Consider the following 56333-nt stretch of genomic DNA (forward strand, 5'->3'; position numbering starts at 1 on the left):
GTTCGTACCGCTTTGCATGGGGAGCGGCCGCTCAGCCATGCGCTGACGGCTGGGGGTGGCTACGCGGTCGCGACTCTGGAGGCGTTGCACCTGCCTGGTGGGCTCCGAGTGCCCTGGTATGAGGTGGACCGGGCCGTCTGGGATCAGGAGGGGGTGACGGTCGTCATGACCGGGGGCAGGCAGCATCGGGTGGACCTGCCGGAGCCCGGGCTGCTGCCGGAGACGATCAGAGAGCGGGTCACCAACTCGATTCTGGCGAGCAGGTATGTGCGGCTCAGCGAGCGCGGAGGCGTGCGGTTGGTGGCACGGCGCATCGCGGGCCGGGACACGGTCGAGTGGGAGTTCGTGTACGACCCTGAACTCGACCCCACCGACCCGGGCGTCCGCGCGGCCGTAGAGCAGGCACTGGAAGAGGTCAGACGCGCCCTGGGCGTCTGACGGGCGCTACCGGCGGAGCTGGACGCTGACAGCTTGCCTTTGCGGTCGAAAGATGGCTGCGAGGCGCTGACGACTCGCCATCCTGCGGGCGGAAAGACGGTCGCGAGGCGCGGACGGCTTGCCACTCGGCGGCGGAAACATGCTCGTGAGATGTTCACGGCTCGCCACTCCGCGGGCGGAAAAGTTGGTCGGGAGGCGCTCGCCATCCTGCGGGCGGAATCATGGTCGCGAAACGCGGACGGCTCGCCACTCGGCGGGCGGAAAGACGGTCGCGAGGTCCTCACGGCTCGCCACTCCGCGGGCGCAACGTTGGTCGGGAGGTGTTGACGGCTCGCCACTGGGCAGGCGGAAAGATGGTCGGGAGGTGCGAAGGCGTGCCATCCTGCCCCGGGCTGGAGATGGTCGGGAGTGCGAGGGCTCGCCATCCTGGCCAGCGGGCAAGTCGGGAAATATCGGGGTCAGGTAACGCGGGGCGTGTCGGATTCGGGCCAGCCGGTCGGGCTGGTCACCGTCTCCCGTTCGTGGCGCTCGGACTTGCCGCGAAAGGGAACGTGGCCGCCGAACTTGTCGTCGGCCATGTCCTTCGCGGCGTTCGCGGCCCTGGACACCCGAGCCCCCAGCAACCCCGCCGCCTCCTGAACGCGCGGATTGTCGGCCACCCGCTGCGCCGCACCCTTGATCTGCTCGTAGCGCTCGCGACCCGCCCGGGTGCCGAGGACATAACCCACACCCAGCCCAGCGGCGAACATCAGCTTGTTCCGCATCTTCCACCTCCCGGCTCATGTCTAACCGGTCCCTACCCCCAGGAACAGCATCTATCCAACCTCAGCCGATGTCCCCAAATGGATGTGACAGACCACCCCCCGAGTGCGCTAATCTAGTTCCGCGCCGCAAGGAAGGCCGAAAGGCCGGATCGCAAGGCGGCGGCAATCCCGTGTAGCTCAATCGGCAGAGCAGCCGGCTGTTAACCGGCAGGTTATAGGTTCGAGTCCTATCGCGGGAGCTCGAAGTCGAAGGTCTGTGGTCGCAAGCGGAGCTTGCTCCCGCAGGCCTTCTCGCGTTTACACGGGGGGCGACCCCCCGAACCCCCCGTGTGGGGGGCACGGCCCCCCACGCCCCCTGAGGTTGCTAGCGCGTTGCCGTTATTGAGTGAGCGGTTGCTGGTTTCGTTGGATCTCGCTGGCTGGCCTTCTAGCCCCGTTTTCCGCACGTCACCACGCTTGATCAGCTCTGATTACGGCCGGTGCCGGATCGGCTATAGCGGCTGACCTGCGATGAAGCGCCGTGTGCGGAAAACGGGTCTAGCGAAGTTCGCTCGCTTGGGCATCCTCTTGTTGTTACACAGGGTGGCCCTCCGAGCCCTCGATGTGAGGCGCAGCCCGTTACGCTCGACCGTTCACACTCCTGACAGCACCGGCCGCCAGTTCCACATCCAGCCTGCGCTTGGGTTCTCGTCTCGCTATCAACACGCCCCTTGGGTCACGCGCCGGCATCCCGAAGCACCGGCGAAACGGATCGACATCGTCGGACGCAACCGCGATGCCGTCGGCCGTCAGCGTCCGGACCGGCTCCCTGCGCGGATCCTCCGCACCGAACCAGTCGTCTCCTGCTCCGTGATCAGGTGCGTTGCGAAGAGCACTTGAACCCAGGCGCCTCCCAGGGGGAGTTTTGCAGCGCTGTCGGCGGTGGTTGCTAGCGCGTTGTCGTTTTTGGGTAAGTGGTCGCTAGTTTCGTTGGATCTCACTGGTCGTCCTGGTTGCGAGGTTTTCGTTTGACGCCTGTCTAGGGCGAAGGGGAACTGTCGGGCATTGCTAGGCGGAGGACCCAGAGGGATTTTTCGGGGAGTGCGGTTAGGCGGTAGTGGATGCCGTTGATGGTGGTGCGGTGGTAGCGGGGCCAGTTGGGGGTGGGGAGGACGGTTGCGGGTTGGTTGGGGAAGGGGAGGCTGGCGCAGGCGCGGAGGAAGTCGGTGGCTGTTGCTGGGGGGCTGCCGTAGGCCTGGCAGGAGATTGTTCGGACTTGGCCGGGGATGCGGCCGGCGAGGATGGCGGATAGGCGGCCGCCCGAGGGTTGGTTGACGCTGCCGTGACGGGTGGTTTGGTGGGGGCTGTGGCCTTCGTCGAACTGGAGTCCCCACTGCTGGGTCAGGTGGTGCTGGACGGTGGCGAGGTGGAGGCTGTTCGGGGCCAGGCGCTCGATTGAGATCGTTTCGCATCCGGCGGTGAGGACCAGGGTGGGCCCGAGGATGGCGATCATGGGGTTCATCGGGCCTCCTGTGGCTACTTAGTGTGTCTGCCGGGATTCTCGCAGTAGTGGGATGGAAAGGCTCGCAACGTTCCGTCGTCATTCGTGCACAGATTTGGATGACAAATCGTCGGACAGTGGCAGAAAATGTGATCTGCTGCGCCTGGAGGCGTGGCTGCCGCGGATCGACATGCGCAGTGGTGGGGGAGGGCCACCGCTAGAGGGTCACAGCGCCGCCCGGAATCGGCGTGGGGGCCCGCGAGTGGAATGTGGCGGTTTTTCAACGTGGGCACGTGGTGGAAGAGGGTCGCGAAAGCCGTACAGAACGAGGATGAGGGGGTGGATAAGGCAGCGGCGGAGGAGTTCATCCGGCTTTATCATGCGGAGAATCCGTCTGCGGGGTCGGTACGGCCCAGGCTGCGGGATGTTCTCACCGAGATCGATCGGACCGGGAGTTACACGCATACGCCGGGCGAGCTGGCGTTCGGGGCGCGGGTGGCGTGGCGGAACAGCAGCCGGTGCATCGGGAGGCTGTACTGGAAGTCGCTGCGGATCAGGGATCGGCGGCATGTGGACACCGCCGACGGGATCACCGATGAGTGCGTGGAGCATCTGCGCGTCGCGGGGAACAAGGGGAGGATTCGTCCGACGATCACCGTGTTCGCCCCTGACCGTCCGGGGCGTCGGGCGGCCAGGATCAGGAACGAACAGCTCATCCGGTATGCGGGTCATCGCCAGCCGGACGGCTCGATCGTGGGGGATCCGCTCTACGCCGACTTCACGGATCAGGCGCGGGTGCTCGGCTGGCAGCCTCCCGGCGGCCGGTTCGACGTGCTCCCGCTGCTGATCGACGTCAAAGGGGTCACCGAGCTCCGTACCCTGCCCGCTGAGGTGATCATGGAAGTGCCGATCACCCATCCGCATTATCCGTGGTTCGGGCAGCTCGGCCTGCGCTGGCATGCTGTGCCCGCGATCTCCAACATGTGCCTGGAGATCGGGGGACTCTGTTACCCCGCGGCGCCTTTCAACGGCTGGTACATGGGCACCGAGATCGGCGCGCGTAACCTCGCCGACACCGACCGATACGACCAGTTGCCGCTGATCGCCCGCCATCTGGGCATGGACACCAGTAACGAGCGCACGCTCTGGCGTGACCACGCCCTGGTCGAACTCAACGTCGCCGTGCTGCACTCCTTCGCCGAAGCGGGGGTTACCATGACCGACCATCACACCGAAGCGCGACGTTTCATGACCCACCTGGAGAAAGAGGAACGTTCCGGCCGGGTCTGCCCGGCCGACTGGTCCTGGATCGTGCCGCCGCTCTCGGGCGCGCTCACGCCGGTCTTCCATCGCTATTACGACGATGTACGGCTGACGCCCGCCTTCGCCCACCACCCCGCTGTTGCCGCTCCGACAACAGATAGAACATAATTCGGTCCTGAGAGGGGATCCCATGACCGAGGAACTGGTGCTGACCGACCTGGCCGACGGCGTGCTCGTGCTCACGTTCAACCGGCCGGAACGGCTGAACGCGTGGACCGACGAGATGGGACGCCGCTACTTCGACCTGCTGGAGGAAGCCGAGCAGGACCCCGACGTGCGGGTCATCGTGGTGACCGGCGCGGGCAAGGGCTTCTGCGCGGGCGCGGACTTCCAGACGCTCACCGCCATCCAGACCGGCGAGTACACCGGAGAACCCGACAAACGACCGAACACCCATCCGGTGTCGATCAACAAGCCGATCATCGCGGCCGTCAACGGCGCCTGCGCGGGGCTCGGCATGGTGCACGCGCTCGTCTGCGACCTCGTCTTCACAGCGGCCGACGCCAAGTGGACCACGGCGTTCACCCGCCGCGGCCTCATCGCGGAGTACGGCATGGCGTGGGTGCTGCCCAAGCTCATCGGGCAGGCCCGGGCCCTGGACGTGCTGATGTCGGGCCGGACGTTCACCGGCGTCGAGGCGGCGCACATGGGGCTCGCGCTGCGCGCCATACCGGGCGAGCAGCTACTGGCTGAGACCCTCGCCTATGCGCGGGACCTGGCCACGAACTGTTCGCCCGCGTCGATGGCGGTGATCAAGCGCCAGGTGTGGGGCGACTGGGACAAGGGCCTGGAGGACTCCCGCGATGCCGCCGAACGCCTGATGCTCGAATCGTTCAGCCGCCCCGACTTCACCGAAGGCGTCGCCAGCTTCCTGGAACGCCGCCCACCGGAATTCCCCCCGCTCACGGCACCGTGATCAGTGCGGGTTCAGGTCGGGCCGTGAGGGCTGAGGTTCGTAGCCGGTAGGTGGCCATGGCGACCGCGGGGCGGCAGCCCGGTAGGAAGCAAGGGTGGGCGGCAACGGCCACGGCGACCGTGGGGGCGGGGCGGCAGCCCCGGTAAGAAGCAAAGGGTGGGTGGGTGGGAGTTCCACCGCAACCAATCGGTCTGCGTCTCCGCCCGCCCACCCGCAAACTGACCCGCTTCGCGTCGGTCCTCTAGCTGAGGCGGTGGGCGCCTGCGGCTGGGGTTGCGGTGAGGATGGTTGGGGGGTGCCAGGAGCGGTCGGCGTATGCGGCTTTGACGGTGGCTTCGACGGATTCGGTGCGGTCGGCGGAGACTAGGGCGATGGCGGAGCCGCCGAAGCCGCCGCCGGTCATGCGGGCGCCGCGGGCGCCGCCGCGGAGGGCGGACTCGACGGCGACGTCGAGTTCGGGGCAGGAGACCTCGAACTGGTCGCGGAGTGATAGGTGGGAGGCGTTGAGGAGGGCGCCGATCTCGGTGACCGCGTTGGCTCTGAGCAGGCCGATCAGGGCTTCTACCCGGTGGTTTTCGGTGACTACGTGCTGGGTGCGCTTGCGTTCGTCGCCTTTGAGGAGGGCGAGGGCGCCGGCCAGGTCGGTGACGTCGCGGAGAGCGGGTACGCCGAGGTGTTTTGCGGCGTTTTCGCATTCCTGGCGGCGGCGGGCGTACTGGCCGTCGGCGAGGGCGTGTCTGACGTTGGTGTTGATGATCAGCAGGCGCAGGCCGTGTGCGGGAAGGTCGAAGGGGATGTGGCGGCTGGCCAGGGAGCGGCAGTCGAGGAGGAGGGCGTGGCCCTCCTTGGCCAGGGCGGAGGTGGCCTGGTCCATGATGCCGCAGGGCATGCCGGCGAAGTCGTTCTCGGCGAGCTGGCTGATCCTGGCGAGCGCGAGCGGGGATTGGGCCAGGGCGTAAAGGTCGTTGAGGGCGAAGGCGGTGGCGACTTCGAGGGCGGCGCTGGAGGAGAGGCCGGCGCCTTCGGGGATGTCGCCGTCGATGACGATGTCGGCGCCGCGGACCGGGAGGCCCTCGCGGCGGAGGGCCCAGAAGACGCCGGTGGGGTAGCGGGCCCAGCCGTGGGCGTCTTCGAGGGAGTCGATGGTCTGGGTGCCCGCTTGCAGGGAGATCAGGCGGATCGTGTCGTCCTGGCGGGGGCTGGCGGCGAGGGTGACGCCCCAGGGAACGGCGAAGGGGAGGACGAGGCCGTCGTTGTAGTCGGTGTGTTCGCCGATCAGGTTGACCCGGCCTGGGGCGTACCAGATGCCTTCTGGGGACTTGTCGTACGCTTCCGAAAAAGCATCAAGAACGCGCATAAGCGAACACTCCTCAACAACGGGCTCACCGTAGGGTAGCGAGTCTTGGGGGATATGCCAGCCTTGGGGGGTGGGTGAGGTGGTGTCGCCGGTCGTTCCGCTGGAGGACGATCGGGTGCATGGAGTACGGGTGCTGCTCAAGCGCGATGACTTGATATGGGGCGAAATTTCGGGAAATAAGTGGAGGAAGTTGAAGTACAACGTCGGGGCGTTGGAGCCGGTGCTGACGTTTGGCGGGGCGTACTCGAACCACATTCGGGCGGTGGCGGCCGCGGGGGAGAGGTATGGGTTCGCGACCGTTGGGGTGATCCGGGGGGAGGAGCGGCTGCCGTTGAATCCGGTGCTCGCGTACGCGGCGGGGCGCGGGATGCGGCTCAGGTACCTGGATCGTTCGACATATCGGCTTAAGCGCACCCCTGAGGTTCTTGATTGGTTGCGCGGCGAGTATCCGGGTTACCGGATCCTCCCCGAGGGCGGTTCCAACCCGGCGGCCGTCCGCGGATGTATGGAACTACCAGGCGAAATTTCGTCCGATACCCCTTTTGACGTGATCTGTTGCCCGGTCGGCACCGGCGGCACCCTCGCCGGAATCGCCGCCGGACTCTCCCCCGGCCAGCGAGCCATCGGCTTCTCCGCGTTACGCGGCGGCACCTTCCTCACCGACGAGATCACCCGCCTCCAACACGAAACCCTCGGCCACGCGACAACAAACTGGCACCTCGAAACCACATACCATTTCGGCGGCTACGCCCGTACAACCCCAGAACTGTCCACGTTCATCGAAGACTTCGACAATCGTCACGGCATCCGCCTCGACCGCATCTACGTAGCCAAGATGATGTACGGAATCCTCGACCTGATCGCCTCCGGGAGCATCCCCCCGGGGACAACCGTGGTCGCGGTCATCACCGGCGGCGAAACATGAGCCAGATCAAAGCACTGCTGCTCACCGGTGGCCTGGCAAGCGCCAAGACCGCCGTAGCCATGAGATCCTCCACGAGACCGACGTTCCTACGCCGTGATCGATCTCGACTGGTGCTGTCGCTGGTCGGCTAGGCGTCAGCGCTCCGCCGCGTGCTGCGTCGACGTCTGGGGCGGTGGTCCGCTCGCGGGCCGAGCCGGGGCCAGGCTCGTGGATCGATCTCGGCGAGCTTCCACAGCGCCGGCAGCGCGGCCGCGAGTGCGACTCGTTCGTCCTCCGGCAGTGCGGCTACGCGAATGGCGAGCCACTCGTTCCTGAGGCGCTGGCTTCCGGCGAGGGCGTCGCGGCCCGCGTCGGTGATGCTCACCAGGACCTGTCGCAGGTCCTCGGTCCCATTGTGCTTGCGGACGAGGCCGGCCTTGGCCAACCTGCCGACGATCTCTGTCATCGTCGAGACAGCACGGCCGTCCGCCGCCGCGAGCTCGGTGATCGGCAAGGCGTCCGTACTGGTGAGCTGACTCAGAACCAGGCTTTGCGGAGCGGTGAGCGGGGTTCCGGCGTTCGTCTCGCGCAGCCTGCTTCCGATCAACGTCAGTGGAATCCTGGCCACGGATCCGATCTCCTCGGCGGTGAGCGCGGCCGGATTACGCTCAAGGACTGCCGCGATCACCGTTCCGCTGTCGTCGCCGTTTTGCGGACTCATTACTTCAGTCTATTCACGCGGCGTCGACCGCGGCTACGTGGAACACCCCCTCGGGGACCATCTCGCGGTCCGAGGACCCGGCCCGTGTCGGGCCCTCGTTGACCGTGCCGCCACCCCTGTGCCCGACAGATTGGCTGGTCCGCCCACTCTTGACATTTGGTTCGGGGCACGTAACAGTTGCACATGGTTCGGGTACCGAAGCACATCGGCGCCGACGCCGCAGGCCTGGCGGTCAACACGATTCGCCGGTGAATGGGGCCATCAAGTTCCCACGCCACGATCAGTCAGTCTCGGGGGATTTGGCGCTCTTGGAGAAAAACAGTGAAGACGCTTCAGCACAATGGATTTACGCGCGCGGGCGGCGCATTCGCGGCGATGATGGCAGCACTGGTGGTCGCCGGTGCATGCTCGGCAGCCCCCGAGGCCGACAGCAGTACGGCGGTCACCGTAGGCATCAGCGGCGCGGTGAGCGACGCGCCGTTCTATCTGGCTGACGCGCTCGGCTACTTCAAGCAAGAAAACCTGGATGTCGAACTCAAGAACTTCGCCTCGTCCAGCGACATGATCGCGCCGCTGGGCACCGGCGACCTTCAGGTCGGGGCCTCGGGGCCGACAGCGGCGCTGTACAACGCCATCGAGCGGGGCGTCAAGGTCAGAATCGTCGCCGACAAAGGCAGAGTTCTTCCCAAAACCAGCTTCGAGGCGATCCTCGTCGATAAGCGACTGTTCGACAGTGGCACGGTCAAATCGATGAAGGACCTGAAAGGAAAAGTCGTCGCGGATTACGCGGAGAGTTCGACGACGTCCGCGTTCCTCAATGCCGGCCTCGAGGGTGCGGGTCTCACGCTCAAGGACATCAAACGGACCTACCTCACGGGTTCCCAGCACCTCGCGGCCCTGCAGAACGGCAGCGTGGTGGCCAGCGTGACACCGGAGCCGTTCGCCACCGCCGCGGTGGACAGCGGTTTCGCGGTCCGGCTCCCCGAGTCGGACACGATCTATCCCGACCAGCAGACCAGCGTGGTCCTGTTCGGGGAACGTTTCGGACAGGAGTCCGCGGCCCAGCGCTTCATGAAGGCGTACCTGCAGGGAGCACGCGCCTTCAACGACGCGATCGGGGCGGACGGCAAGCTGACCGGCCCCAAGGCGGACGAGGTGATCCGGATCTTGTCGGAGCGGGCGTCGACCCCGGCGGAGACGCTGCGCAAGATCGTCGTGAACGGCGTGAGCCCCGACGGTGAGCTCAACATGTCGAGCCTGCAGCGAGACCTGGACTTCTTCAAAGCGGGCGGTTGGCTGACGAACCCGTCGATGACGCTGCAGGACTCGGTCAATCCTTCCTTCGCTCAGCGCGCCGCCCAGGAGCTTGGCCCCTACCAGGGCTGACCTCCGGCATAGCGCCCACGACGACTCGATTCTCCCGGTTTATCCGGTTGAGGAGGTATTAGGTAGTGCGCAGATCCCTCTTCGAGCAGGACCACGAGGACTTCCGCGGTCTGGTTCATTCCTTCCTCGAAAAGGAGTTCGCCCCCAACGCCGCGGCCTGGACGGCCGCCGGGCTCATCCCGAAGAACGCCTATCGCCGCGCCGGCGAGCAGGGGCTGCTCGGCACGGCCGTCCCGGTCGAGCACGGCGGCGGAGGCGTCGACGACATCCGTTTCCCCTACGTCCTCATGGAGGAGGCCGCGAAGCTGGGCGCCCCCCTCGGGGGCATCCCGGTGCACCTGTTCGTGACGACCCCCTACTACCTGTCACTCTGTACGCCGGAGCAGGCGGCACGCTGGCTGCCGGGAATCGCCTCGGGCGCGCTGATGACATCCATCGCCATGTCCGAACCAGGCACCGGTTCAGATCTCGCCGGAATCCAGACCACGGCCGTGCGCGACGGTGACCACTACATCCTCAACGGCGCGAAGACCTTCATCACCGGCGGGATCAACGCCGATCTCGTGATCGTCGTCGCCCGGACGTCGGCGGATCCGGAAAATCGCCGGCACGGGCTGACCCTGCTCGTCGTCGAGGACGCGATGCCGGGCTTCACCCGCGGCCGCAAACTGGAGAAGCTCGGGTTCCGCGCGACGGACACCGCCGAACTCTTCTTCGACGAGGTCCGCGTTCCGGTGGCCAATCGGCTGGGCGAGGAAGGGCGGGCGTTCGAGTACCTCACCTCGAACCTCGGGGTCGAACGACTGCAGATCGCGGTCGCCGCCGTGACCCAGGCCCGGGCCGCCATCGACACCACGATCGAGTACGTGCGCAATCGCGAGGTCTTCGGCGGGAAGCTGTCGCGGTTCCAGAACACCAAGTTCGTCCTCGCGGAATGTGAGACCGAGTTCGAAGCCGCGCAGGTGCTGCTCGATCGCGGCATCGAAGAGCTCCTGGCCGGACGGCTGGACGCCGCCGACGCAGCCAAGATCAAGCTGTTCTGCACCGAGGTGCAGGGGCGCGTCGTCGATCGCTGCGTGCAACTGCACGGCGGCTACGGCTACATGCTCGAATACGACATCACCCGCCTGTACGCCGATGCCCGGGTGACCAGAATCTACGGCGGCTCCAGCGAGATCATGAAGCTGATCATCGCGAAGTCCCTCGCCCTTTGAGGAGATGACAATCATGTCGCAGGATCGACCGGCCAGGGTGGCCGTGGTCACCGGCGCGGGGCGGGGGATCGGCCGCAGCCACGCGCTCGAGCTGGCACGCCGCGGAATCGCGGTCGTGGTGAACGACGTCGGCAGGGCCGAGGACGGCCACGCACTGGCCGAGGAGGTCGTCGAGGAGATCCGCGCCTCCGGCGGCCTGGCGTCGAGCGACACCGGCGACGTGTCCGACTGGGACGCGGCCGGGCAGATCGTCGACGGAGCGATCTCGACGTTCGGGCGGCTGGACGTCGTCGTGAACAACGCGGGCAACCTGCGCGACCGGATGTTCGTCAACCTCTCGCCCGAGGATTGGGACGCCGTCATCGCCGTGCACCTGCGCGGCACCTTCTGCGTCTCCCGGCGGGCCGCCGAGCACTGGCGGGGACTGCACAAGGCGGGCCGGCCGGGGTCGTGGCGTCTGATCAACACGACCAGCGGAGCGGGGTTGTTCGGCAACATCGGACAGGCGAACTACGTCGCCGCCAAGGCCGGGATCGCCGGGCTGACCTTGGCCTTGGCCGCGGAGCTCGCCCGGTACGGCGTCACGGTCAACGCGATCGCCCCGATCGCCCGGTCCAGGATGACAGAGACGCTCTTCGCGAGCCAGATGACCGACGGCGATGACTTCGACCGCTACGACCCCCGGCACGTATCCAGGCTCGTCGCATGGCTGGCCGGCGAGACATCTCAGGATGTCACCGGCCGGGTCTTCTCGGTCACCGGCGGCCGGATGGCCCTGCTCGGCGGCTGGACGTTCGACGTCACCGTGGAGCAGGAACGGGAGTGGGAAGGCGCCGAGCTGGACGAGCTGATTCATGGGCTGCTGGAGCAGGCCCCCGAGCCGGTACCGGTGCGCGGCACGGAGAAGGCCGAGCTGAAGGTGGAACGCGCGAATGCCTGATACCCGAAGAGAACCGGTGATCGTCGGGATCGGCGAGTCCGAACTCGGCAAGGTGCCCCACCTGAGCCAGCGCCAGCACCATGCCCTCGCCGCCGCCCGGGCGCTCGACGACGCGGGCCTGACCATGGCCGACGTCGACGGATACATCTGCGCCAACGAGCGGCTTCCTGACATCGCCGAGTATCTGGGTGTTCAGTACCGCTACCTCTCCGGGGCGTGGACCGGCGGCTCGTCCTTCGAATACCACGTCCAGCACGCGGCGGCCGCCATCCGGGCCGGATACACGGACACCGTTCTCGTGACGTACGGGTCCGACCTGCTGAGCCGGTCCGGGCGCAGCCTGGGCACCGGCCCCGCCACCGCGGGCGAGCCCGCCACCTGGGGCCAGTACGAAGCCGCGTACGGCAACACCACGGTCGGCTCCTACGCATTGATCGCACAGCGGCACCAGCACGTCTACGGGACATCCCCGGCGGCGATGGCGCAGGTGGCGGTGGACATGCGGCACCACGCCGGGTCCAATCCCGACGCCATGTACCGGGACCCCATCACCGTGGACGACGTGCTGGGATCCCGGATGATCGCCGACCCGCTGCACAAGCTGGACTGCTGCGTGATCAGCGATGGCGGCGGAGCCATCGTGATGACGACCCGTGAACGGGCCGCCGACCTGCCCGCCCAGCCGATTCACATTCTCGGCACCGGCACGGCGCAGACCCACTGGAATCCCATGCAGATGCCCGACTTCACCAGTTCGGGCGCGGTGCGCGCGGCACGTGACGCCTTCGGCGAAGCCCGCCTGACCCCGGCTGACGTGGACATGGCGATGCTCTATGACAGCTTCACCATCACGGTGCTGATGCTGCTTGAGGGAATCGGCTTCTGCGCGCCCGGCGAGGCCGGCTCCTTCGTCCAAGAAGGCAACATCCGCCACGGTGGCCGGCTCCCGGTGAACACCGACGGTGGCGGGCTTTCCTCCTGCCACCCCGGCCTGCGGGGGATCTTCCTGCTGACCGAGGCCGTGCGACAGCTCCGCGGGAAGGCCCGGCTCCAGGTGCCGGACTGCTCGGTGGCGCTGGCCGCCGGGTCGGGCGGCTGGCTGTCCTGTATCGGAGTCACACTGCTCGGAAGGGAACCCATCCGATGATCGACGTCGTCGACGCGATCGGCTCAGGCCTGCCCGTGCCCGAGGTCGACGCGGTATCGCGACCGTTCTTCGAGGCCCTGGACCGCGGCGAGTTCGTACTGCAGCGCTTCCCGGACGGCCGCTGGCAGCACTATCCGCGGCCGCCCGAGCTGTACCCGGTCGATGGGCGGCCGGACTTCCAGGCGGCGTCCGGCCACGGTGAGGTGCACACTTTCACGATCATCCGGCAGTCCGGTGTGCCGTACCACAAGGCACGACTGCCGTACGTCGTCGCGATCATCGAGACCGCTGAAGGGGTCCGCTTGATGGGCAACGTCACGGATGTGCCGGTCGACGATGTGACCATCGGCATGCCGGTGCAGGTCTACGGCGTGCGTGTCGCGGAAGGTCTGGCCCTGCCGTTCTGGAGGCGTCGTGGCTGAGGTCGTGGCCGAGGGAGTCCGGCCTGGGCTGGCGGCCCTGCTGAACCCCGCGTCGGTCCTGCTGGTCGGGGTGAGCAGGCCGGGCGCGGGAAAGAGCAGGGTCGGCGGATACGCGGTGCTGCAGAACCTGCGCCGAGGAGGGTTCACCGGGCGGATCTCGCTTGTGCACCCCGCCGGTGAGCCTATTGACGGGATGCCGGTGGTACCCACGATCGGCGAGCTGCCCGAGCCGCACGACCTGGCGGTGATCTCGCTGCCCGCTGCCCGGGTCAGCGGCACGGTGGCGGAATGCGCCGCCGCCGGCATCCGCGCCTTCGTCATCCTGAGTTCCGGATTCGGCGAAACCGGCACCGTCGAAGGCCGGCGACACGAAGCCGAGTTGCGTGAGCTCGCCGCGGCCCACGGCCTGACGATCTGCGGGCCGAACAGCCTCGGGATGGTGAACCTCGGAAGCGGGGCCTGGGTGGGGAACTTCGCCTCGCTCGAGTCCGCGGACCTCGTTCCGGGCGGGCTCGCCCTGGTCAGCCAGAGCGGTGCCATCGCCGGCAGCCTGGCCGCGCGGGCGGCGGACCGGGGGGTCGGACTGTCGCATATCATCTCGACCGGAAATGAGACGGTCACGACCGCCGCGGATGTGGTCTCGGCCCTCGTGCACGACGACGCCGTACGCGTCATCTCGCTCTATCTCGAAGGCGCCCACGACGGGCGGGCCCTGGTCGAGGCGTGCCGGGCGGCGCGCGAAGCCGGCAAGCCGGTCGTCGTCTACAAGGTCGGCGAGACCGACGTGGGGGCCAGGGCGGCCATGAGCCACACCGCGAAGCTGGCCGGCTTGCCCGCGCTCTACCGCGGCGCTCTGGAGCAGGCCGGCGCGGTGCAGGCGGTTTCCCTGGACGACCTGATCGAGACGCCGATCGCTTTCCTGTCCTGGCCGGGTCCGATCGAGACGCCGGTGCGCCGGGTGTGCGTGATCAGCATCTCGGGTGGACTCGGTGCGGTGACAGCGGACGCCTTGGTGAAGGCTGGTCTCGACGTCCCCCTGCTCGCGGAGTCGACGCAGGAGGGCCTGCGGGCGCTGGAACTGCCGCTCGGCGCGATGACGAACCCGGTGGACACCGCGGGCGCGACCCAACGCCGCCAGGACGTGTTCGAGCAGGTCGCCAAGGTCGTCGCCGCCGACCCTTCGGTCGACGCCATCGTCGTCCCCCTCGCGTCCCGGTTCCGGGCCGCCGCCGAGACCACGACGGACGACCTGCTCGCCGCCGCGTCCGCCGCCGGCATCCCGCTCCTGGTCGCGTGGTACAGCGGTTCGGACAACGCGGAGTTCGTCGGCCGGCTCCGTGCGGCGGGGACCGTTCCGTGCTTCGACAGCATCGATTCCTGCGTGCGGGCGCTGCACGGATGGAACCGGGTCGCCCAACCGCCTCCCCGTCCTGAGACCGGCGCCGGATCCACCGGCCGGGTCGAACTCGACACGGCGCTGACCGGTGTGCTGGACGAGGCGGACTCCAAGGCCCTCCTCGCGGAGCACGGCCTGCCGCTGCCACGTGAGGGCCGGGCCCGAACGCCCGGGGAGGCCCGCCGGGTGGCCGAAGAGATCGGCTACCCGGTCGCGGTCAAGATCGTCTCCGCGGACGTGCCGCACAAGGCGGCCGCCGGCGGCGTCCGGCTCGGTGTGGCCGGACCGGACGAGCTCGACCGTGCGTTCCGCGAAATCCTCGAATCTGTACGGACTGCCGTCCCCGGCGCCGACCTCGACGGGGTCCTGGTGTCCGAAATGGTGGCACCGGAGCGCGAGCTGCTCGTCGGCGTCCACGGGGACGACACCTTCGGGCTCGTCCTGGCGCTCGGAACCGGCGGCTCGCGTGTCGAAGAGCTCGCCGACGTCCGGTTCCGGCTCCTGCCACTCGGCCGGGCCGAGATCGACGCGCTCTGCCGTTCGGTCCTCGGGCACGCTCAGCCGCAGGTGGTACGTGACGTCGCCGAGGTCGTCGCCAGCGTGGCGGCCTTCGCCTGGGGCGCGCGCGAACGGCTGCGGGAACTCGACGTCAACCCCTTGGTCGTCACCACCTCCGGGGCTGTCCGCGCATTGGACGCGGTCGTGCGCCTCGACCCGGAGAGAAAGGAATCAGGATGAGCGCGGATGGCACGGTCCCGAAGCCGATCGTCGCGAAAGGCGTCCAGGGGGCGCTGGATCTCGCCGGCAGGGACCTCGGCTGGTCGGAGTGGATGCTGGTGGACCAGGACCGCGTCGACCGGTTCGCCGAGGCGACCGGTGACCATCAGTGGATCCACGTCGACCCGCAGCGGGCCGCGAACGGCCCGTACGGCGGCACCATCGCCCACGGTTACCTGACCCTGTCCCTCATGCCGATCTTCATGGGCCGGCTCCTCGCGTTCGAGGGCTTCTCGATGGGGGTCAACTACGGCACCGAGAAGGTGCGGTTCCCGGCGCCGGTACGCGTCGGCAGCCGGGTCCGAGGTGGCGCGGTGGTCGGCACGGTGAAGGAGGTGCCGGGCGGCGTCCACCTGGAGACGACCCTCACCGTGCAGGTCGAGGACGAACCCAAGCCCGCCTGCGTCGCCGTCCTCCTGTCCCGGCGTTATGTCTGACCCGCTCGTGGTCACATGTCCCTGCCGCCGGTGACCTCGAGCACCGCGCCGGTGATGAACGAGGAGAGATCGGAAGCCAGGAAGAGCACGGCGTTCGCCAGTTCCCTGGGCTCGCCGGCCCTCCCGAGCGGGGTCTCGTCGACGCGCTTCCGCCACGCTTCCGGCGACATGGCGGCCGCCCCCGGGGTGCGGAAGAGGCCGGGCCGCACGGCGTTCACCCGGATTCCGAAGGGAGCCCACTCCTTCGCCGCGGATTTCGTCAGGCCGATGATCCCGGCCTTGGCGGCGGCGTAGTGCGCCTGGGCGACGCCGCCGGTCTTGGCGACGATCGAGGAGATGTTGACGATCGCGCCCCTCCGCTGTTCCCGGAAAGGCCCGGCGACCTCGCGCATCATCAGCCAGGCTCCCCTGAGATGGACGTCCAGGACGCTGTCCCACTGGTCCGGCGTCATCTTCCGGAGGGCGCCGTGCGCGGCGAACTCCTCGGCGATCGCCTGGCCCAGCCCCTGGGCGGCGCCCGTCACGATGACGCCGCGATGCTCGAACGACGTACCGACGGTCATGACGCCACCTCCGGACTGAGCTCGGTGGATTCCGGCGCCGCGTCGACGATGTCGATGTCGCCCGCCTTCTGCCACGTCGCCAGGAGCTCTGCCTTGCGGACCTTGCCCTGGGGGTTGGTGGGGAGGAGTTCGGTGCGGATCCACCAGCGGGTGGGGACCTGGAACCTGGCGAGATCCCCGGACACCTGGGAGCGGAGGTCCTCGGCGGTGACGGTCGCGCCGTTCCTGATCACCACCACGGCGCCGACCTGTTCGCCCAGCTCCGGGTGGGGCAGCGGAAGAGCGGCGGCTTCGACGACGGCCGGCAGGGCCACCAGCGCCTCCTCCACCCGCGCGGAGGCGATGTTCTCCCCGCCTCGGATGATGATGTCCTTGCTCCGGCCGGACAGGTAGAGGTGCCCGTCGTCGTCGAGGCGGCCGAGGTCGCCGGTGTGCAACCAGCCGTCCGCGTCGACCGGGGATTCCTCCTCGGGCAGGAATCCGCTCATCAGTCCCGGGCTGCGGGCCAGGATCTCGCCCACCCCGTCCTCGTCCGGGTTCGCGATACGGATCTGGGCGACCGGCATGAGCCTGCCGACGGAGCCGGGACGCGCGGCCAGCTCTTTCGCGGTTCCCATCGCCAGGAGCCCGCCGGTCTCGGTCATGCCGTACAGGGAGTTGGCGCCGCCGCCCTTGAGGTCGGGGAACGCCTCCCGCACCCGCTCGTTGAAGCCGGCCGGCGCGGCCGAGCCGCCGAGCCCGATGGAGCGCAGGCTGGAGGTGTCGTGGCGGGCGAAGTCCGCGTGCTCCAGCACGCGCACCACCATGGCCGGGACCGCTCCCCAGGTCTGCACCCGCTCCTGTTCGATGAGGCGGAGCACCTCTCCGGCGTCGAAACGTCCCGGCTGGTAGACGAGCCGGCCTCCGGTGAGGAGCGGGCTCATCAGCACCTGGATGCCCGCCAGGTGGAACAGGGGGACGGTCATCAGGCTCACCGTGCTGGGGTGGTCCTCGGGGAGGTCGGTGGGCAGCCGCCTGCTCCTGCCGAGGAGGTTCTGCAGGTTGTTCACGACCGAGCGCTGGGACAGCACGGTGCCCTTGGGGGTTCCGGTGCTGCCGGAGGTGAAGAGCACCAGGGCCGGGGCGTCCTCGTCGAGACAGGGCAGCGGGAACTCCGGCGCCGGCCCGCCGTCGAGCAGGGGAGTGACCTCGTCGAGGCCGGCGGACGGAACCCCGCCGGGAACCCGGTCAGCCGTCGCCTGATCGGTGATCACCAGCTGGGGTGCGATCTTCTCGATCAACGCGGACGCCTCGGGGACGCTCCACCAGGCGTTGCCCAGCACCACGACCGCGCCGAGCAGGTGACAGGCCCAGTAGCAGACGCCCAGCTCAAGCCTGTTGCGGGCCAGCAGCATCACCCGGTCGCCGGGGCCGATCCCCTGATCCCGCAGCCATGCGGCCACCCGGACGACGGTCTGCTCGTGTTCGGCGAAGGTCAGCCGGTGCCGGCTCTGGACGAGGTGGATCCGGTCCGGCCATCGGCGGCTGTCGAGCAGCAGCTCCGCCACGGACCGCCGCCGGTCCCGGTACACCGGGGACGGCCGGCCGCGGACCTCCTCGGTCACGACCTCCCGCCCCCAAACGGGCCGGCGGGGCACCCCGACGATGGGGCCCTGTGCGGTGAAGCCGGACTCGGCTGAATGCGCGCTCATCGCGAATACTCCCCGTACGCTTGTCAGTTCGAGGGCGTCGGCTCGGTGAACCAGGCGTCCCTGTTCCGGTAGGCCTGCTTGGTCCCGGCGTCACGACGCTCGCGGAAGAAGTTGAACTCGTCCTTCTCGAACGACAGGTTCGTGCCGAGGGTGTGCCCGACATAGCCGCGAGTGAACTGCTGGGTCGCGCCCAGGGAGTCGAGCGCCATCTGGTGGATCGCCTTACCGGTGATGAGCGCGTCCTTCGGGTTCCTGGCGACCCGCAGGGCCCACTCCTCGGCTGTCGGTTCCAGGTCCTCCTCGGGCACCGAGATGTTGGCCAGGCCGATCCTCGCCGCCTCGATCCCATCGAACTCCGAGCCGAACAGCATCATCTCCCTGACCTTCTTCGGGCCGTACTGCAGGAGCAGCGTGTTGAGATGCCAGGTGTTGCCGGCGAAGCCCAGGCGCTGCTCGGCGTGGCTGAACCGGGCCGTGTCGGCGCAGACGACGAGGTCCACGAGCTCCGCCAGGTAGATGCCGAAGCCCACGCAGTTCCCCTGCACCTGGGCGATGACGGGCTTCATGGCGTACTGGAAGGCCATATAGCCTTCGGCCAGGCGCCGGTCGATCTGGAGCCGGGCCCGCTGGCTCAGCCGTACGTGCCTTCCGTTCGCGTCCTTCTTGTCCAGCTGGTAGACCTTCACCACGTCGTCGTAGTCGTGCCCCACGCAGAAGGAACGGCCGCGGCCCTGGAGAATGATGACCTTCACGTCGTCGTCGTCCTCGGCCTCGTGCAGCAGGTCCGTCAGGAGTTCGGCGTCGGCGAAGGTCAGCGCGTTGCCCTTCGCCGGCCGGTTGAGAATCAACCGCGCGATGGGACCGTGCTTTTCGAGCAGGACCGGGTCGTCGTGCATCGGGGTGCCTCCAGTGGTTCTCGTGGGCGTCTCAGTCATGGGCGGATTCGGGTGCCGCGACGGTCAGCGCGTCGACGAGGCCGGCTTGGTGTTCGCGGAACACCCGCGATCCGGAGGCCCAGGGGCGGCCCGGGATGCGAAGGGCCTCGCCGCTGCTGGTGATCAGGTGGTCGAAGAAGTCGCGGTGGCGCCGCAGCTGCGCGTCGTCCAGCACCTCCTCGACGGCGCGTACCGGCGCGACCGGGACGGCGTACTCCTGGGCGAGCCGTTGTAACTCGTCCCTGGTCCTGCCGAGCAGCCACGGGCTGATCAGCTCGTCGACCTCGTCCGGGTACTCGATGGCGATCGCGTAGAGGTCCTGGTAGCGCTCCTGCCGCGACCACTCGGGGTTGCCCATCATCGCCAGGAGGCTGTCCCACTCCCGCGCGCTCCGGCAGATCATGGCGACGTAGCCGTCCTTGCAGGGGAAGAGACCGAAGGGGAAGCGGCCACCCGAGCCGGGGGCGCGGCGGCCCTCGCGGCGCAGCGGGATCCCGTAGTACGCGGCGACCGCGCCGTAGATCCGCACATAGGACGCGAGCACGTTCGTACCGGCGATCTCTATCAGCCGTCCTTCGCCCGACTCGGCCACCGCGTTGAGCGCGGCGGCGGCCGCGGCGGCGCCGTGCAGGCCGAGCTGGGTGGCTCCGATCCCGTAGGGGAGGGACAGCGGCTCACGCCGGGGATCGCCGACCATGTACATCAGACCGCTGAGGGCCTGCATGCTCATCTCTCCGGCCGCGCCCGTCCTGTCGCCGTCGTCCCAGCCGACGGCGGAGAGCCGGACGTAGCACAGTCTCGGCGCGCGCCGGTGCAGCGTGGGCCAGTCCAGGCCTCTTCGCTCGAGTTCGCCCGGCGGCAGGTCGGTGACGAACACCGACGCGTAGGGGAGGAGCTCCCGCAGCAGGATCGCGTCGCTGCCGGTCTTGCGTGTGATGACGTCCTTCCCGGCGTCCAGGTAGAGGCGGGCCGCCCTGGGCAGTTCTGCGCGGCGTGCCTCGTCCTGCACCGCGACGACGTCGCCCCCGGCGTCGGCCAGCAGCCTGCCCGCGAAGGCGGCGGCCCTGGTGCGCCCGACCTCGATCGTCAGCGTGCCGTCGAGCATCGCGCCCATCAGTGGAACACCCCTTTCTCCCGATAGCCGGCGTACGTGCCCTCCGGCAGGTACCGGCTGTAGACCTCGTCGTTGTGCTGTCCGAGGCACGGCGCGGGCCCGGACACCCGCGCCACGACGTGGTCGAGATGCCACGGCACACTCGTGACGCGCAGCTCTCCGATCAGCGGATGCGGGTGCTCGACCCGCTGGAGGAAGCCCAGCTCGGCGAAACGCGCGTCCCCGGCGACCTCGTCGGGGGTGAGGACCGGAGCGCATTCCAGGCCGCGCTCGCGCAGCCTCCGCAGCAGCGTCTCGCGGTCCGGCCGGCCGTGCGGTGTCCGCTCCTCCTCACCGGCGTCGCCCGCGGCGGCCACCCAGGAGTCCTCGCCGTCCGCCCGCAGGAGCGACCAGCGCTCTCCGGACGGACCGACGTTCCCCCGGGGCGACGGCGTGCCCAGGTCGAGTTGCCGCTCGACGAAGGCCTCCCCGATGAGGGCCACGCACGCCTCCGTCTGCGAGATGTCGACATGTTGCCCGCGGCCGGTGTTCCGCCGGCCGTAGAGGGCGGACAGGGCCAGGAAGACGCCGTTGAACGTGCAGTTCAGGTCGGCGAGCGCCAGCGCGGACGCGCCCATCACCTCGCCGTCGTCGTAGCCGATCAAGCCTTCGATGCCCGCGAGCGAGGTCATGACCGGCGCGTAGGCCCGCTGGGTCCGCAGCGGTCCGGTCTGCCCGTAGCCGCTGGCGGATACCACGACGAGCCGGGGGAACTCCGCCAGGATGTCCGCCACGGGCATGCCGAGCCGCTCCAGCCAGCCGGGGGCGAAGTTCTCGATGAACAGGTCCGCGTCGCCCAGGAGACGGCGGAGCAGGTCCTTCCCCTCCGGTGTCTTGAGGTTGAGCGTGATGCTCCGTTTGCCCGCGTTCGCCTCGTGGAGGAGCTGGAAGGCCTCGTGGGCGGGATACCCCTCCGGATCGGTGGGCCGGGGGACTCGCGCCCTGTTCACGTCCGGCTTGGCCCGGGACTCCACCTTCACGACATCGGCGCCCAGTTCCGCCAGCACTCGCCCGATGAGCGGCGCGGCCACGCCCGTCGTCACCTCGACCACCCGCAGGCCGTGCAGCCAGCCGAGTTCCTCGAAGACGCCGTTCTCCCGCCCTCGCTGCTCAGACATCGGCCGCCGCCCGCGCCGTCTCGGCATCGATCTCGTCGAGGAGGTCCTGCGAGCGCGCTATCCGGCCGCTCATTCTGGCGGGATCGGCGCTGCACAGGGCGAGCGCCGCCCGGGCCATGACGTCCGGGCTCTCGGATCGGGGATCGCCCGCACTGGTGACGCCGTGGAAGATGGTTCCCGGGGTCGGGACGACCCTGGCCGGTCCGAGGGCGTTCACGGCGATGCCGCTGTGGTAGACCTCGGCCGCGAGGCCGGTGGAGAGGCGTTCCAGGGCGGCCTTGCACATGCCGTAGACCGTGCTGGTTCCCATCGCGCCCCAGCGGCTCGGCGGTATGCGCGGATGGCGGGCGACATCCGAGGTGATGTTGCAGATCCAGCCTCGGCCGCGCGCCTTCATACCGGGCAGCACGAGCCTGCTCAGGTGCAGGGGAGCGTGGACACCGATGGCGAACATCAACTCGGCCTGCTGCGACCCGAAGTCCGCGACGGGGGTGAAGTAGGTGACGGCGGCGTTGTTCACGAGGATGTCGACCTCGCCGAACTCGCGCTCGGCCTCGCGGACCAGTCGTTCCCGCTGTTCCGGCCGCGCCAGGTCGGTCGCCACGGCGATCGCCCGGCCGCCCGCGTCATTGATGGCGGCCACGGTCTCGTCCAGCGTGCCGGCCAGCCGGCCGGGGCTCTCGCTGGTCGATCGTGCCGCGGCCACGACGGCGGCGCCCTCGGCGGCGAACACCTTGGCGATCTCCGCGCCGATGCCTCGGCTGGCCCCGGTCACGATCGCGACAGACCCGTTCAACTTTCCACTCAAAAAACTCTCCTTGGTGAACGATGGTTCGTCAGCCACCCGGTCAACGCCGCAGCACGCCCGTCCGGTCGATCACGGTCCTGAGCAACCTCAGCTCCGCCTCCGTCGGAGCCGGGGACTCGCCGACCTCGTCGTGGACGAGGAGGTCGAAACCGGTGCGCTCCCTGATCTCCGCCAAGGAGGACCAGGGGTGCACGGTCCGCACCCGCATCGAGTGGTCGTCCGCCGCGAAGTCGAATGTGCCGAGCGGGCTGATCAGCAGGCTGGGACCGCGCCCGGGCAGGCCCAGCCGCTCACGTTCCCGTCCGGTACGGCCGAAGCCGACGGCGGAGACGAAATCGACGACGGGCCGGAAGCTCCTGGTGGTGTGCTCGTGCATGACGATGAAGAACTCCCGCGCGTGCGCGGCGAGCACACTCGCGCCGATCGCACCCGGCCCGCGTACCTTCGGCTTCGCCCAGTCGCCGGCGGCGACGGTGTTGAGATTGCCGAACCGGTCCACCTGGATGCCGCCCAGGACCGCGAAGTCGAAGGTCCGGCGGCTCCAGTCGATGAGATCGACGTTGTCGGTCAGGTCCAGCAGCGCTTCCGCGTCCTCGATCAGCGCCTCGTCCGCGATCGGCTTCAGGTCGTGCGGGCGCGGATTGACCACCCCCGAAGGGCCGGACATGAACCAGAGCCCGGGAGCCGTGGTGAGCCGCGCGAGCGCGCATGCCGCCGCCGCCACCTCCGAGCGCGTCCCGAGGATGCCGACCGCCTCGTCGCTGAGCCGGCGGGCGAGCAGCACGGCGAAGAACTCCTGAGTGGACACCGCGCTGATCCCGGTCGTTCCCATCTCACCTCACCTCGGCTTCGACACGGCCGTGGACATGGCGGTCCAGATATTCGGCCCGGCCCCGTTCCGTCGTGGCCAGACGCGCGTACTCGGCCAGGTGGGCGAGGTCCGGCCCGTAGAGACCCTGGCTTCCGCACGGATGCGCCGCCCTGGCCACCGGCACCACGACGTCGACCATGAACCCGGGGATCTTCGTGAGCTTCGGGTTCCGCCGCAGCTCTTCATCGCCGACCAGGTCGTCGACGGTGGCGATCACGGTGCGGGCCGCTCGCGCGATCAGCTGGTCGAAGAACGTGGCGCCGAGGAACTGGAGGTTGCCGTACTCGTCCCCCCGCTGCGCGTGGACCAGGGCCACGTCCGGTGTCGCGGCCGGAACCGCGAAAAGCCGCTGACCCTCGTTGAAGGGGTGGTCGAAGGGCCGGTACCACTCCGGGTTGACGCTGGGCAGGTCCGTGCCGAGGTCGTGGATGAGGCCGAAGGGCAGGTCGTCGGCCGCGGCGCGCAGCGACGCCGCGAGGCCCGGCCCGTCGATCTCCGACACGTGGAGGGTGCCGTCCTGGACGGCGGCGCGGAAGGCCGGGGCGAACCCGAACTGCTCCATCGTGATGAAGGGGGTGGCGATGCGGTCGACGCACCCCGCCGCGATCAGCACGTCGGGTCCGATGGCTCCGGGGCTGCTCACCAGGTGGAGCCCACGGGTTCCGCCGCGGATGACGGCCCGCAGCACGGCCATGGGGGTGTTGTAGAAGGTCCAGCCGCCCAGCGCCACCACGCTGCCGGACTTCACCAGCGCGGCGGCCTGCTCGGGCGAGGCCACTTTCGAACGGCGCGGACTCTCAGCCATGCGCACCTTCCACCCCGTTCGCGTTTCCCCGCGGCTGCCGGTACGGCTTCGCGGCGAGGCGTGGCCAGATCTCGGGATCCAGTTCGGCGAGCTTCCACAGCGCGGGCAGGGCTGCCGCGAGCCGCTCCTGCTCGGGGCTGCTCAACGACTCCAGCCGGTCCACCAGCAGGGACGTACGCGCTTCGACAACCGTGCTGAGCCGGCGCCGGCCCTCCTCGGTGATGGCCACCCTGACCTCGCGCCGGTCCTCGGCGGCGACGGTCTTGGTGACCAGCCCGGCCTCGGCCAGCCGGCCGACGACCTCGGTCATCGAGGAGACGGCGAGCTCCTGCGACTGGGCCAGCACGGAGACGGTCAGGGCGTCCCCGGCCGAGAGCTGACTCAGGACCCGGGCCTGGGCGGGGGCCATCGGCAGGCCGGCGGTGCGCACGCGCAGCGTATGGCCGAGCGTGGTGATCGGGATGCGCAGCGCCCGCGCCGTCTCGTCGACGGTCAGTTCCTCGGGCGGGCGGGCCAGCAGTTCGCCGAACCGGTAATTATCAGGTTTCTGAATCATCGCAAATTATCTCGGGTGCCGAAGTAAGTTTCAACATGAATGGGCTCAACAATTCCAGGCGATTTCGTCAAACTATGTGTTGTGGGCGTAATGGCCGGCGATGGCCCGGCCTATGCTCAGGCGCTGGATCTCCGAACTGCCTTCGAAGATCTCCAGGACCCGCTGGTCCCGGTAGGCCCGCTCGACGGGGTGCGGCTTGGCGTAGCCCTCCGCCCCGAACACCTGCAGCGCCGTGTCCACCGCTCGGTGGGCCACCTCGCTCGCGTAGAGCTTGGCCATCGACGACAGCCGGCGATCAGGCCCGCCGTCCCCACCGCTGCGGGCGGCCTGCCAGGTCATCATGCGGGCCGCGGACAGCTCCGCGGCCACGTCCGCCAGCCGGAACGAGATGCCCTGGTTGTCGATGATCGGGCCGCCGAACGCCTCGCGCGTGACGGCCCGGTGGGCGGCGAGCCGGAAGGCCGACTCGCCGATGCCGCAGGCGAGCGCCGCCGCCAGGACCCGGCCGGTGTTGAGGGTACGCAACGCGAGAGCCAGGCCACGGTCCTGATCGCCGACCTGGCGATCCGGCGGCACCCGGCAGTCGATCTTCAGGTTGCTGGTGGTCGTCCCGCGCAGCCCCATCTTGTCCTGGTAATCGTCGATCACCAGCCGGTCGCCGTTCCGGTCGAGGAGGAAGGCGGTGAGCTTCCCGCTGGAGCCGGCCTTGGCGAACACGGTGTAGCGCGTGGCCGGACCGCCGTTGCCGACCAGCCATTTCTCGCCGCGCAGCGCCCAGCCCCCGTCCCCGCGTGCCGCGGACGTCCGGACATTCGAGGGGTCCGAGCCGGAGTGCCGCTCGGTGAGGGCGAAACCGATGGCGTGGCCGGCGGCGACGTCCGGCAGATAGGTGCGTTTCTGGTGCTCGGTGCCCGCGTAGAGAACCGGCAGGGCCCCGATCGCATAGGAGCTCCAGATCGTGCACGTCGACGCGCACACGCGCGCGATCGTCTCCGCCACGGCGCACCCCGTGGCGAGCGACGCGCCTTCGCCGCCGTACTCCCGGGGGAGCATGAGTCCCGTCAGTCTGCCTGCCTTGAGCTGTTCGACGTTGTCCCACGGATATTTCCCGGAGGCGTCGATGTCGGCGGCGCGGGCGGCGAAATGATCCACCGCCAGGCGCTCCGCCACCGCCTGCCACCGTCGCTCGTCCTCGTTCAGCTCCGGGGTCCACGTGATCCCGCCGTCCCAGGTCATTCGGACTCTCCTTCACCCTGCCGCGCCGGCGCGGTCCGCCGGATCTCCGGGACGAGCCGGGCGGCCTCGGCGGCCATCCGCGGCACCAGGTCCCGCACGGCGACCAGATCGTCGATGCCGCTGGCGACCTGGCCCAGCAGGACCAGGCCGTCCCCGACGTCGCCGTCGAGCTGCGCCCGGCGCATGGCTTCGATCTTCTCCGCGGGAGTGACCCGCTCGCCCTCTTCGCCCCGCTTCTCGATCGACGAGGAGCCCGCGTTGCGGAGCACCCGGCACGGTCCGAACACGCCGTCGAGCACGAAGTCGTCGCCCTCGCCGGCGGCCAGCACGGCTGTCGCGTAGTTGGGGTGCCAGTCGATGTTGTCGACGGTGGCCGCGAACCGGGTCCCGAGGGCGACGCCGTCGGCGCCCAGGCACAGCGCCGCCGCGAGCCCTCGCCCGTCGCGTACGCCGCCGGACAGGAGCACGGGCACGGAGACGGCGTCGGCCACGTTGGGGACCAGCACGAAGGTGTGCATGCCACTCGTCGGCGCGTGCCCGCCCATCTCCAGTCCGGAGGCGATCACGGCGTCGACTCCGGCCTCGGCCGCCTTGACCGCGTGCCGGGTCGATCCGACCTTGTGCTGGTGGATCAGCCCCTCATCGTGCAGTCGCCTGGTCAGACCCTTCGGAAACCCCGCGGAGGTGGTGAGCACGCGCAGCTGACGCGCCAGCCCGGCGTCCGCGCGACGGGCGGCCAGGACGGCGTCGATGTAGATGCGCGAGAACTTGGCGATCTCCCCGTCGCTGCCGCGGCCCACCGGCACATTGACCGCGAAGACGGCGTCGGTGAGGCTCGCGCACGTCTCGATGTGCTCGCGGAGCCGGCGGGCGCCCGCATGGAGATCGCCAGCCGTGCCCGGGACGCTGACGGTGCCGAGTCCGCCCGCGTCGCTCACCGCGGCGGCGAGCCGTGCGGTGGTGAAGGGCCCCATTCCCTCCTGGACGATGGGGTGGCGGATTCCGATCAGGTCGGTGTACCGGGTGCGGAGCGGAGCGTGGGCATTCCCGGGAGGGCCCTGCGCCTGGTTCCGAGGCATTGAGATCACCCTTCCCAGGGGCCGAAACGGGGCGTCCGCTTCTCGACGAGTGCGGCGACGCCTTCCTTGTAGTCCGGCGCCTTCATCAGCCGCCCGGTCAGCGTCTTGCTCTGCCGGACGGAGCCGGCGGGGTCGTGGTGCAGGAGGTCGGTGTACAGCTGGCGCTTGGCCGTGGTGACGGCCAGGGGTGACGCGGCGGCCAGCTGCCCGGCGTAGCGATACACGGCCTCCTGGAACTCCTCCTCCGGGTAGACGGCGTTGAAGAAGCCCATCCGGGCGAGCGAGTCGGAATCGGCGACCCGTCCCGACAGGAGGAGGTCCGCCGCGTGCGTCACCCCGATCAGCCTGGGCAGGATCCACGACAGCCCGTACTCCGACGGCAGCCCCAGCCGGGGGGATGCCACGGTGACCTTGGCGCCGGAGACGGCGAAGCGGAGGTCGCAGAAGGCCGCCAGGGCGAGGGCCACACCCGCGCACGCCCCGTTCACCGCGGCGATGACCGGAACGCGTAGCCCGTACTGCCACACCAGGTCGGCGTCGAACTCGTCCCTGACCCCGTGCCCCGGCAGTGCGGCGTCCTGCGGCAGTCCAGGGTCGTAGGACTCGGCGCCGACGTAGCCGGTGAGCGCCCTGCTGTCGGCGCCGACGGAGAAGGTGCCGCCCGAGCCGGTCACGACCACGACCCGAACCGCCGGATCGGCGTCGAGGGCGCGCATGACCGCGCGATACTCGAAATTCATCCGGGCCGTCCAGGAATTCCGCCGGTCCGGCCGGTGCAGCCACACCGTCGCCACTCCCGTGCCGGCGACGTCGTATCTCGTGACCTTGAGTTGTTCCTTCAACTGATCAAGTGAAGGGCCGTCCGTGGGCGCGGGGTTCTCCCACCCGATCTTCGACATGCCGCTCACGGCCTCGTCCAATCTTCGTTGCTCCGGAATTGACTCGACGGACGCGTTCCCGCCACGGCAGCCAGGAATGTTTGGGGACCAATATATTTCGTGACCCGAACTACAACGGAACCCGCAGCCGCGATGACTACGGTACTTCGGGTGCCGAATAATGTGTCAGTCTGCGCGAAGCCGTGGCAACTGTCAACAGATGTGTGCGGCATCTTTGCCAACCTGTAGTACTTACCACCGATGGCGTGCCCGCGGCCAGAGTCCTCACAGTCGTCCGCTGAAGACTGTTGACGCCTGCGAACCCGTATGCAAAACTCTCGACACTAAAGTGAAGTAGATACCGCAACGAGTTGAGAGTCGTCTCCGCTCACGCTACCGCCGGACAGGAACCTGCCCACTCGGCGCCCAGCCAGACGACCCGCCGCCCCTTACTTTCCGGAAATCCCGGGGTGAATGCGTCCCCCGATATTCACCTGACTACTGCGCGACTACGCCCGTATTCGATAACCCCCCAAAGGATCTCCAAAGATGAACGCATCCAAGGACATGCGTCCTTCTCAGCGGCGCCGACGCTTACTCGCCGGCTGCCTCGTGCTCGCCGCGCTCGCCGTCGGCTGCGGGAACGACGGCTCCAACAGCGGCGCCGGGGACGGGCAGAAGGTCGTCACTGTGGGGGTGACCGGATCCCTCAGCGACGCGCCGTTCCTGATCGCGCAGGCCAAGGGCTACTTCGCGCAGCAAGGCCTGAAGGTGGAGATCAAGAACTTCAAGAGCGCCAGCGACATGATCGCGCCCCTCGGGGCGGGACAGCTCGATGTCGGCGCCGGTTCACCATCGGCCGGTCTCTACAACGCCATAGCCAGCGGCGTGAAGGTCCGCATGGTGGCCGACAAGTCGTACGCCATTCCCGGGAACAGCTACTCCGCGCTCCTGGTCCGCAAGGACCTGGTGGACAGCGGCAAGTTCAGGAGCTTCAGCGATCTGAAGGGCATGACCATCGCCGGCTACGGCGAGGGCGGCACCCCGGAGGTCTGGTTCGACCGCATGCTGCGGCAGGGCGGCCTGACGCAGCAGGACATCACGTGGAGTTACATGAGCGGCTCCGATCAGGTCGTGGCGCTGCAGAACGGGTCGGTTGACGCGTCCACGACGACCGAACCGCAGGTGACCCAGGCGGTGGAGAGCGGCGCGGCCGTGCGGTTCGCCGGCTCGGACTCGGTCTACCCCAAGCAGGAGATCGGCGTGGTCCTGTACGGCGGTGACTTCATCGACCAGCGGGCCGACGCGGCGACCGCCTTCATGAAGGGGTGGATCCAGGGGGTTCGGCTGTACAACGACGCCCTTGAGGACGCGCGGCTGAAAGGCCCCAAGGGCGACGAGGTCATCTCGATCATGACCAAGATGACCAAGAACGACGAGAAGACCCTCAGGACGGCGATCTCCCAGGGGATCGACTCCAACGGGGAGATGAACATCGAGAGCCTGGAGAACGACCTGGCGTACTACCAGGAACGCGGCTACATCACCAAGGACGTCACGGTCACGCAGTCCGTCGACGACACCTTCGCCAAGGCCGCCGTCCAGGAACTGGGCCGCGTCACGAACCCGCTGGGCTGACGGGAGGACATCGCCATGGAGACGAACAACGCCCCGCCGGTCGGCGGCTCGGGCATCGTGCTCAGGAACCTCGTGAAGGAGTTTCAGAGCAAGGGAGAGACGATCACCGCGGTGGACGACGTCAGCCTTGAGGTGCCCGCCGGGACCTTCTTCACGATCGTGGGTCCGAGCGGGTGCGGGAAGACGACGCTCCTGCGCATGCTGGCCGGACTGGAGACCACCACCTCCGGGGAGATCTCGATGGGCCCTGGGCCCCGAGCCGCTGTCAGGAGTTCGATGGTGTTCCAAGGTGACTCGATCTTCCCGTGGATGACGGTCTGGGACAACGCCGCTTACGGCTTGAAGATGCGCAAGCAGCCCAAGGAGCTCATCCGCGAGCGTGTCGGACACTATTTGGACAAGACGGGTCTAGCGGCCTTCGCTCAGGCCTATCCGTACCAGCTGTCGGGCGGGATGCGGCAGCGCGTCTCCATCGCGCGCGCCTTCGCCAACGATCCCGACGTGTTCCTGATGGACGAGCCCTTCTCGGCGCTGGACGAGCAGAACAAGACGATCCTCCAGGACGAGCTGCTGCGGGTCTGGGAGGAGAGCCGCAAGACGGTGGTGTTCATCACGCACAGCGTCGACGAGGCCGTCACCCTCGGGGACAAGGTGATGGTCATGACGGCCCGGCCGGGGCGCGTGAAGAAGATCATCGACGTTCCCTTCGAGCGGCCGCGGCGGGTCATCGACCTGCGCCGGCAGGCCGCCTACGGCGAGCTCATCTATGAGATCTGGGATTCCCTGAAAGACGAAGTGGCCGGAGCAGCCCTGTGAAAACCTTCACCAAGGAAGCGGTTTCGGCCGGCGAGACGGCCGCGGCCGGGCCGGAGACGCCGCGGCGCGGCCGCCGCAGGACGCCGGGGCGTTTCAAGGACGCCCCCCAACGCCTGATCTCCATCGCGGCGCCCATCGGGCTTCTGCTCCTCTGGGAGCTGGTGTCCCGGGTCGGGCTGCTCGACACCCGGTTCTTCCCCCCGCCGTCGCAGATCGCGCGCCAGTTCATGGAGATGGCCGGCTCGGGAGAACTGGTGCAGCACACCTGGGTCAGCATCCGCAGGCTCGCCCTCGGCTTCCTGGTGGGCGGTGTGCCGGCGGTCGTCCTGGGTCTGGTGATGGGGCTGTACCGGTGGCCCCGGCTCATCATCGAACCACTGATCGCGGCCACCTACCCGATCCCGAAGAGCGCGATCTTCCCGCTGTTCCTGATCATCTTCGGCCTGGGAGAGGCGTCGAAGATCGCCGTCGTGGCCGTCGGGGTGTTCTTCCCCATGGTGATCAACACCGCCGCCGGGGTGCTGGAGATCCAGCCGATTTACCACGACGTCGGGCGCAACTTCGAGGCCGGTCGGCTCCAGACCTTCCGTACCATCGCCCTGCCGGGCGCCATGCCGCTGATTCTGACCGGCGTCAAGCTCGCGGTGGGGATGGCGCTCATGCTGATCGTGGTCGCCGAGATGCTCGGCGGCAGCGACGGTCTCGGGTTCCTGATCTGGAACGCCTGGGCGACCTTCCGCGTCGAGACCATGTACGTCGCGCTGATCGTCATCTCGGCTCTCGGTGTGATCCTCTCGTTGGCGCTCAACGAGATGGAGCGCTTCCTGGCACCCTGGCGGGTCCGCCGCTGACAGAATTTGCTACTTATCCCTTCCGGCACGCAACTAGAGTGTGGCAAATTGTGGTGGTGTACGCATGCCTAGGCAAGGAACTGTCATGACCGGCACGACCACCGTTCTGCCCAGCCACTGCGGGGTTATCGGCGGCGGGCGGATGGGCGCCGGCATCGCCCACGCCCTACTACTCGCCAGCCGTCGCGTCACGCTGGTGGAGCGCGATGAGCAGGCGGTGGAGGCCGCGCGCGAACGGGTGGCCCGGGCCTTCGAGGCCAGTGTGAAGCGCGGCGTCATCGGCGACGCCGCCCAGCCCATGTCCCGCCTCACCACCGTCACCGGCCCCGCCGGGCTGGCCGAAGCCGGGCTGGTGATCGAGGCGGTGCCCGAGGACCTCGATCTCAAGCTCGCCACCCTGCGCGCCGTCGAGGACGCGGTGAAACCCGACGCCGTGATCGCGTCCAACACCAGCAGTATCTCCCTCGACACGCTCGCCGAGGCGCTGGCCCGGCCCGAGCGCCTCCTCGGGCTGCACTTCTTCAACCCCGTCCCGGCGAGCAGGCTGGTCGAAGTGGTGATCGCGGCGGCCACCGATCCGGCGCTGCGGGACCGGGCCGTGGCGTGGGTGACGGAGATCGGCAAGACCGCAGTGGTCGTGCGGAACGCGCCGGGCTTCGCCAGCAGCAGGCTCGGCGTCGCCCTCGGGCTGGAGGCGATCCGGATGGTCGAGGCGGGCGTCGCCTCCGCCGAGGACATCGACGCCGCGATGACGCTGGGCTACGGCTATCCGACCGGGCCGCTGCGGCTCACCGACCTGGTGGGCCTGGACGTGCGGCTGGGCATCGCCCGCTACCTCGAACGCGAGCTGGGCACCCGGTTCGCCCCGCCGGACCTGCTCGTCCGGCTCGTCGAGCAGGGGCACCTGGGACGCAAGACCGGCAAGGGTTTCTACGAGTGGAGCGAGTCATGAGCACGGAGACGCTGCCGAGCTATCTGGAGGGCGCCTGGCGGCGCGGCGGCGGCGCGGGGACCCCGGTCGCCGACGCGGTCACCGGCGCGACCGTCACCCACGTCAGCAGCGAGGGCCTCGACCTCGCCGCCGCCGTGGCGTACGCGCGGGGGACCGGCCTGGCCGCGCTCGGCGAGCTGACCTTCCACCAGCGGGCCGAGGCGCTCAAGGCGGCCGCCCTCGCGCTCCGCGAGCGCAGGCAGGAGCTGTACGACCTGTCGGCGCGGGCCGGGGCGACGCGGAGCGACGCCCAGGTGGACGTGGACGGCGGCATCGGCACAGCGGTGGTCTACGCGCGACTCGGCCGCGAGGGCCTGCCCGACCACACGCTGATCGCCGAGGACGACCCAGTGCCGCTGGGCAAGGCGGGCACGTTCGCCGGCCGGCACGTCCTCACCACCCCGCGCGGGATCTCCCTCCAGATCAACGCGTTCAACTTCCCGGTCTGGGGCCTGCTGGAGAAGCTCGCGCCCGCGCTGCTGGCCGGGCTGCCGACCATCGTCAAACCGGCCACCCCCACGGCCTACATCGCGGCGCACGCCGTGCGGATCGTCGAGGAATCCGGGACTCTGCCGCCGGGAACGCTCCAGCTCGTCAGCGGGAGCATTCCCGGGCTTTTCGACCTGCTCGGCGGCCAGGACCACATCGGGTTCACCGGCTCGGCGGCCACGGCCGCCCGGCTGCGGTCCGACCCGGCGGTCACCCGCCGCTCGGCGCGCTTCAACGCCGAGGCCGACTCGCTCAACTGCTCCGTCCTCGGCCCGGACGCCCTGCCGGGGCAGCCGGAGTTCGAGCTGTTCGCCGACGCCCTGGTCACCGAGATGACGGTCAAGGCGGGGCAGAAGTGCACCGCGATCCGGCGGGCGTTCGTGCCGGCGAACCTTCTCGGCGCGGTGTCGGAGGCGGTCGAGGCCCGGCTCGCGAAGGTCGTCGTGGGCGCGCCGGGCGCGGACGGCGTGACCATGGGGGCGCTCGTCGGCCTCGCCCAGCGTGCCGACGTCCGGGCGGCGGTGGCGCGGCTCGCCTCGGCCGGCACGATCGTGTACGGCGACCCGCACCAGGTCGAGGTGGCGGGGGCCGACGGCGAGCGCGGCGCGTTCCTGTCGCCGTTGCTGCTGCGCGTGGACGACGTGGCCCGCCCGGAGCCGCACGAGGTGGAGGCGTTCGGGCCGGTGAGCACGCTCCTGCCGTACCACGGGGTCACGGACCTGCTTGACCTGGTGGCCCGCGGCGAGGGGTCCCTCGCCGGATCGGTCGTCTCCCGCGACGGGGACTTCGTCCGCGAGGTCGTGCTGGGGGCGGCCGCCCACCACGGCCGCATCCTCGTGCTGGACCGCGACAGCGCGGCGGAGTCCACCGGGCACGGAACCCCGATGCCCCAGCTCGTCCACGGCGGCCCCGGCCGCGCGGGCGGCGGCGAGGAGGAGGGCGGCCTGCGCGCCGTCCACGCCCACCTGCGGCGCACCGCCGTACAGGGCGGGCCCGCGGTGCTCGACGCGATCACGGCTGGAGCCGACGAGTGACCGGCAGTTTCGAACGTACTCAGACAGGAGAAGCGATGAACATCGACTCTCGTACCGGCGCCGCCCCCTTGCCCACCGGGCCGGTCAGCCGGGTCGACTACAGCGAGCGCATCCCCAACAACGTCGACCTCGCGGGCGACCGCCGGCTCCAGCGCGCGCTGGAGGGGTGGCAGCCGAAGTTCCTCGACTGGTGGAAGCAGCTCGGCCCGGCCCTGCCGACCCGGGACGTCTACCTGCGGACGGCGGTCGCCGTGGGGCGCGACGGCTGGGCGCACTTCGACCACGTCCCGATGGACGAGTACCGCTGGGGCATCTTCCTGGCCGAGCGGGACCCCGACCGCAAGGTCAACTTCGGCAAGCACAAGGGCGAGCCGGCCTGGCAGGAGGTGCCGGGCGAGCATCGCGCCGACCTGATGCGGCTGATCGTCGTCCAGGGCGACACCGAACCCGCCTCGGTCGAGCAGCAGCGCGTCCTCGGCAACACCGCGCCGAGCATCTACGACCTGCGCAACCTGTTCCAGGTCAACGTGGAGGAGGGCCGCCACCTGTGGGCGATGGTCTACCTCCTGCACGCCTACTTCGGCCGGGAGGGCCGGGAGGAGGCCGAGCAGCTGCTCAAGCGCAACTCCGGCGATCTCGACGCGCCGCGCATCCTGGGCGCGTTCAACGAGGAGACGACCGACTGGCTCCAGTTCTTCATGTTCACCTACTTCACCGACCGGGACGGCAAGTACCAGCTCGGCACGCTCAAGGAGTCGGCCTTCGATCCGCTCGCGCGTACCTGCGAGTTCATGCTGAAGGAGGAGGCCCACCACATGTTCGTGGGCACCACCGGGGTGCAGCGGGTCCTGGAGCGCACCGCCGAGCTCATGAAAGAGCACGACACGGCCGACGTCTTCCCGCACGGGGGCATCCCGCTGGAGGTGATCCAGAGGTACCTGAACTTCCAGTTCTCGGTCTCGATGGATCTGTTCGGCTCCGAGCAGTCGACCAACGCCGGCAACTACTACACCTCCGGTCTCAAGGGCCGCTGGATGGAGACCCGGCGCAAGGACGACCACGTCCTCCTGGAGGCCACCCGCGAGCTGCGCTACGTCGAGGACGGCCAGATCAGGACCAGGACGGTGCCGATGCTGAGCGCGCTCAACCTCGACCTGCGCGACGAGTACGTCGCCGACTGCGCCAACGGGGTGCGCCGCTGGAACCAGGCGCTGGAAGACGCCGGGCTCAGCGAGCGGCTGTACCTCCCGCACGAGGGCTTCAACCGCAAGGTCGGCGGCTACGCCGGCCACCATGTGACGCCGCAGGGCGAGGTCGTCGACCAGGCCGCCTGGCAGGCGCGGAGCCATGAGTGGCTGCCAGGCGCCGAGGACCGCGCGAAGGTCGCCGAGCTGATGGTCCCCGAGTACGAGTACGGCGAGTTCGCCGGCTGGATCGCCCCGCCGAAGACCGGCATCAACGACCAGCCGGTCGAGTTCGACTATGTGCACCTGGCCGACGAGGGACTGCTCTGACCCGCGGCCCGGCGCCTGGCCCTCCGGTTCCCGGGATGGGTCAGGTCCGGGCCGCCGCGTCCTCGTCCATCCGGTCCCACTGCTCCTGGGCCCGCCGGTGCCACCGGTTGTGCAGGTCGTGGAAGACCGCCGCCGCCCGGGGGCCCGGCCAGTCGTGATCCAGCAGCTCGGGCGGCAGGTCGGGGTCGAGGAACGGGAAGCGCCGCCACTCCTGGATGAGCTGCACCTGGTTGACGAACGCCTCCCGGTCGGCGAGCACCTTCGTACCCTCGAAGCGTTCGATGAAGGCTATATACCGCCGTTCCACGTCGTCGAGGTCCCACGCGGCCGTGATCAGCTTGGCGGTGTCGCCGACCCCGGCCGACGGCCCCGTCCAGGCGTACGCGCGGTCGTGGAGGTCAAGCTCGGCGATGACGTCGCGCACGGCGGCCTCCTTCGAGGCGTCGGGCACCACCCACAGACCGGGGGCGGGGGAGCCGAGACCGAGCCAGGTGAGCCGGGTGCGCAGCCGGTGGCGCAGCTGACGCTGCGTCTCCGGCACGCCGACGGTGAGCACGAGCCAGCGGCCGTCCCAGCCGTGCGGCTTGCGCATGAAGCCGTAGATGCGGTCGGTGCCCTCCCGCAGCAGCCGGTCCCCGGCCGGTGTCAGGTTCCAGCGCACCCGCCGTCCGTGCCGGGTCGAGGCCAGCAGATCCTCGGCGGCGGTGCGGGCCAGGGACTGCCGCGCGGACTTCTCCTCGATGCCGAGGGCGCCGAGCGCGTCGACCAGTGTGCCCGTCCAGACCCGGCCGCCACGCGGGAGCACGAACTCCCCGAGGACCGTCAGCAGGATCGAGCGCGCGCTGGCGGATGCCTTCTCACGCTGGCCTTCGGCCGGCTCGGCCACCTGGCCGGAGGTCGTGCGCGCATCGCGCGGGGCCAAGTCTGCACTCCTGTCGCTCGACACGGTGGTGACGCGCATTCTGCCAGCCCGGGGGCACCGGCGCGTAACGTACGCGATCCCCAGGCCTCGTCGCTGCCCGAACATTCAGTAAATGCTACAAGAACTTGACGTACCATCGAATACACGTCGAATATTGGTAGGGCAAAGCCCTGATTAACCACGTACGGAGCCCGCATTGACTGTCACTGAGAGTGCTGAGACTTCGCCGAGCACGGGCGCCCCGGTTGTCCGCTTCGCGACCTCCCCGGACCGGTACCGGCACTGGACGCTCGACCTGGACGGGGAGGTGGCCACCGTCACGCTGCGCGTCGCCGAGCACGGCGGCCTGGTCCCCGGCTACGAGCTCAAGATGAACTCCTACGACCTCGGCGTCGACATCGAGCTGTACGACCTCGTCCAGCGGCTCCGGTTCGAGCACCCCGGGGTCAGGGCGGTCGTGGTGACCGGCGGTCTGGAGCGCATGTTCTGCGCCGGCGCCAACATCCGCATGCTCGCCCAGTCCTCGCACGCCTGGAAGGTGAACTTCTGCAAGTTCACCAACGAGACCCGCAACGGCATCGAGGACGCCTCCGAGAACTCCGGCCAGACCTGGATCGCGGCGCTCAACGGAACGGCCGCCGGCGGCGGTTACGAGCTCGCGCTCGCCTGCGACCAGATCGTCCTGGTGGACGACGGTTCCTCGGCCGTGTCCCTGCCCGAGGTCCCCCTGCTCGGCGTGCTCCCCGGCACCGGCGGGCTGACCAGGGTGGTGGACAAGCGCCATGTCCGCAAGGACCGCGCCGACCTGTTCGCCACCAAGTCCGAGGGCTATCGCGGGGCCACGGCCGCGGAGTGGGGACTGGTGGACGCGGCCGTGCCGCGCCACTCCTTCGCCGGGGAAGTCGGCAGGCGTGCCCGGTTGGCCGCCGCCTCCTCGACGCGCCCGGCCGATGCCGGGGGTGTCACGCTGACGCCGCTGGAGCGTGCGGACGAGGGCGACACGATCACCTACCCGCACGTCTCGGCGAAGATCGACCGCCTGGCTCGCCGCGTCGACATCACGGTAGAGGGTCCGCGTGCCGCGCCGCCGGCCGACGCCGCGGCGGTGCTGGCCCAGGGCGCGGACTACTGGCCGCTCGCCGTGACCCGGGCGCTGGACGACCTCGTGCTGCACCTGCGCACCAACGAGCCGGGGCTCGGCATCTGGGTGCTGCGCGCCGTCGGCGACACCGAGCGCGTGCTGGCCCACGACGCCCAGCTGCGCGAGCTCGCGGACGACTGGTTCGTCAACGAGGTGCGCCACTACTACAAGCGCACGCTCAAGCGCCTCGACGTCACCAGCCGCAGCCTGATCGCCGTCATCGAGCCCGGGACGGCGTTCGCCGGCCTGCTGCTGGAGCTGGCCCTGGCGGCGGACCGGCAGTACATGCTGGAGGGCGTCTACCAGGACCGCGCCGACGAGGTTCCCGCTACCATCCGGCTGAGCGAGTGCAACGACGGCGCCTTCCCCATGGGCAACGGCCTGTCCCGGCTGGAGTCCCGTTTCTGGGGCAACGAGAAGGACCTCGCCGCCGCCCGCGCCCGCATCGGCGAGCCGCTCGACGCCGCCGCCGCGGTGGGGCTCGGCCTGGTCACCCTGGCCCTCGACGACATCGACTTCGAGGACGAACTGCGCATCGTGCTGGAGGAGCGTGCCTCGCTGTCGCCCGACGCGCTGACCGGCATGGAGGCCAACCACCGCTTCGTCGGCCCGGAGACGCTGGAGACGAAGATCTTCGCACGCCTCAGCGCCTGGCAGAACTGGATCTTCATCCGCCCGAACGCGGCCGGCCCGGACGGCGCCCTGCGCCGCTACGGCACCGGCCGCAAGGGCGAGTACGACCTCACGCGGGTCTGACGATGAGCGCGTTCGACGTCGACGTGCTGATCGTCGGAGCCGGGCCGGTCGGCCTGTTCGGCGCCTACTACGCCGGGGTGCGCGGCCTGCGCGCCGCAATTGTCGACTCGCTGAGCCAGGTCGGCGGCCAGGTCAGCGCGATGTACCCGGAGAAGGCGATCTTCGACATCGCGGGGTTCCCCGCCGTGTCGGGCCGTCGGCTGATCGCCAACCTGGTCGAGCAGGCCGCGCCGTACGACCCGGCGTACCTGCTCGGGCAGGAGGCCCAGCGGCTCGACCGCGTCCCCCGCGAGGGCCGACCGGACCTGCTCGTGGTGACGACCGGCGCGGGGACCGAGATCACCGCCGGAGCGGTCGTGGTGACGGGCGGCATCGGCACTTTCACCCCGCGCCCGCTGCCGGCGGGGGAGGAGTTCCTCGGCCGGGGCCTGGCGTACTTCGTGCCGGACAGCGCGGACTACGCAGGAAGGGACGTCGTCGTCGTGGGCGGCGGTGACAGCGCGGTGGACTGGACCCTCATGCTCCACCCCATCGCCGCGAGCGTCACGCTCGTGCACCGCCGGACCGCGTTCCGGGCCCACCGCGGCTCGATCGAACGACTCACCGCCTCGCCCGTGAAGATCATCCTCAACGCCCAGGTCACCGCCACCCTCGGCGGTGAACGGCTGGAGCGGGTGGAGGTCGGCGTGACCGGCGAGGACGGCGCACGCACGCTGCCGTGTGACCGGCTCGTCGCGGCGCTCGGGTTCACCGCCAATCTCGGGCCGTTGCGCGCCTGGGGTCTCGACCTGCGCGACAACCGCCATCTGGTGGTGGACTCGGCGATGCGCACCAACGTGCCCGGCGTCTTCGCCGCCGGCGACATCGCCGACTACGACGGCAAGGTCCGCCTGATCGCGACCGGCTTCGGCGAGGTGGCGACCGCCGTCAACAACGCGGCCGTGCACATCGATCCGCACGCTCAGCTGTTCCCGGGGCACTCGACCGACGGCCCGGTGCCGCTGCCCGCCCCGGTCTAGACGTTCCGCCAACAGGAGATCCACATGCCGTACGTCATCGCCGGGCCATGCATCGACGTCATGGACAAGTCGTGCGTGGAGGAGTGCCCGGTCGACTGCATCTACGAGGGGGACCGCAAGCTGTACATCAACCCCAAGGAGTGCATCGACTGCGGCGCCTGCGAGCCCGTCTGCCCGGTCGAGGCGATCAGCCAGGACCGGCGGGTCGCCGCCGAGCAGGTCGTGTTCGTGGCGGACAACCGTAACTTCTTCGTTGAGGTGCTGCCCGGTCGTGACGCAGCGATCGGCGCGCCGGGAGGCGCGAACCGGACCGGCCGTATCGGCGTGGACACTCCGCTGGTCGGGGAACGTTAGATGCCGATCTATGCCCTGGGCGACCAGGTGCCCCGAATCCATCCCGACGCCTACGTGCACCCTGACGCGGTCGTCATCGGAAGCGTCGCCATCGGCGCCGAGTCGTCGGTGTGGCCCATGGCGGTGCTGCGCGGCGACTTCGGCCGCATCGAGATCGGCGAGCGCACCTCCATCCAGGACGGCACGGTCCTGCACACCACCACGCAGTGGCCCACCGTGATCGGCGACGACTGCGTCGTCGGGCACAACGCCCACCTCGAAGGGTGCGCGGTGGAGAACCGCTGCCTCATCGGCTCGGGCTCGACCGTCCTGAACCGCGCGGTGGTCCGCGCCGGGTCCGTCGTCGGCGCGCAGGCCCTGGTGCCCGAGGACCTGGAGGTCCCGCCCGGCCACCTGGCGCTCGGCGTGCCCGCCCGGCTCAGGCCGCTGAACGGCGGCGTCCAGAATGAGTGGATCGACTATGGAGTGCGCGAGTACCGCGGCAACGCCAGGCGTTACCGGAACGAACTGCGCAGGATCGACGCTGAGGAGAAGAGACCATGACTGACAGGGACGTGCGAAAATGAGCGCCGCTCGGGCCGCCTACCTGGTCGGCGGGGTGCGAACCCCCATCGGCAGGTACGCCGGGGCCCTCGCGCCGGTGCGTCCGGACGACCTCGCGGCCCACGTCATCCATACGCTGACAGCCCGGTACGGCGGCGTCGACTGGGAGGCGACCGACGACGTCGTCTTCGGCTGCGCCAACCAGGCCGGCGAGGACAACCGCAACGTCGCCCGGATGGCCGCGCTGCTGGCGGGGCTGCCGGTGCGCGTCCCCGGGACGACGGTCAACCGCCTGTGCGGCTCGGGCCTGGACGCGGTGGCCTACGCGGCCCGGGCGATCCTGGCCGGCGAAGCCGATCTCATCATCGCGGGCGGCGTGGAGAGCATGAGCCGGGCGCCCTTCGTCCAGCCCAAGGCCCCGGTCGCGTTCGGCCGCACGGCGGAGATCCACGACACGACCATCGGCTGGCGCTTCGTCAACCCCGGCATGGAGCGGGCCTACGGCACGGACCCGATGCCGCGCACCGCGCAGAACGTCGCCGACCAGTACGGCATCGGCCGCGAGGACCAGGACGCCTTCGCGCTGCGCTCGCAGGAGCGGGCGGCGAAGGCACGGGCGAGCGGCCGCCTGGCGCGCGAGATCGTCCCCGTGCCGGTGCCCCAGCGCAAGGGCGGCCCGCTGATCGTCTCCGCCGACGAACACCCGCGCGAGACCTCCCTGCGGCACCTCGCCGCGCTGAAGCCGCTGTTTGAGGGCGGCTCGGTGACGGCCGGCAACTCCTCGGGTGTCAACGACGGCGCCGCCGCCGTGCTCCTGGCCTCAACGGAGGCGGTGGCGCGGTACGACCTGGCGCCGCTGGCCCGGGTCGTCGCCACGGTGAGCACGGGCGTCGAGCCGCGGGTCATGGGGATCGGCCCGGCGTCGGCGGTACGCGCGCTCGTCGAGCGGACCGGTGTCGGCCTCGACCGGATCGGGACCGTCGAGCTGAACGAGGCCTTCGCCGCCCAGGCCCTGGCGGTGCTGCGCCTGCTCGGCCTGCCCGACGACGCCGAGCACGTCAACCCGCACGGCGGCGCCATCGCGCTCGGTCACCCGCTCGGCATGAGCGGTGCCCGGCTGGCGCTGACCGCCGCGCTGACGATGGCCGACGAAGGGCACGAGCACGCCCTGGTCACCATGTGCGTCGGCGTAGGACAGGGCATCGCGACGCTGCTCGCCCGCCCCTGACCACCGGCGCCTCGTCAGCGGCGGTGCTCCAGGAACGCGGTCATGCGCTCGTACTTGTCCTCGGTCTCGAACAGCACGGCCTGCGCCACGTCGTCGAAACGGGGATGGGCGCCCGGAGGAGCGGCGAGGGCGAGCTTGGTGAGGCGCAGCGCCAGCGGGGCATTCCTCCCGATCCGGTCGGCCAGCCGGTCCGCCGCGGCCGGCAGCTCGTCCTCCGGGACCAGCTGGTTGACCAGCCTGACGTCCAGCGCCTCCGCGGCGGCGAGCACCCGGCCCGCGAGCAGGATCTCCTTGGCGAGCGGCTCGCCGACCAACTCGCGCAGCCGCCAGCACGCTCCCGCGGCGGCCATGATGCCCAGCCCCGTCTCCGGGTTGCCGAACCGGGCGCGCGGGGTGGCGATGCGGAAGTCGCAGGCGTAGGCCAGCTCGGCGCCGCCGCCGAGGGCCGGGCCGTCGATCGCGGCGATCGTGGGCATCGGCAGCCGGGCGATCCGGTCGAACAGCCCGCTGTTGATGCCGGCCAGCGCGTCCTCGCGGCGGCGCTCACGCAGCTCGCTGATGTCCGCGCCCGCGGCGAAGACGCCGTCGGCACCCGTGACGACCAGGACGCGTGGCCGCCGCTCCAGCTCGGCGCACACCTCGTGCAGGTCCGCCACCATCGCCGCGTCGATCGCGTTCCGCACCTGCGGCCGGTTCAGCCGGACAAGCATCCTGCCCGGCCCTTCCTCGACCTTCACCGTATCGTTCAGGGCTAGCTCCTCCACCAAGAATATTCTACATAACTATCATGGAATCGCATCAGAGTGTCGAATATCTGCTGATGCGGCTTGCGTCAATCCCGAGGGCGGTCAGGGGCAGGTTGGTAAGCTCGTCCGGTGCTCTTGGCTGACGGAATCCATGCGGTGATCACTGATCGGCACGGCGGGGTCAGCGCCGAGCCGTACGCGTCGCGGAACCTTGGCGGGGCGGTCGGGGATGATTTCGACGCGGTGCTGCGGAACCGTCATGACACGGCCGTCGAGCTGGGGGTCGATCCCGCCCGCGTGGTGATGATGCGCCAGGTTCACGGGCGTGACGTGCGCTTCGTCACCGAGCCTTTCGGCGATGACCCGCCACCACTGGATGCGATTTACACCACTGAACCGGGTCTGGCGCTGAACGTCCTGGTAGCTGATTGCGCGCCGGTCCTGCTGGCCGATCCGGTGGCCCGGGTCGTCGGCGCGGCTCATTCCGGCCGGCCGGGTACGCAGCTGGGTGTGGTTCCCGCGCTCGTCGAGGCGATGGCGACGCGGGGGGCGGAGCCGTACCAGATGGTGGCTCTCATCGGTCCTGCCGCGTGTGGCCTCTGTTACGAAGTTCCGGCAGAGATGCGGGAGGACGTCGCCCGCGTGGTGCCGGAAGCGTGGGCGACCACGCGGCAGGGCACGCCGGCCGTGGACATTCGCGCCGCGATCGAGGCGCAACTCCACAAGGCCAACATCACCGACATCCGGCACGACACCCGCTGCACGATTGAAACGCCAGATCTGTTCTCCTACCGCCGCGACTCCCGCACCGGCCGCTTCGGCGGCTTCATCTGGCTTGACGGCGTCTGATTGTGGTCGGGCGGGATCCGGTGGATTCCGCCCGACCTGGGGCGTCCTCAGGTGAATGTGGTGAGAACGGTGCCCGCGCCCACCGTGTGGCCGCCCTCGCGGATGGCGAAGCCCAGACCCGGCTCGAGAGCGATCGGCTTGCCGAAGTCGACGGTCACCTCGATCGTTTCGCCGGGGAGGGCGAGTTCGGTGCCGGTCAGGGTGACCTCGCCGGGCACGTCCGCGGTCCGGACGTAGAACTGCGGGCGGTAGCCGTTGGCGATCGCCGTGCGGCGTCCGCCTTCGGCCGTGGTCAGCAGGTAGACGCGGGCCGTGAAGCGCCGGTGCCCGCGCTGGCTGCCCGGAGCGGCCAGCACTTGGCCACGCCGTACCTGATCGCGACGCACGCCCCGGAGCAGGACCGCGGCGTTGTCGCCCGCCTCGCCCCGGTCCATGGTCTTGCCGAACGTCTCGATCCCGGTGACCACGGCGGTGACGCCGTCCCGGAGGCCGACCGCCTCGACCGTGTCGCCGAGCCGTACCGTGCCTCGCTCGATGGCGCCGGTGAGGACCGTGCCGCGCCCGGTGACGGTGAGCACGTTCTCGATCGGCATCAGGAACGGGACGTCCAGGTAGCGAACCGGCACCGGCACGTGCTCGTCGACGGCCTGGAGCAGCGCCTCGATGGAGGCCGTCCACTTCGGGTCGCCCGCCAGCGCGCGCAGGCCCGAGACCCGCACGACGGGCACGTTCTGGTACCCGTGCTCGGCGAGCAGGTCCTGCAGCTCCAGTTCGACCAGATCGGCCAGCTCCGGGTCCGCGCCGTCGGCCTTGTTCAGCGCGATGACCACGTGGGCGACCCCGACCCGGCGCGCGAGCAGCACATGCTCCCGGGTCTGCGGCATGATCCCGTCGACCGCGGAGACGACCAGGATCGCCCCGTCCAGCTGCGCCGCTCCCGTGATCATGTTCTTCACGTAGTCGGCGTGCCCGGGCATGTCCACGTGCGCGTAGTGCCGGGTCGCCGTCTCGTACTCGACGTGGGCGATGTTGATCGTGATCCCGCGAAGGGTCTCCTCCGGGGTGCGATCGATCCGGTGGAACGGGACGAACTCGGCGCCGCCGCGCTCGCTGAGCACCTTGGTGATGGCGGCGGTCAGCGTCGTCTTGCCGTGATCGACGTGTCCCATCGTGCCGATGTTGAGGTGCGGCTTGGACCGCACGAAGGCCTGCTTGGCCATGGTCTTTCCTTCGATGCCCGATTCCGTGTGACCCGCGCGTGGCTTCGACCCCTCCCCGCCGGGTCACCAGGACGCACGGGAAAGGGTCAGCGCTCGGCGCCGTCGAATCGCATCGAGGCACGCGCCGGCGCGCCCGCACGAGCGGGCGTCACAACGGCGGCGTACCGGAACATGCGACAGATCATCCGGTACGCCCCTGCGCTTCCGCAACGGATTTTCGGGAACTTCCCCTGGGGGCGGGGACGTTTTCCCAGCAAGAAGACCTCGGAGGGGGACGCACGATGGGCTGGCACTACCGGAAGTCGATCAAGATAGGACCGTTCCGGCTCAACCTTTCCCGGCATGGGGTCGGACACAGTTTCGGCAATCGCCGGCTGCACGTCACGACCACGCCGGACGGGCGGCGGCACGTGACCGTGCGACTGCCCGGTGGCTTCCACCTGAGCAAGACCGTGGGCAAGAGCCGCCGGAGGTACTACCACTACTGAGACCGTCTCGATATATGAGACATTCTCTCTTATAATGTAAGACGCCTGATAATCTCCGGTCATGAATGTCTACACCCATGGCCATCACGAGTCGGTGTTGCGGTCCCATCGCTGGCGTACGGCGGAGAACTCGGCCGCGCAGCTGTTGCCGTACCTGCGGCCGGGGCTGTCGCTCCTGGATGTGGGTTGCGGCCCTGGGACGATCACGGCAGACCTGGCCACCCGGGTCGGCCGGGTCACGGCCACCGAGGTGGGCGAGCGGGAACTCGGCCTCGCCCGCGCCGAGGCGGAGGCCCGGGGGCAGCACAACATCGACTTCGTCGTGGCCGACGTGCACGCGCTGGACTTTCCCGACGCGACATTCGATATCGTGCACGCCCATCAAGTGCTGCAGCACGTCGCCGACCCCGTGCGGGCGTTGCGCGAAATGCGCAGAGTCTGCAGGCCCGGCGGCGTCGTCACCGCCCGCGACGGCGACTATGACGGCTTCACCTGGTTCCCCGCCGTTCCTGAACTGGACGAATGGCTCGCTCTCTATCAGAAGCTCGCGAGGGTGAACGGTGGCGAGCCCAACGCGGGCCGATTCCTGCTGTCCTGGGCGCGCGAAGCCGGGTTCGAGCAGGTCACCGCGACGTCCTCGACGTGGTGCTTCGCCAACCCCGAAGACCGCGCCTGGTGGGGCGGCATGTGGGCCGATCGGGTCACCACGTCGGCCATCGCCCGCCAAGCCATCACGTCCGGAGCCGCCACGGAATCCGACCTGTCGCGAATCGCCCGGGGGTGGCGCACCTGGGCCGAATCCCCCGACGGCTGGCTCTCCGTCCTGCACGGCGAGATCGTGTGCATCGCCTGATCATTCTGTTGGGAGGGCGGGGCCGTCTTCCGTGTCTGTATGCCGTGACGCGACTGGGCGTGCCTGATCATCTGGATCGGGAGCCTCAAGAAGGCTTGTGACGCGCATCCTCCGGGAGGCGTGGACCGAGGGCGTTGAGGCACTGCTCGATACGGCTACTCGGCTTGCTTTCCTGGAGCCCTCCGCGAGCCCCACGGGTTGCGCATGCGTTTGAGTCGGGGATGCTGGCCGGCGAAGGGGGCGAAGGATCGCCGGGCAGCATCCCTTGTCACTCCGGCGCGGCGTCCGCCGACCTATGCCCCTGGTCGAAGGATGGTCGTGGCCACACCGGAATGACGTTCATCGGGCGTCCAGCCTCGCCTCTCCCGTGTACACGTTCATGGAGTTCCCCCGGACGAAACCGAGCAGGGTCAGCCCGGATTCGGCCGCGAGCTCCACCGCGAGCGAGGAGGGGGCGGAGACGGCGGCGAGCACCGGAATGCCCGCCATCACCGCCTTCTGGACCAGCTCGAAGGAGGCACGCCCGGAGACCATCAGCGCCATCGAGCTCAGTGGCAGCATGCCCTCGCGGAGCGCCCAGCCGACGAGCTTGTCGACCGCGTTGTGCCGCCCGACGTCCTCACGGACGCAGAGCGGATTGCCCCCGGGCGTGAACAGCCCGGCCGCGTGCAGGCCACCGGTCCGATCGAACACCCGCTGCGCGGCCCGCAACCGATCCGGCAGCTCGGAGATGACCGAAGGGTCCATTTTGACCGGATCGCTGGCCACCTCCCAGCGCGCGACCGTACGCACCGCGTCAAGCGACGCCTTCCCGCAGACCCCGCACGACGAGGTCGTGTAGAAGTTGCGTTCCAGCGACGTGGCGATCGGCGTCACCCACGGCGAAAGCCGCACATCCAAGACGTTGTACGTATTGCGCACATCCTCGGTCGCACCCGCGCAGTACCGAATGGATTCGATGTCCCCCGCCGCACCCACGGCTCCCTCGCTGACCAGGAACCCGGCCGCCAGGTCGAAGTCGTCGCCGGGCGTGCGCATCGTGACGGTCAGCGGGGCGCCGTTGAGCCTGATCTCCAGGGGCTCCTCGGCCGCCAGCACGTCCATCCGGCGACTGTCGCCCGTCTCCCGGAGGCGGAGGATGCGGCGCTGAACGGTCACCCTACCCATCGGTGGACGCCCCCACGTTCTGCACGTGCTGGAACCCGAAGCGTCCCTTGATGCAGAGATTCCCGTGGGTGACCGGATTGTCGTGCGGTGAGGTCACCTTGACGATCTGGTTCTCCTGGACGTGCAGGGTCAGGTTGCAGCCCACACCGCAGTAGCTGCAGATCGTGGTGGTCTGCGTCTGCTCGTCCTCGTTCCAGGTGCCGGCCTCGCGCATGTCGAACTCGGTCTTGAACGACAACGCCCCGGTCGGGCACACCTCCACGCAGTTCCCGCAGTACACGCAGGCCGAGTCGGTGAGCGGCGCGTCGAACTCGGTGGAGATCGTCGCGTCGAAGCCCCGCCCGGAGACGGCGATGGCGAAGGAGTTCTGCCACTGATCCCCGCAGGCGTCCACACACTTGTAGCAGAGAATGCATTTCGCGTAATCACGGACATACAGCTCGTTGTCCACCTTGGCCGGCTGAGCGACGGTCACCGCGTCGGGACCGAACCGCGCCGGATCGGCGCCGTACTCGTCGATCCACTCGGCCGCGCGCGGCGTGGTGGACAGGTCGACCGACGACGCCAGCAGTTCGAGGACGACCTTCCTGCTGTGCTTGGCCCGCTCGGTCGCGGTGCCGACCACCATGCCGGGCTCGGCCTTGCGGGAACAGGCGGGCGCGAGCGTGCGGGCGCCCTCCACCTCCACCACGCAGACCCGGCACGCGTTCTTGGGCGTCAGCGTGTCGCCATAGCAGAGGGTCGGAATGTCCTTCCCGGCCGCGGCACACGCGTCCAGGATCGTGTCGCCCTCCGGGACGCGCACGGCTTCGCCGTCGACGGTGATCTCGATGAGCCGCCGCGGCGGGCGGAGCGGAACGGTCATGATGCCTCCTCGGCGAAGACGCCCAGCCGGTCGATGGCCGATTCGACGGCGTTCCACGCGGTCTGGCCGAGCCCGCAGATCGACGCGTCCCGCATGGCCTGCCCGACCTCGCGCAACACCACGAGATCCCCGGCCGACCTGCGCCGGGAGAGGCGGTGCAGCGCTTCCTCCTGCCGCACGGTCCCGACCCGGCACGGCACGCACTGCCCGCACGACTCGTCGCGGAAGAACTCGGCGATCCGCAGCAGGAACGGCGGCAGCTCCACCGTGTCGTCCAGGACCAGGATGACGCCCGAGCCGAGCGTGGCCCCGGCCGCGCGCGTGCCCTCGAAGGTGAGCGGAATGTCCAGCTCGTCGGCCCGGACGAAGGCCCCGGCCGCGCCGCCGAGCAGCACCGCGCGGAGCGTGCCCGTCGCCCCGCCGGCGAGGGTGAGCAGATCCCCGAGGGTGGCCCCGAATGGCAACTCGTAGATGCCGGGGCGGCGCACCGTCCCCGACACGCAGAACAGTTTCGTTCCGGTCGACCCGCCCGTGCCCACCGCCGCGTACGCGGCGGCCCCGCCTTCCAGGATCGGCAGCACATTGACCAGAGTCTCGACGTTGTTGACGACCGTCGGCTTGCCGAACAGCCCCTTCTCCACGGGGAAGGGCGGTTTGCTCCGCGGCTCACCTCGATACCCTTCGATCGAATTGAAGATCGCGGTCTCCTCGCCGCAGATGTACGCCCCCGCCCCCCGCCGGATCTCGATGTCGAACGCGAACCCCTGCCCGAGGATGTCCTCCCCGAGCAGCCCGCGCGCCCGCGCGGTGGCGATGGCGTGCTCCAGCCGTCGTATCGCCCGCGGATACTCGCCCCGGATATAGAGGTATCCACGCGCGCACCCGGTCGCGTATCCGGCGACCGTCATGGCCTCGACGAGCGCGTAGGGATCGCCTTCCATGAGCACCCGATCCTTGAACGTCCCGGGCTCGCTCTCGTCGGCGTTGCAGACCAGATAGTGCGGGCGGTCGAACTGGCGCGCGGTCGCCTCCCACTTCCGCCCGGTCGGAAACGCGGCCCCACCCCGCCCGACCAGCCCGGCCTCCAGGACCTCGCGGATGACCCCGCCCGGCCCCAGCTCGAACGCCCGCCGCAGCGCCGCGTAACCTCCGGCGGCGCGGTATTCGTCCAGGCTCGCCGGATCGACCACGCCGACCCGCCGCAACAGCACCAGCCCCGGCTCCCCCGCCTGCGGCACCGCCGCCCGAACCGGAACCTCCCCGAACACCCCACCAACCTCCGGCGGGACGACGGACGCCTCCGGGCGAACCGAGGCAACCTCCGCCGGGGCCATGGACGCCTCTGGGTGAACCCCGGCAACCTCGGGCGGGACCGCGGACCCGTCCGTGCGCACCCCGGCAACCTCCTGCCGGACCTCGGCAACTGCCGATGGGGCCGTGGTGCCTTCAGGGGAGACCTCGATGCTCGCCGGGCGGACCACTGCCCCCTCCTGGCTCTCTGAGGGAGAGAGCCGGTCAAAGGCGGAAATGTCGGAAAAGTCGGCAGGGCCGTACACCGTGGCGGTGGGGTTTTCGCCCGCCTGCAGGGCGAGTGCGGCGGGGGCGCGCTCGCACAGGCCCAGGCATGGGCTCGGCTGCCAGGAGGTTCCCGCCGGACCGAGGTGGGATTCCACGTCCCGGCGGACCGCGTCCGCGCCGCGGGCCTGGCAGGCCAGGTCGGTGCAGACATGCAGAACCCTCGGCGGCCGTGGCTCCACCGACAACAGCGAATAGAAGGTGGCCACCGAATACGCCTCGGCGGGCGGGACGGTCAGCCGGCGGCAGATGTAGTCGAGCGCGCCCTCGCTGATCCAGCCGACCCGGTCGTTGACCGCGTGCAGAGCCGGCAACAGCTGGTCGCGGCGGTCTTCGGCGGGGTGCGCCGCGAACCGGAGATCATCCTCGGTCCGGGCCCCGCCCTCCCAGGCCGACTCCGGCCCGCCGAGCAGCGCGTCGATCGCGGCGCGCTCCTCGGCGGTCGGTTCTGCGTCACGGAAACGCAGGTCCATGCGCCCGTCACCCGGCCTTCGCGGTGACGAGGCGATCGATCCTGACGGCGGCGGCCTTGAACTCGGCCGTGCCCGCGATCGGGCAGGTGGCCTCGATGGTCAGCGCGTTCGTGTCCACCTCGTCCGGGAAGTGCATGGTCATGAAGACCAGCCCGGGCCGCAGCGCCGGGTCGATGTAGACGGGCGCGACCACGGTCCCGCGCCGGGAACTGATCCTGACCTCTTCTCCAGCGGTCACGCCCAGCCGGGCCGCGTCCTCGGGAGAGAGCTCGATGTTCTCCCCGCGGCGCAGCGGCGAGGCGAACCCGGAGGACTGCACGCCGGTGTTGTAGGAGTCCAGCCGCCGGCCGGTGGTGAGCCGCAGCGGGTATTCCTCGTCGAGCAGGTCGACCGGGGGAGAGTGCTCCAGCACGGCGAACGGCGCGAGCCGCCCACGTTTGGCCGGGTCGGTCTCCCAGAGCCGGCCGTGCAGGAACGGCGGTTCGAGCGAATCCTCCGACGGGCACGGCCACTGGATGCCCTGCAGGTCGGCCAGCCGCTGGTAGGACATGCCCGCGTGGGCGGGGGAGAGGCCGCGAACCTCGTTCCACACCTCTTCGGCGCTCTCGTACTGCCAGTCGTGGCCGAGCCTGCGGGCCAGCTCGCACAGGATCCAGATGTCGTCGCGGGCCTCGCCCGGGGGGACCAGCGCCTTGCGCACCCGCTGCACCCGGCGCTCGCTGTTGGTGAAGGTGCCGTCGCTCTCGCACCAGGCCGCCCCGGCCGGCAGCACCACGTCGGCCATCTGCGCCGTCTTGGTGAGGAAGATGTCCTGCACGACCAGGTGGTCGAGCATGCTCAGCCGCTTGATGCAGCTCAGCGAGTCGGCCTCCGACTGCACGGGATTCTCACCGATGAGATAGCAGGTGGTGATCTCCCCTTCGGCCATGCCTTCCAGCATCTCGGTCAGATTCCGCCCGTATCGCGGCTGGATGGGCGTCTGCCAGGCGGCCTCGAACCGGGCCCGGACCTCCGGGTCCAGGATGTCCTGGAAACCGGGCAGCCGGTTGGGGATGGCGCCCATGTCGCCGCCGCCCTGCACGTTGTTCTGCCCGCGCAGCGGCGAGAGCCCGGACCCATAACGCCCGACATGCCCGGTCAGCAGCGACAGGTTGATGAGCGCCCGCACGTTGTCGGTCGCGTTGTGATGTTCGGTGATGCCCAGCGTCCAGCAGAGCTGGGCCCGATCCGCCTGCGCGTAGGTGTGCGCGAGCTCGCGGATCGCGGCGGCGGGCACGCCGGTGACCTGCTCGGCCACGCTCAGCGTCCACGGTTCCACCGAGGCCGCGAACTCGGCGAAGCCCTCGGTGGCCCGTTCGATGAAGACCGTGTTGTGCAGCCCGGCATGGATGATCTCCCGGGCCACCGCGTGCGCCAGCGGGATGTCGGTGCCCACGTTCAGCCCCAGCCACCGGTCGGCCCACTCGGCCGTCCCGGTGCGCCGCGGGTCCACGGCGAACATCCGGGCGCCCTTGCGGATGCCCTTCAACACGTGCTGGAAGAAGATCGGATGCGCGTTCCGCGCCGCCGAGCCCCACATGATGATGACGTCGGCGTCCTCCACCTCCTGGTAGGAGGAGGTTCCGCCGCCGCTGCCGAACGCGGCCGAGAGCCCGGCGACGCTCGGCGCGTGGCAGGTGCGGTTGCACGAGTCCACGTTGTTGGTGCCCATCACCACGCGGGTGAACTTCTGGCCCACATAGTTCATCTCGTTGGTGGAGCGCGCGCACGACAACATGGCGAACGTGTCGGGACCGTGCGCGGCCACGTTGCGCCGGAAGCCCGCGGCGGCCCGGTCGAGCGCCTCCTCCCAGGTCGCCCGGCGCAGTTCGCCGTTCTCCCTGACCAGAGGATGGGTCAGCCGATCGTAGTGCTCGGCACGGTTCCTCTTCTTCATGGCCCCAATCCTTTCCAGAATTGTATACAGCCTACGGTATTCGTAATCACGCCGACGCCACAAGCCTGACCTGCTCATCCAGCAGGTCGGTGACCGCGTGCACGGCGCGCAGCGTGGGCACCGAGGCGCCGGTCAGGTCGGCCAGTTCCACCACGGCGGCCAGCAGCACATCGAGTTCGAGCGGTTTGCCCTTCTCCAGGTCCTGCAGCGTGGAGGTCTTGTGCTCGCCGGCCCGCTCGGCCCCGGCCAGCCGGCGCTCGATGGAGATCCGGGGATCACAGCCGACCCGCCTGGCCACGTCGACCGTCTCGCGCATCATGGTCACGACCACCTCGCGCGTGCTCCGATGCCGGCAGATGCCCGCCATGGTGGCCCGGGTCAGCGCGCTGATCGGGTTGAAGGCGACGTTGCCCATCAGCTTCACCCAGATGTCGTGCCGCAGATCAGCCTCGACCGGGCATTTGAGATCGCCCGCGATCATGGCCTCGCTCAGCTCGACACAGCGCGGCGACAACTCGCCGCTGGGTTCCCCGATCGAGAACCGGGTCCCCTCCAGGTGGCGGATCACGCCGGGTTCCTCGATCTCGGTCGCCGCGTAGACCACGCAGCCGATCGCCCGATCCAGCGGCAGCGCGGCCGTCACCGCGCCGCCCGGATCCACGCTCTCGATGCGATAGCCCTGGTACGGCCCCGGAAGCCGGTGGAAATACCACCACGGGATGCCGTTCTGGGCGGCGACGATCGATGTCGTCTCGTGCAGCAGCGGTTTGATCATTTCTCCGGCCGCGGCGTAGGAGTTGGCCTTCAGGCCCAGGAAGACATGGTCAACCGGCCCTATCTCGCGGGGATCGTCAGTGGTGTTCGGATGGGCGGTGAAGTCCCCGCGCGGGCTGAGCACCCGCACGCCGGACTTCCGCATGACCGCGAGATGCTCCCCGCGGGCGATGAGATGCACCTCGACGCCGGCACGATGCAGGGCGGCCCCCACATACGCGCCGATGGCGCCGGCGCCAAGAACAGCGACCTTCACAATCAAGCTCCGTTCTCGCGTCGACCGTGCATTCGGTATACAGTATGGAAAGTTTGAAGGTCAAGGAGTCGCCCATGACTGTCGTTTCCGGCGTCCGGCCCGTCCGCACCGACGTGCCCTGGGATCAGGCGCGCCGCGTCGCCTACCGCGCCGCCGCTCCACTCCCGATCGCCGACCTGCCCTTTTCCGGTGCGTACGGCGGTCGCCTGGCCGAACCGTTGCACGCGCTCATCCCGTTGCCGAGGGATGACGTGGCCGCCATGGACGGCTACGCCGTGGCCGGTCGGCCGCCCTGGCGGGTGGTCGGGCAGGCGCTGGCCGGCGGCCTGCCGCACGGCGGGACGCTGCGGTCCGGCACCGCCGTCGAGATCGGCACCGGCGCCCCGGTCCCGATCGGCGCCGAGGCCGTGTTGCCGTATGAGGCGGCCACCGGCGTCGACGGCGTGATCATCGGCGAGGTCGAGCCGGGGCGGCACATCCGGCGGCGCGGCGAGGACTGCGCCAGGGGCGAGCCCGTGCTGGCCGCCGGAACCCTGGTCACGCCGGTCGTGCTCGGCCTGGCCGCCGCGCTCGGTCACGATCTCCTCGGCGTGCGGCCGCGGCCGGTCGCCGAGGTACTGATCACGGGGGACGAGGTGGTGCCCAGGGGAGTCCCGGGACCCGGCCGGGTCAGGGACGCGGTCGGCCCGATGTTGCCGGGCCTGATCGCCTGGGCGGGCGGGGAGCCCCTGCCGCCCGTCTACCTGCCAGACGGCGAAACCGTCCTGGCCAGGGCGCTCGCGGACGGGACCGGCGATGTGGTCATCGTGTGCGGAGCCTCCTCCCGGGGGCCCGCCGACCATCTGCGGGACGTGCTGACGGCGTTCGGGGCGACGGTTCTGATCGACGGCGTGGCGGTTCGTCCCGGGCATCCGCAGCTACTGGCCCGGCTCCCCGACGAGCGGCTGCTGATCGGGCTGCCGGGCAATCCGTTCGCGGCGCTGGCGGCGGCGCTGACGCTGCTGGCTCCGGTGCTGCGCGCGCTGGCCGGGCGGCCGGAGGCGATGGGCGAGTCCGCCGCGCTGGCCGTGCCGATCAGGTCTCATCCGGCCGATACCCGGCTGGTGGCGGTGCGGCGGTCGGCGCGTGGCGCCGTGCCGACCGGGTATGACCGGCCGGGTTCGCTGCGCGGGCCCGCGCTGGCCGACGCGCTGGCCGTGCTCCCGCCCGGCTGGGACGGCGGCCCGGTCGAGCTGCTGGCTCTGCCGGTGGAGCCGGGTCCGAGCCAGTAGGCCGAAACCTCTGGACATCCCAGGGACAGGAGGGTAACCATGTTCCTCATACGGTATGCAGTATGGCGTAGACATGAAGCAGAACGTCTCCCGGAAGGACGACACAGATGACGGAGCCAGTGCCGCAGGCAGCGGACGCGCCGGAAATGATCTCCGGCGGCCACCTGGTGGCGAAGGCCCTAAAGGCGGAGGGGATCGACGTGATCTTCACGCTCTGCGGCGGCCACATCATCGACATCTACGACGGCTGCGTGGACGAGGGCATCGAGGTCATCGACGTCCGGCACGAGCAGGTGGCCGCGCATGCCGCTGACGGCTACGCGCGGATCACCGGCAAGCCGGGCTGCGCGGTGGTCACGGCCGGCCCCGGCACGACCGACGCGGTGACCGGTGTGGCCAACGCTTTTCGCGCGGAGAGCCCGATGTTGCTCATCGGTGGCCAGGGCGCCCTCAGCCAGCACAAGATGGGCTCGCTGCAGGACCTGCCGCACGTGGACATGATGACCCCCATCACCAAGTTCGCGGCCACGGTCCCGGGCACGGAACGGGTGGCCGACATCGTGTCGATGGCGTTCCGCGAGTGCTACAACGGTGCGCCGGGCCCGTCCTTCCTGGAGATCCCGCGGGATGTGCTGGACGCGAGCGTGCCCTTGGCCAAGGCCCGGATTCCGGCGGCCGGGCGCTACCGCGCGTCCACCCGGCAGGCCGGCGACCCGGAGGCCATCGAGCGCCTGGCCGACCTGCTGGTGCACTCCGAGAAGCCGTGCGTGCTGCTCGGCAGCCAGGTGTGGACGTGCCGGGCCACCGACGACGCGATCGACTTCGTGCGGGCGCTCAACGTCCCGGCGTACATGAACGGCTCCGGCCGCGGCACCCTGCCGCCGGGCGACCCGCACCACTTCCAGCTGTCGCGGCGTTACGCGTTCACCGAGGCCGACCTGATCATCATCGTCGGCACGCCGTTCGACTTCCGGATGGGCTACGGCAAGCGCCTGTCCAAGTCCGCGTCGGTGGTCCAGATCGACCTCGACTACCGCACGGTCGGCAAGAACCGGGACATCGACCTGGGCATCGTCGGCGACGCGGGGCTCATCCTGTCCGCCGCCGCGCAGGCCGCCTCCGGGCGGGTGGACAGCGGCGCGGCCCGGCGCAAGGAATGGCTGGAGGAGCTGCGCGCGGTCGAGATCAAGGCGTATGAGAACCGCCTGTCCCGCCAGCTCTCCGGCGCCCAGCCGATCGACCCCTACCGCCTGGTCCACGAGATCAACGAGTTCCTCACCGAGGACACCATCTACATCGGCGACGGCGGCGACATCGTCACCTTCTCCGGCCAGGTCGTGCAGCCCAAGTCGCCCGGCCACTGGATGGACCCGGGCCCGCTGGGCACCCTCGGCGTCGGCGTCGCGTTCGCCATGGCGGCCAAATACGCGCGCCCCGACAAGGAGGTGCTCTGCCTGTTCGGCGACGGCGCCTTCAGCCTCACCGGCTGGGACTTCGAGACCATGGTCCGCTTCGACCTGCCGTTCATCGGCGTCATCGGCAACAACTCCTCCATGAACCAGATCCGCTACGGCCAGGCCGCCAAGTACGGCGCCGCCCGCGGCCGGGTCGGCAACACCCTCGGTGACGTGCGCTACGACGAGTTCGCCCGGATGCTGGGCGGCTACGGCGAGGAGGTCAGGGACCCGGCCGACATCCGGCCCGCGCTGGAGCGTGCCCGCGAGTCCGGCAAGCCCGCGCTGATCAACGTATGGGTCGATCCGGAGGTATACGCCCCCGGAACCATGAACCAGACGATGTACAAGTAGGGGAGGACCGGCATGGGAAAGGCCCTGGAGGGCGTCCGCGTCCTCGACATGACCCACGTGCAGTCCGGCCCGTCCTGCACCCAGCTGCTCGGCTGGCTCGGCGCCGACGTCGTCAAGCTGGAGGCGCCCACCGGCGACATCACCCGGCAGCAGCTGCGTGACCTGCCCGGCGTGGACAGCCTCTACTTCACGATGCTCAACTGCAACAAGCGCAGCATCACGCTCAACATGAAGAGCGCGCGCGGCAAGGAGCTGTTCACCGGCCTGGTCAAGGAGGCCGACATCCTGGTCGAGAACTTCGGCCCCGGAGCCGTCGACCGGATGGGCTTCACCTGGGAGCGGCTGCAGGAACTCAACCCCCGCCTGGTGTATGCGTCGATCAAGGGCTTCGGCCCGGGGCGGTATGCCGACTTCAAGGCCTATGAGGTGATCGCCCAGGCGATGGGCGGCTCGATGTCCACCACCGGCTTCGAGGACGGCCCGCCGCTGGCCACCGCCGCCCAGATCGGCGACTCCGGCACCGGCGTGCACGCCGTGGCCGGCATCCTGGCCGCCCTCTACCAGCGCGGCCAGACCGGCCGGGGCCAGCGGGTCCAGGTCGCCATGCAGCACGCCGTGCTCAACCTGTGCCGGGTCAAGCTGCGCGACCAGCAGCGGCTGGCGCACGGCCCGCTCCGGGAGTATCCGAACGAGCTGTTCGGCAATGAGGTCCCCCGGTCGGGCAACGCCTCCGGCGGCGGCCAGCCGGGCTGGGCGGTGCGCTGCGCCCCCGGCGGGCCGAACGACTACATCTACGTGATCGTGCAACCCGTCGGCTGGCGCCCGCTGTCGGCGATCATCGGCCGCCCCGAACTGGCCGAGGACCCCGAGTGGGCCACCCCGGAGGCTCGGCTGCCCAAGCTCGACAAGATGTTCCAGCTCATCGAGGAGTGGAGCATCCAGCACGACAAGTGGGCGGTGCTGGACCGGCTGAACGCGGAGAACATCCCGTGCGGCCCGATCCTGTCCACCCGCGAACTGGTCGAGGACGAATCGCTGCGCGAAGAAGGCGCGGTGATCACCGTCGATCACCCCGAGCGCGGTTCCTTCGTCACCGTCGGCAGCCCGCTCCACCTCTCCGACTCCCCGGTCGAGGTGACCACGCCGCCCCTGCTCGGCGAGCACAACCAGGAGATCTACGCCGGGCTCGGCGTCACCGCCGACGAGCTGGCCCAGCTGAAGAGAGACGGAGTTGTCTGAGATGTCGAATGAGGTTGGAGAGATCCTGGAGAAGGCCAGGGCCGAGGGCCGGCTCGCGCTGACCGCTCCCGAGGGCAAACGCATCTGCGACGCGTACGGGATCGCCACCCCCGGCGAGGGCTTGGCCACCTCGGCCGACGAGGCCGTCGCGCTGGCCGCCGAGATCGGCTTCCCGGTCGTGTTGAAGATCGTCTCCCCGGAC

At 69.7% G+C, this 56333-nt stretch carries 53 protein-coding genes and 1 tRNA gene (2 of these 54 only partly in view); 30 read left to right on the forward strand and 24 right to left on the reverse strand.

Annotated features, from left to right (window positions below; genetic code table 11):
• Positions 1 to 438, forward strand: the 3' portion of a protein-coding gene (locus ABGB08_RS27190; RefSeq protein ID WP_347595113.1) for a hypothetical protein. Its footprint begins 33 nt before the window's first position; only the last 438 of its 471 coding nucleotides appear in the window; the start codon falls outside the window, past its left edge; its stop codon occupies positions 436 to 438.
• Positions 439 to 896: 458 nt separating this feature from the next.
• Here the strand turns inward: ABGB08_RS27190 and ABGB08_RS27195 are convergent, their stop codons facing one another.
• Entirely contained in the window at positions 897 to 1202 is a 306-nt protein-coding gene (locus ABGB08_RS27195) for a YtxH domain-containing protein (protein WP_347595116.1), read from the reverse strand.
• A gap of 166 nt (positions 1203 to 1368) precedes the next feature.
• Here ABGB08_RS27195 and ABGB08_RS27200 point away from each other — a divergent pair.
• Positions 1369 to 1441: transfer RNA gene (locus tag ABGB08_RS27200), tRNA-Asn, on the forward strand.
• 779 nt (positions 1442 to 2220) lie between these two features.
• On the opposite strand, the gene ABGB08_RS27205 is transcribed toward ABGB08_RS27200, so the two are convergent.
• Positions 2221 to 2703 (reverse strand): hypothetical protein, encoded by a 483-nt coding sequence (locus tag ABGB08_RS27205; RefSeq protein WP_347595119.1) that lies wholly within the window; start codon positions 2701 to 2703, stop codon positions 2221 to 2223.
• 318 nt (positions 2704 to 3021) lie between these two features.
• Here ABGB08_RS27205 and ABGB08_RS27210 point away from each other — a divergent pair, with 318 nt between their 5' ends.
• Both ABGB08_RS27210 and ABGB08_RS27215 read left to right on the forward strand, forming a co-directional pair.
• On the forward strand, positions 3022 to 4113 hold the full coding sequence (locus ABGB08_RS27210) for a nitric oxide synthase oxygenase (RefSeq protein WP_347595122.1): 1092 nt from the start codon (positions 3022 to 3024) through the stop codon (positions 4111 to 4113).
• 22 nt (positions 4114 to 4135) lie between these two features.
• Complete coding sequence (locus tag ABGB08_RS27215) at positions 4136 to 4921, forward strand: enoyl-CoA hydratase (protein ID WP_347595125.1); 786 nt, start codon at positions 4136 to 4138, stop codon at positions 4919 to 4921.
• Positions 4922 to 5162: 241 nt separating this feature from the next.
• On the opposite strand, the gene galK is transcribed toward ABGB08_RS27215, so the two are convergent.
• Positions 5163 to 6278 (reverse strand): galactokinase, encoded by a 1116-nt coding sequence (gene galK / locus ABGB08_RS27220; protein WP_347595128.1) that lies wholly within the window; start codon positions 6276 to 6278, stop codon positions 5163 to 5165.
• A gap of 70 nt (positions 6279 to 6348) precedes the next feature.
• Here galK and ABGB08_RS27225 point away from each other — a divergent pair, with 70 nt between their 5' ends.
• On the forward strand, positions 6349 to 7203 hold the full coding sequence (locus ABGB08_RS27225; RefSeq protein ID WP_347595131.1) for a pyridoxal-phosphate dependent enzyme: 855 nt from the start codon (positions 6349 to 6351) through the stop codon (positions 7201 to 7203).
• 127 nt (positions 7204 to 7330) lie between these two features.
• On the opposite strand, the gene ABGB08_RS27230 is transcribed toward ABGB08_RS27225, so the two are convergent.
• Positions 7331 to 7903 carry a MarR family transcriptional regulator gene (locus ABGB08_RS27230; protein WP_347595134.1) on the reverse strand — a complete coding sequence of 191 codons (573 nt, stop codon included), beginning with the start codon at positions 7901 to 7903 and terminating at the stop codon, positions 7331 to 7333.
• Between the two features lie 321 nt (positions 7904 to 8224).
• Between ABGB08_RS27230 and ABGB08_RS27235 the strand changes: the two genes are divergently transcribed.
• From ABGB08_RS27235 to ABGB08_RS27265, 7 genes are all read left to right on the forward strand, one after another.
• Entirely contained in the window at positions 8225 to 9289 is a 1065-nt protein-coding gene (locus ABGB08_RS27235; protein WP_347595137.1) for an ABC transporter substrate-binding protein, read from the forward strand.
• A gap of 65 nt (positions 9290 to 9354) precedes the next feature.
• Positions 9355 to 10503 carry an acyl-CoA dehydrogenase family protein gene (locus tag ABGB08_RS27240; protein WP_347595140.1) on the forward strand — a complete coding sequence of 383 codons (1149 nt, stop codon included), beginning with the start codon at positions 9355 to 9357 and terminating at the stop codon, positions 10501 to 10503.
• 13 nt (positions 10504 to 10516) lie between these two features.
• Complete coding sequence (locus ABGB08_RS27245; protein WP_347595143.1) at positions 10517 to 11443, forward strand: SDR family oxidoreductase; 927 nt, start codon at positions 10517 to 10519, stop codon at positions 11441 to 11443.
• Positions 11436 to 12590: a thiolase gene (locus ABGB08_RS27250; protein ID WP_347595146.1), complete on the forward strand. Its 1155-nt coding sequence runs from the start codon at positions 11436 to 11438 to the stop codon at positions 12588 to 12590. Before ABGB08_RS27245 ends, ABGB08_RS27250 begins: the two co-directional genes overlap by 8 nt.
• Positions 12587 to 13012, forward strand: coding sequence for an OB-fold domain-containing protein (locus ABGB08_RS27255; protein ID WP_347595149.1), 426 nt, complete (start codon positions 12587 to 12589; stop codon positions 13010 to 13012). Before ABGB08_RS27250 ends, ABGB08_RS27255 begins: the two co-directional genes overlap by 4 nt.
• Entirely contained in the window at positions 13005 to 15146 is a 2142-nt protein-coding gene (locus ABGB08_RS27260; protein ID WP_347595152.1) for an acetate--CoA ligase family protein, read from the forward strand. The genes ABGB08_RS27255 and ABGB08_RS27260 overlap by 8 nt, the downstream gene beginning before the upstream one ends.
• Complete coding sequence (locus ABGB08_RS27265; protein WP_347595155.1) at positions 15143 to 15622, forward strand: MaoC family dehydratase; 480 nt, start codon at positions 15143 to 15145, stop codon at positions 15620 to 15622. The genes ABGB08_RS27260 and ABGB08_RS27265 overlap by 4 nt, the downstream gene beginning before the upstream one ends.
• An 11-nt stretch (positions 15623 to 15633) precedes the next feature.
• Here ABGB08_RS27265 and ABGB08_RS27270 read toward each other — a convergent pair whose 3' ends face one another.
• The 12 genes from ABGB08_RS27270 to ABGB08_RS27325 form a co-directional block, all read right to left on the reverse strand.
• Positions 15634 to 16185, reverse strand: coding sequence for an SDR family NAD(P)-dependent oxidoreductase (locus ABGB08_RS27270; RefSeq protein WP_347595158.1), 552 nt, complete (start codon positions 16183 to 16185; stop codon positions 15634 to 15636).
• Positions 16182 to 17876: a class I adenylate-forming enzyme family protein gene (locus tag ABGB08_RS27275; protein WP_347595161.1), complete on the reverse strand. Its 1695-nt coding sequence runs from the start codon at positions 17874 to 17876 to the stop codon at positions 16182 to 16184. The genes ABGB08_RS27270 and ABGB08_RS27275 overlap by 4 nt, the downstream gene beginning before the upstream one ends.
• Positions 17877 to 17899: 23 nt before the next feature.
• Positions 17900 to 18811: an enoyl-CoA hydratase/isomerase family protein gene (locus tag ABGB08_RS27280; RefSeq protein WP_347595164.1), complete on the reverse strand. Its 912-nt coding sequence runs from the start codon at positions 18809 to 18811 to the stop codon at positions 17900 to 17902.
• Positions 18804 to 19925 carry a CoA transferase gene (locus ABGB08_RS27285; RefSeq protein WP_347595167.1) on the reverse strand — a complete coding sequence of 374 codons (1122 nt, stop codon included), beginning with the start codon at positions 19923 to 19925 and terminating at the stop codon, positions 18804 to 18806. The genes ABGB08_RS27280 and ABGB08_RS27285 overlap by 8 nt, the downstream gene beginning before the upstream one ends.
• Positions 19925 to 21082, reverse strand: a complete 1158-nt coding sequence (locus ABGB08_RS27290; protein WP_347595170.1) for a CoA transferase — start codon at positions 21080 to 21082, stop codon at positions 19925 to 19927. Before ABGB08_RS27290 ends, ABGB08_RS27285 begins: the two co-directional genes overlap by 1 nt.
• The gene (locus ABGB08_RS27295; RefSeq protein WP_347595172.1) at positions 21075 to 21890 is read right to left on the reverse strand and encodes an SDR family NAD(P)-dependent oxidoreductase; all 816 of its coding nucleotides are present in this window, start codon (positions 21888 to 21890) and stop codon (positions 21075 to 21077) included. Before ABGB08_RS27295 ends, ABGB08_RS27290 begins: the two co-directional genes overlap by 8 nt.
• 40 nt (positions 21891 to 21930) lie before the next feature.
• Entirely contained in the window at positions 21931 to 22722 is a 792-nt protein-coding gene (locus tag ABGB08_RS27300; RefSeq protein ID WP_347595175.1) for a CoA-transferase, read from the reverse strand.
• A gap of 1 nt (position 22723) precedes the next feature.
• Positions 22724 to 23566, reverse strand: coding sequence for a CoA-transferase (locus tag ABGB08_RS27305; protein ID WP_347595178.1), 843 nt, complete (start codon positions 23564 to 23566; stop codon positions 22724 to 22726).
• Positions 23559 to 24122, reverse strand: a complete 564-nt coding sequence (locus tag ABGB08_RS27310) for a MarR family transcriptional regulator (RefSeq protein ID WP_347595181.1) — start codon at positions 24120 to 24122, stop codon at positions 23559 to 23561. Before ABGB08_RS27310 ends, ABGB08_RS27305 begins: the two co-directional genes overlap by 8 nt.
• A gap of 72 nt (positions 24123 to 24194) precedes the next feature.
• The gene (locus tag ABGB08_RS27315; RefSeq protein ID WP_347595184.1) at positions 24195 to 25358 is read right to left on the reverse strand and encodes an acyl-CoA dehydrogenase family protein; all 1164 of its coding nucleotides are present in this window, start codon (positions 25356 to 25358) and stop codon (positions 24195 to 24197) included.
• Positions 25355 to 26437 (reverse strand): nitronate monooxygenase, encoded by a 1083-nt coding sequence (locus ABGB08_RS27320; protein WP_347595187.1) that lies wholly within the window; start codon positions 26435 to 26437, stop codon positions 25355 to 25357. The genes ABGB08_RS27315 and ABGB08_RS27320 overlap by 4 nt, the downstream gene beginning before the upstream one ends.
• Positions 26438 to 26442: 5 nt before the next feature.
• The gene (locus ABGB08_RS27325) at positions 26443 to 27336 is read right to left on the reverse strand and encodes an enoyl-CoA hydratase-related protein (RefSeq protein WP_347595292.1); all 894 of its coding nucleotides are present in this window, start codon (positions 27334 to 27336) and stop codon (positions 26443 to 26445) included.
• Between the two features lie 528 nt (positions 27337 to 27864).
• Between ABGB08_RS27325 and ABGB08_RS27330 the strand changes: the two genes are divergently transcribed.
• From ABGB08_RS27330 to boxB, 6 genes are all read left to right on the forward strand, one after another.
• Positions 27865 to 28953 (forward strand): ABC transporter substrate-binding protein, encoded by a 1089-nt coding sequence (locus ABGB08_RS27330; protein ID WP_347595190.1) that lies wholly within the window; start codon positions 27865 to 27867, stop codon positions 28951 to 28953.
• 15 nt (positions 28954 to 28968) lie between these two features.
• Entirely contained in the window at positions 28969 to 29769 is an 801-nt protein-coding gene (locus tag ABGB08_RS27335) for an ABC transporter ATP-binding protein (RefSeq protein ID WP_347595193.1), read from the forward strand.
• Positions 29766 to 30620 carry an ABC transporter permease gene (locus ABGB08_RS27340; protein WP_347595196.1) on the forward strand — a complete coding sequence of 285 codons (855 nt, stop codon included), beginning with the start codon at positions 29766 to 29768 and terminating at the stop codon, positions 30618 to 30620. The genes ABGB08_RS27335 and ABGB08_RS27340 overlap by 4 nt, the downstream gene beginning before the upstream one ends.
• An 85-nt stretch (positions 30621 to 30705) precedes the next feature.
• The gene (locus tag ABGB08_RS27345; RefSeq protein ID WP_347595199.1) at positions 30706 to 31572 is read left to right on the forward strand and encodes a 3-hydroxyacyl-CoA dehydrogenase family protein; all 867 of its coding nucleotides are present in this window, start codon (positions 30706 to 30708) and stop codon (positions 31570 to 31572) included.
• Positions 31569 to 33134 (forward strand): phenylacetic acid degradation bifunctional protein PaaZ, encoded by a 1566-nt coding sequence (gene paaZ / locus ABGB08_RS27350; protein ID WP_347595201.1) that lies wholly within the window; start codon positions 31569 to 31571, stop codon positions 33132 to 33134. The genes ABGB08_RS27345 and paaZ overlap by 4 nt, the downstream gene beginning before the upstream one ends.
• A 35-nt stretch (positions 33135 to 33169) precedes the next feature.
• Entirely contained in the window at positions 33170 to 34648 is a 1479-nt protein-coding gene (gene boxB, locus ABGB08_RS27355; RefSeq protein ID WP_347595204.1) for a benzoyl-CoA 2,3-epoxidase subunit BoxB, read from the forward strand.
• A gap of 40 nt (positions 34649 to 34688) precedes the next feature.
• Here boxB and ABGB08_RS27360 read toward each other — a convergent pair whose 3' ends face one another.
• A complete protein-coding gene (locus ABGB08_RS27360) occupies positions 34689 to 35570 on the reverse strand; it encodes a PaaX family transcriptional regulator C-terminal domain-containing protein (RefSeq protein ID WP_347595207.1) in 882 nt (293 codons plus the stop codon).
• 196 nt (positions 35571 to 35766) lie between these two features.
• On the opposite strand from ABGB08_RS27360, the gene boxC reads away from it, so the two are divergent.
• From boxC to pcaF, 5 genes are read left to right on the forward strand one after another with little or no spacing between them, the layout of a single operon-like run.
• Positions 35767 to 37467: a 2,3-epoxybenzoyl-CoA dihydrolase gene (gene boxC / locus ABGB08_RS27365; RefSeq protein WP_347595210.1), complete on the forward strand. Its 1701-nt coding sequence runs from the start codon at positions 35767 to 35769 to the stop codon at positions 37465 to 37467.
• Between the two features lie 2 nt (positions 37468 to 37469).
• The gene (locus ABGB08_RS27370) at positions 37470 to 38486 is read left to right on the forward strand and encodes an NAD(P)/FAD-dependent oxidoreductase (protein WP_347595212.1); all 1017 of its coding nucleotides are present in this window, start codon (positions 37470 to 37472) and stop codon (positions 38484 to 38486) included.
• Positions 38487 to 38510: 24 nt separating this feature from the next.
• The gene (fdxA, locus tag ABGB08_RS27375; RefSeq protein ID WP_347595215.1) at positions 38511 to 38840 is read left to right on the forward strand and encodes a ferredoxin; all 330 of its coding nucleotides are present in this window, start codon (positions 38511 to 38513) and stop codon (positions 38838 to 38840) included.
• A complete protein-coding gene (locus tag ABGB08_RS27380) occupies positions 38841 to 39383 on the forward strand; it encodes a gamma carbonic anhydrase family protein (protein WP_347595218.1) in 543 nt (180 codons plus the stop codon). It abuts the gene before it with no gap.
• A gap of 19 nt (positions 39384 to 39402) precedes the next feature.
• Positions 39403 to 40611 carry a 3-oxoadipyl-CoA thiolase gene (pcaF, locus tag ABGB08_RS27385; RefSeq protein WP_347595221.1) on the forward strand — a complete coding sequence of 403 codons (1209 nt, stop codon included), beginning with the start codon at positions 39403 to 39405 and terminating at the stop codon, positions 40609 to 40611.
• 14 nt (positions 40612 to 40625) lie between these two features.
• Here pcaF and ABGB08_RS27390 read toward each other — a convergent pair whose 3' ends face one another.
• Positions 40626 to 41375 (reverse strand): enoyl-CoA hydratase/isomerase family protein, encoded by a 750-nt coding sequence (locus tag ABGB08_RS27390; protein WP_347595224.1) that lies wholly within the window; start codon positions 41373 to 41375, stop codon positions 40626 to 40628.
• 111 nt (positions 41376 to 41486) lie between these two features.
• Between ABGB08_RS27390 and pgeF the strand changes: the two genes are divergently transcribed.
• Positions 41487 to 42206, forward strand: coding sequence for a peptidoglycan editing factor PgeF (gene pgeF / locus ABGB08_RS27395; protein WP_347595227.1), 720 nt, complete (start codon positions 41487 to 41489; stop codon positions 42204 to 42206).
• A gap of 47 nt (positions 42207 to 42253) precedes the next feature.
• Here the strand turns inward: pgeF and tuf are convergent, their stop codons facing one another.
• A complete protein-coding gene (gene tuf / locus ABGB08_RS27400; protein WP_347595230.1) occupies positions 42254 to 43426 on the reverse strand; it encodes an elongation factor Tu in 1173 nt (390 codons plus the stop codon).
• A 281-nt stretch (positions 43427 to 43707) separates the two neighbouring features.
• Between tuf and ABGB08_RS27405 the strand changes: the two genes are divergently transcribed.
• Entirely contained in the window at positions 43708 to 43914 is a 207-nt protein-coding gene (locus ABGB08_RS27405; RefSeq protein ID WP_347595233.1) for a DUF4236 domain-containing protein, read from the forward strand.
• A 61-nt stretch (positions 43915 to 43975) separates the two neighbouring features.
• Complete coding sequence (locus ABGB08_RS27410) at positions 43976 to 44767, forward strand: methyltransferase domain-containing protein (protein ID WP_347595236.1); 792 nt, start codon at positions 43976 to 43978, stop codon at positions 44765 to 44767.
• A gap of 339 nt (positions 44768 to 45106) precedes the next feature.
• On the opposite strand, the gene fdhD is transcribed toward ABGB08_RS27410, so the two are convergent.
• The 5 genes from fdhD to ABGB08_RS27435 are packed head-to-tail and all read right to left on the reverse strand — an operon-like array spanning position 45107 to position 51813.
• Positions 45107 to 45934 carry a formate dehydrogenase accessory sulfurtransferase FdhD gene (gene fdhD, locus ABGB08_RS27415; RefSeq protein ID WP_347595239.1) on the reverse strand — a complete coding sequence of 276 codons (828 nt, stop codon included), beginning with the start codon at positions 45932 to 45934 and terminating at the stop codon, positions 45107 to 45109.
• Positions 45927 to 46799 (reverse strand): 2Fe-2S iron-sulfur cluster-binding protein, encoded by an 873-nt coding sequence (locus tag ABGB08_RS27420; protein ID WP_347595241.1) that lies wholly within the window; start codon positions 46797 to 46799, stop codon positions 45927 to 45929. The genes fdhD and ABGB08_RS27420 overlap by 8 nt, the downstream gene beginning before the upstream one ends.
• Complete coding sequence (locus ABGB08_RS27425; protein WP_347595244.1) at positions 46796 to 48847, reverse strand: NAD(P)H-dependent oxidoreductase subunit E; 2052 nt, start codon at positions 48845 to 48847, stop codon at positions 46796 to 46798. Before ABGB08_RS27425 ends, ABGB08_RS27420 begins: the two co-directional genes overlap by 4 nt.
• 7 nt (positions 48848 to 48854) lie before the next feature.
• Positions 48855 to 50783: a molybdopterin-dependent oxidoreductase gene (locus tag ABGB08_RS27430; protein WP_347595246.1), complete on the reverse strand. Its 1929-nt coding sequence runs from the start codon at positions 50781 to 50783 to the stop codon at positions 48855 to 48857.
• Between the two features lie 46 nt (positions 50784 to 50829).
• Positions 50830 to 51813 (reverse strand): 2-dehydropantoate 2-reductase, encoded by a 984-nt coding sequence (locus tag ABGB08_RS27435; RefSeq protein ID WP_155351584.1) that lies wholly within the window; start codon positions 51811 to 51813, stop codon positions 50830 to 50832.
• 74 nt (positions 51814 to 51887) lie between these two features.
• Here ABGB08_RS27435 and ABGB08_RS27440 point away from each other — a divergent pair, with 74 nt between their 5' ends.
• The 4 genes from ABGB08_RS27440 to ABGB08_RS27455 form a co-directional block, all read left to right on the forward strand.
• Positions 51888 to 53084 carry a molybdopterin molybdotransferase MoeA gene (locus ABGB08_RS27440; RefSeq protein ID WP_347595249.1) on the forward strand — a complete coding sequence of 399 codons (1197 nt, stop codon included), beginning with the start codon at positions 51888 to 51890 and terminating at the stop codon, positions 53082 to 53084.
• Positions 53085 to 53191: 107 nt separating this feature from the next.
• Positions 53192 to 54892, forward strand: coding sequence for a thiamine pyrophosphate-binding protein (locus ABGB08_RS27445; RefSeq protein WP_347595252.1), 1701 nt, complete (start codon positions 53192 to 53194; stop codon positions 54890 to 54892).
• 12 nt (positions 54893 to 54904) lie between these two features.
• Positions 54905 to 56131 (forward strand): formyl-CoA transferase, encoded by a 1227-nt coding sequence (gene frc, locus ABGB08_RS27450; RefSeq protein WP_155352575.1) that lies wholly within the window; start codon positions 54905 to 54907, stop codon positions 56129 to 56131.
• Position 56132: 1 nt separating this feature from the next.
• Positions 56133 to 56333, forward strand: partial view of an acetate--CoA ligase family protein gene (locus ABGB08_RS27455; protein ID WP_347595256.1) — the beginning only. The gene runs 1926 nt beyond the window's last position; 201 of the gene's 2127 nt are visible here — the first part of the coding sequence; the start codon lies at positions 56133 to 56135; the stop codon falls past the right edge of the window.

Source organism: Acrocarpospora sp. B8E8 (genome assembly GCF_039871605.1).
GTDB classification, from domain to species: Bacteria; Actinomycetota; Actinomycetes; order Streptosporangiales; family Streptosporangiaceae; genus Acrocarpospora; species Acrocarpospora macrocephala.

Excerpts from the sequence above, each read along its gene's own strand:
- ABGB08_RS27195 (WP_347595116.1), bottom strand. The coding sequence starts at position 1,202 with ATGCGGAACAAGCTGATGTTCGCCGCTGGGCTGGGTGTGGGTTATGTC.
- ABGB08_RS27205 (WP_347595119.1), bottom strand. The coding sequence starts at position 2,703 with ATGAACCCCATGATCGCCATCCTCGGGCCCACCCTGGTCCTCACCGCC.
- ABGB08_RS27215 (WP_347595125.1), top strand. The coding sequence starts at position 4,136 with ATGACCGAGGAACTGGTGCTGACCGACCTGGCCGACGGCGTGCTCGTG.
- galK (WP_347595128.1), bottom strand. The coding sequence starts at position 6,278 with ATGCGCGTTCTTGATGCTTTTTCGGAAGCGTACGACAAGTCCCCAGAA.
- ABGB08_RS27230 (WP_347595134.1), bottom strand. The coding sequence starts at position 7,903 with ATGAGTCCGCAAAACGGCGACGACAGCGGAACGGTGATCGCGGCAGTC.
- ABGB08_RS27245 (WP_347595143.1), top strand. The coding sequence starts at position 10,517 with ATGTCGCAGGATCGACCGGCCAGGGTGGCCGTGGTCACCGGCGCGGGG.
- ABGB08_RS27250 (WP_347595146.1), top strand. The coding sequence starts at position 11,436 with ATGCCTGATACCCGAAGAGAACCGGTGATCGTCGGGATCGGCGAGTCC.
- ABGB08_RS27255 (WP_347595149.1), top strand. The coding sequence starts at position 12,587 with ATGATCGACGTCGTCGACGCGATCGGCTCAGGCCTGCCCGTGCCCGAG.
- ABGB08_RS27265 (WP_347595155.1), top strand. The coding sequence starts at position 15,143 with ATGAGCGCGGATGGCACGGTCCCGAAGCCGATCGTCGCGAAAGGCGTC.
- ABGB08_RS27270 (WP_347595158.1), bottom strand. The coding sequence starts at position 16,185 with ATGACCGTCGGTACGTCGTTCGAGCATCGCGGCGTCATCGTGACGGGC.
- ABGB08_RS27275 (WP_347595161.1), bottom strand. The coding sequence starts at position 17,876 with ATGAGCGCGCATTCAGCCGAGTCCGGCTTCACCGCACAGGGCCCCATC.
- ABGB08_RS27280 (WP_347595164.1), bottom strand. The coding sequence starts at position 18,811 with ATGACTGAGACGCCCACGAGAACCACTGGAGGCACCCCGATGCACGAC.
- ABGB08_RS27285 (WP_347595167.1), bottom strand. The coding sequence starts at position 19,925 with ATGGGCGCGATGCTCGACGGCACGCTGACGATCGAGGTCGGGCGCACC.
- ABGB08_RS27290 (WP_347595170.1), bottom strand. The coding sequence starts at position 21,082 with ATGTCTGAGCAGCGAGGGCGGGAGAACGGCGTCTTCGAGGAACTCGGC.
- ABGB08_RS27300 (WP_347595175.1), bottom strand. The coding sequence starts at position 22,722 with ATGGGAACGACCGGGATCAGCGCGGTGTCCACTCAGGAGTTCTTCGCC.
- ABGB08_RS27305 (WP_347595178.1), bottom strand. The coding sequence starts at position 23,566 with ATGGCTGAGAGTCCGCGCCGTTCGAAAGTGGCCTCGCCCGAGCAGGCC.
- ABGB08_RS27310 (WP_347595181.1), bottom strand. The coding sequence starts at position 24,122 with ATGATTCAGAAACCTGATAATTACCGGTTCGGCGAACTGCTGGCCCGC.
- ABGB08_RS27315 (WP_347595184.1), bottom strand. The coding sequence starts at position 25,358 with ATGACCTGGGACGGCGGGATCACGTGGACCCCGGAGCTGAACGAGGAC.
- ABGB08_RS27320 (WP_347595187.1), bottom strand. The coding sequence starts at position 26,437 with ATGCCTCGGAACCAGGCGCAGGGCCCTCCCGGGAATGCCCACGCTCCG.
- ABGB08_RS27325 (WP_347595292.1), bottom strand. The coding sequence starts at position 27,336 with ATGTCGAAGATCGGGTGGGAGAACCCCGCGCCCACGGACGGCCCTTCA.
- ABGB08_RS27330 (WP_347595190.1), top strand. The coding sequence starts at position 27,865 with ATGAACGCATCCAAGGACATGCGTCCTTCTCAGCGGCGCCGACGCTTA.
- ABGB08_RS27335 (WP_347595193.1), top strand. The coding sequence starts at position 28,969 with ATGGAGACGAACAACGCCCCGCCGGTCGGCGGCTCGGGCATCGTGCTC.
- ABGB08_RS27345 (WP_347595199.1), top strand. The coding sequence starts at position 30,706 with ATGACCGGCACGACCACCGTTCTGCCCAGCCACTGCGGGGTTATCGGC.
- paaZ (WP_347595201.1), top strand. The coding sequence starts at position 31,569 with ATGAGCACGGAGACGCTGCCGAGCTATCTGGAGGGCGCCTGGCGGCGC.
- boxB (WP_347595204.1), top strand. The coding sequence starts at position 33,170 with ATGAACATCGACTCTCGTACCGGCGCCGCCCCCTTGCCCACCGGGCCG.
- ABGB08_RS27370 (WP_347595212.1), top strand. The coding sequence starts at position 37,470 with ATGAGCGCGTTCGACGTCGACGTGCTGATCGTCGGAGCCGGGCCGGTC.
- fdxA (WP_347595215.1), top strand. The coding sequence starts at position 38,511 with ATGCCGTACGTCATCGCCGGGCCATGCATCGACGTCATGGACAAGTCG.
- ABGB08_RS27380 (WP_347595218.1), top strand. The coding sequence starts at position 38,841 with ATGCCGATCTATGCCCTGGGCGACCAGGTGCCCCGAATCCATCCCGAC.
- pcaF (WP_347595221.1), top strand. The coding sequence starts at position 39,403 with ATGAGCGCCGCTCGGGCCGCCTACCTGGTCGGCGGGGTGCGAACCCCC.
- tuf (WP_347595230.1), bottom strand. The coding sequence starts at position 43,426 with ATGGCCAAGCAGGCCTTCGTGCGGTCCAAGCCGCACCTCAACATCGGC.
- ABGB08_RS27405 (WP_347595233.1), top strand. The coding sequence starts at position 43,708 with ATGGGCTGGCACTACCGGAAGTCGATCAAGATAGGACCGTTCCGGCTC.
- ABGB08_RS27410 (WP_347595236.1), top strand. The coding sequence starts at position 43,976 with ATGAATGTCTACACCCATGGCCATCACGAGTCGGTGTTGCGGTCCCAT.
- fdhD (WP_347595239.1), bottom strand. The coding sequence starts at position 45,934 with ATGGGTAGGGTGACCGTTCAGCGCCGCATCCTCCGCCTCCGGGAGACG.
- ABGB08_RS27420 (WP_347595241.1), bottom strand. The coding sequence starts at position 46,799 with ATGACCGTTCCGCTCCGCCCGCCGCGGCGGCTCATCGAGATCACCGTC.
- ABGB08_RS27425 (WP_347595244.1), bottom strand. The coding sequence starts at position 48,847 with ATGGACCTGCGTTTCCGTGACGCAGAACCGACCGCCGAGGAGCGCGCC.
- ABGB08_RS27430 (WP_347595246.1), bottom strand. The coding sequence starts at position 50,783 with ATGAAGAAGAGGAACCGTGCCGAGCACTACGATCGGCTGACCCATCCT.
- ABGB08_RS27440 (WP_347595249.1), top strand. The coding sequence starts at position 51,888 with ATGACTGTCGTTTCCGGCGTCCGGCCCGTCCGCACCGACGTGCCCTGG.
- ABGB08_RS27445 (WP_347595252.1), top strand. The coding sequence starts at position 53,192 with ATGACGGAGCCAGTGCCGCAGGCAGCGGACGCGCCGGAAATGATCTCC.
- frc (WP_155352575.1), top strand. The coding sequence starts at position 54,905 with ATGGGAAAGGCCCTGGAGGGCGTCCGCGTCCTCGACATGACCCACGTG.